The sequence below is a fragment of the Kitasatospora sp. SolWspMP-SS2h genome, assembly GCF_003259315.1.
GTDB classification, from domain to species: Bacteria; Actinomycetota; Actinomycetes; order Streptomycetales; family Streptomycetaceae; genus Kitasatospora; species Kitasatospora fiedleri.
In genome coordinates, this window is the sequence record NZ_QLLT01000029.1 from 1 (window position 1) to 57,274 (window position 57,274).

Sequence of the window (57,274 nt, forward strand, 5' to 3'; positions counted from 1 at the left end):
TCCACCGGCCGCCCCGAACTCACCGAGGCCGCCATCGTCGTCTCCGGCGGCCGCGGCGTCGGCGCCGCCGACGGCTTCTCCGTCGTCGAGGACCTCGCCGACGCCCTCGGCGCCGCCGTCGGCGCCTCCCGCGCCGCCGTCGACGCCGGCTGGTACCCCCACAGCAGCCAGGTCGGCCAGACCGGCAAGCAGGTCTCCCCCCAGCTCTACGTCGCCGCCGGCATCTCCGGCGCCATCCAGCACCGCGCCGGCATGCAGACCAGCAAGACCATCGTCGCCGTCAACAAGGACCCCGAAGCCCCCATCTTCGAACTCGTCGACTACGGCGTCATCGGAGACCTCTTCACCGTCCTCCCCCAACTCACCGACGAGGTCAAGTCCCGCAAGGGCTGATCCCGCCGCGAGCCGGAGGGCGCGGTCCCCGCGGGGACCCCGCCCTCCGTCGTCCGGGCGGGTCAGCGGCCCGCGAGGGAGCGCACGAAGCGGTCGCCGTCGACGGTGCCCAGGCCGGAGGCCAGGTCGTAGCCCTTCTTGGCCTGGTAACCCGTCACCGCGTCCCAGGAGTTGTCGCCCGCGGTGACGTCGGTGATGCCGCTGAGCTGCGAGGGCAGCAGGGCCAGCCCGTACAGGCGCGGGTTGAGCTGGCCCAGGCGGTGGCCCGCCAGCTGGGCGGCCAGCGCGACGATGCCGGAGAAGACCGGGGTCGCCTCGCTGGTGCCGCCGACCAGGTGCCAGCCGACCGCCGTCGGGTCGTACGACTCGTACGTCCAGGCCGCGCCGTCCACCGCCGCGCTCATCGAGATGTCCGGGGTGCCGCGGTGGTTGCCGGTGGTGCCCGCCACGGCGGCCTGGTACCAGGGGCGGGCGAAGACGCCGGAGACGCCGCCGCCCGCCGCGCCGTAGTCGTCGTGCCAGACCCGGTCGGGGGCGGTGCGGTTGCCGCTGTCGTCCAGGGTCAGCTGGGTGCCGCCGACCGAGGTGACCAGCGGGTCCGCGGACGGCCAGGAGTTGACCTTGTACGGGTACAGGTCGCTGCCGTTGTCCATCGCGTCGGTGGCGCCGTTGTCGCCGGAGGCGGCCAGCACCGTGACGTTCTGGGCGGCCGCCGACTCGAAGGCGTAGCGCAGCTTCTGGATCGACTTGAAGTCGCCCTTGTCGTAGCCCGGGAAGGTGTTCTCGGTCGCGCCGAAGCTCTGCGAGATCACGTCCACGTCGTGCGACTTCATGACGGCCTTCTCGGCGTCCATCATCTCGGGCAGGCCGGTGACGCCCTCGGTCTCCGCGACACCGGTCTCCACCAGCACGATGTGCGCGTCGGGGGCGATCGCGTGCGCGTACTCGACGTCCAGGGTGCTCTCGCCCGCCCAGCCGGTGTGGTCCTCGTTGGTCGGGTCGAAGACCGGGACGTTGCCCCACTTGACCACCTCGACCCGGGTGTCCGGGATGCCCCACTGCCGGTCGAACACCTCCAGGTCGTGCTGGATGGTCGGCGAGCCGAAGGAGTCCACGATCACGATGGTGCGGCCCTTGCCCGTCACGCCCTGCCGGTACAGCGGGTCCAGGCGGTACGCGGTGCGGTACTGCAGCGGCGAGTAGCAGTGGATGCCGATCTGCGTCACGCAGTCCGAGGTCGATATCGGCGCGACCCGGCCGACCGCGTCGATCCGCCCGGCCGAGGCGGGGCGCAGCTTGAAGACCGGCGGGCGGGCGGCGGACTGCGCGGTGGCGGTCGCGCCGGTCAGGGCGGTGGCCCCGACGGCGAGCAGCGCGGCGGCCCGCAGCACGGTGGAGCGTCGGGTGCCCGCGGTGGCGGGGTGCATGCCCAAGGAGACTCCCAGCGGAGAAGGGACCCGGGCCGGGTCCGGCCGGGGCGGCCCCCATCCCATCGGCAGCGGACGGCCCCTTCCATAGCCCGAGCGGGCCGCCCCGATGGCCCCGCCCGGCCACCGGATTCGGTAAAGGGCGCGGCCGGGTTCGGTAACGCCCCAGCTCGGGGGCGGCGCGCGGGGCGCCGCTGCGCACGGGCGGGCCGGGCTCGTAGAGTCGGGCGGCATGGGACTGCTGACAGCACTCGACGGCGGGTACGGGGACCGGGCGGACGCCCTGGTGGTGGACGGGACCGCCCTGTCCCGGGAACAACTGCTGGGCGCCGCCGGGGCGGTGGCCGAACGCACCGCCGGGGCGCCCGGCCTGGCCGTGCTGGCCCGGCCGACCGCCGAGACGGTCGCGGCGGTGGTCGGAGGCCTGCTCGCGGGCGTGCCGGTGGTGCCGGTGCCGCCCGACTCCGGCCCGCTGGAGCGCGCCCACATCCTGCGCGACAGCGGCGCCGCCCTGCTGGCCGGCACCGGACTGCCCGAGGACGCCGACGGGTTGACGCCCCTCCCGGTCTCGCTGGCGGACCGCCCGGGCGGCGGCTGGCGGCCCGCGGCCGAGGACGGCGACCGGACCGCCCTGGTGCTGTACACCTCCGGCACCACCGGCGCCCCCAAGGGCGCGCTGCTCCCGCACCGGGCGCTCGCCGCCGGGCTCGACGCGCTCGCCGACGCCTGGCGGTGGGACGCCGACGACACCCTCGTCCACGGCCTGCCGCTGTTCCACGTGCACGGCCTGGTGCTCGGCGTGCTCGGCGCGCTGCGCACCGGCAGCCGGCTCGTCCACACCGGCCGGCCCACCCCGGCCGGGTACGCGGCCGCCCGCGGCAGCCTGTACTTCGGCGTCCCCACCGTGTGGTCGCGGATCGCCGCCGAGCCCGCCGCCGCCCGCGAACTGGCCGCCGCCCGGCTGCTGGTGTCCGGCAGCGCGCCGCTGCCGGTGCCGGTCTTCGAGCGGCTGCGGGACCTCACCGGGCAGGCCCCCGCCGAGCGCTACGGCATGACCGAGACGCTGATCACCGTCGCCACCCGGGCCGACGGCGAGCGCCGCCCCGGCGCGGTCGGCGTGCCGGTGGCCGGGGTGCGCACCCGGCTGGTCGGCGAGGACGGGCGGCCGGTGCCCTCCGACGGGGAGAGCGTCGGCGAACTCCAGGTCCAGGGGCCGACGCTGTTCGACGGCTACCTCGGCCGCCCCGAGGCGACCGCCGCCGCCCGCACCGCCGACGGCTGGTTCCGCACCGGGGACGTCGCCGTGATCGGGCCCGACGGCTTCCACCGGATCGTCGGCCGCGCCTCCGTCGACCTGATCAAGAGCGGCGGCTACCGGATCGGCGCCGGCGAGGTCGAGGCCGCGCTGCGTGACCACCCCGGCGTGGCGGACGCCGCCGTGGTCGGCGTCCCCGACCCGGACCTCGGGCAGGCGGTGGTCGCGTACGTGGTCGTGGCGGACGGCGGCGCGGGCCGTGCGGACGGCGCGGGCGGTGCGGGTGGTTCGGTCGGCGGTGCGGGTGGTTCGGGCGGTGCGGTCGGCTCGGTCGGCGAGCGCGAGCTGATCGACTTCGTGGCGCGGCGGCTGTCCGTCCACAAGCGGCCCCGGCGGGTGGTGCTGGTCGACGACCTGCCGCGCAACGCGATGGGCAAGGTGCTCAAGAAGCAACTCCTGGACGAGGGACGGTGACCCGCCCCCCGCCCTTTCAGGAGGGCGGGGAGTGGGTACCACAGGGGTGGCGCGGAGGCCGGTGCCCCGCGCTGCCCGGCGCACCGCCGGGCCGGTACCACGGAGGGGCAGGGGATGCTGTGATCGTCTGGATCAACGGGGCGTTCGGGGCGGGCAAGACGAGTGTCTGCCGCGAGCTGGTCGGACTGCTGCCGGGGAGCCTGCTGTTCGACCCGGACACCCTCGGGCCGGTCCTGCGGGCCGCCCGGCCGGGCGCCGAACCGGGGGAGCTCCAGGACTCGCCCGCCTGGCGGCACCTGACCGCCGAGACCGCCGCCGCGCTGGCCGCCGAGGCCGACGGACCGGTCGTCGTCCCCGCCACCCTGCTGCGGCAGGAGCACCGCGACGAGATCTTCGGCTCGCTGGCCGGGCGCGGCATCCCCGTCCACCACGTCGTCCTCGACCCCGTCGAAACGATCCTGCGGGCCCGGATCGCCACCCGCGAGGACGTCCCCGGCGACCCGGAGGCCACCGCCCGGCTCCGCCGCCGCGCCCGCGAGGCGCTGCCCGCCTACCTCACCGCCCGTGGCTGGCTGGCCGGGGACGCCCGGATGGTCGACAACGGGGTGCTGACGCCCCGGCAGACCGCCGAACGGGTCGCCGACCTGGTGCGCAGCGGCGCCGCGCGCTGCCCGATCGTGCGCAGCGAGGGCGGCGACGGGGACACCGTCGCCGCGGCGGTCCTGCTCTTCGACGACCGGGACCGGGTGCTGCTGGTCGACCCCGCCTACAAGCCGCACTGGGAGTTCCCCGGCGGCGTCGTCGAGCGGGGGGAGGCGCCGACCGCGGCCGGCATCCGGGAGGTCGCCGAGGAACTCGGCCTGCGGCTGCACCCGGAGGAACTGCGGCTGCTCGCCGTCGACTGGGAGCCCGGCGCCGGGCGCGGACGCGGCGGCCTGCGGCTGGTCTACGACGGCGGCCGGCTCGGCCCCTCCCAGGTGCTGCGGCTGCGGCTGCCCGCCGGGGAACTGCGCGACTGGCACTTCGCGACCCTCCGGGAGGCCGCCGAGATGCTGCCCGCCGGGCGGATGCGGCGGCTGACCGCCGCGCTGGAGGCCCGGGCGGTCGGCGAACTGCGCTACCTGGAGGGCGGGCGGCCCGCCGCGACGGGGGCGGCCCCGGCGCGGTGAGCGGGATGCGGTGACCGGGCGGCGGTGACCGGACGGCGGCGGGTCCGGGGCGGCGGGTCCGAGGTGTCGGCGGGCAGGATGGGGGGATGCCGTTCACCCTGAGCCACGCCGCCGCCGTCCTGCCCGGCCTGCGGGCCGCGCAGCGCAAGGGCGCGCTGGTCGCCGCCGGGCTGGTCGCCGGTTCGCTGGCGCCCGACGTGCCGTTCTTCGCCGAGTCCCTCGTCCGGGGCGTCTACCGGCACGGCGCGTTGACGCACCGCTGGTGGGCCGCCCCGACCCTCGACGTGGCGGTCGGCGCCGGGCTGGTGGCCGGCTGGTACGGCCTGTGGCGCCAGCCGCTGCGGGCGGCCGTGCCCGGACGCTGGAACCGGGTGGCCCCCGAGGGCCGGCCGGACGCCGGTGAACTCCTGCTGACCGCCGGGGCGTTGGCCGCAGGCGCGACCACCCACCTGGTCTGGGACTCCTTCACCCACCACGGCCGGGCCGGCGTCCGGGCCCTCCCGGTCCTGGAACGCCGGGTCGCGGGCGTGCCGCTCTACACCGCCCTCCAGTACGGCACCTCACTGGCCGGCCTGGCCGTCCTCGCCCGGTACGCCGGACCCTGGCGGGAGAGCCGCAAGGGCCCGGCGGCCCTGCTCGCCGCAGCCACCCTGGCGGGGGCGGCCGAACGCGTCCTGCGCGGCGAACGCGGCGTCATCGCCGAGACCTGCTTCGGCGCGGGCACCGGCCTGGCGGTCGGCGCGGCCGTACTCGGACTGTGCGGAGGAGCCCGGGAGTCCGAACCGGAGTAGGACGGCCGGGGGTTCGGGCCGTGGCGGGGCCCTGGCGGCGGTCGGCCGGGCCTCGGGCCGCTGTCGCCGCGCCGGGCCCCGCCTTCGCACCTCCGCCCCGCGGGCGGCGGCGGGATGCGGGGGCGGGACTCGGCGGCGGGTCGGCGCGTGGCCGGGGCGGGGCGGGGTCGGTGGGCTCGGCCCGTCGGTGCCGGGGCTCCCCGCCCCGGGTGGTGCGGGCGGGCCGGGCCGGAGCCCGCGGACCGGGGACGTGGGGAGCCGCAGGGCCCCGGCGGGGGTCGGCGGTGGCCCGCTGCCGCGCCGGGGCCCGTCCCCGCGTGCCCGGTCCGCGGGCTCCGGCGTCGGTTCCGTCCGTCCGGTGCTAGAGGTAGCCGTTGGTGGCGAGGTGGGCGCCGATGGCGTGGTAGGCGGCGGGGTTCTCGGGGGCGGGGGTGGCGAGGCCGTCGACGTAGCGGTTGTACATGCAGAAGGCGGCGGCGATCAGGACGGTGTCGTGGATGGTGTCGTCGTCGGCGCCGGCGGCCCGGGCGGTGGCGATGTCCTCGGGGGTGACGGACAGTCCGCTCTCGGCGACCTTGCCGGCGAGTCGGAGCAGGGCGCGCTGGAGGTCGGTGACGGGGGCGGTGTCGAGGTCGCGCTGGACGGCTTCGACCAGGGCGAAGTCGCCGTCGAGGCGGTGTGCGGCGGTCGCGCCGTGGGCGCCGGCGCAGTAGCGGGTGCGGTTGAGGGCGGAGACGTGGGCGGCGATCAGTTCGCGTTCGCCGACGCTCAGCGGGGAGTCGCCGCGCAGGAGTTGTTCGGCGAGTTCGCTCAGGTGGCGGCCGGCGGCGGGCCTGGCGAGGAGCAGGGCGCGCATGCCGGGCTGGCCGGCCGGGAGGTCGATGTGGGGCATGCGGGTCACTGAAGCGGTTCGGTGCGGGGTTGGCAACCCCTTGACCTGGGAAGGCGGAGTCGCACACGCGGGGGCGGGTGCGGACCGCGGCGGAAGGCGGGCAGATTAGGATGGGCGACCGTGACTGACACCGGTAGCACCAAGGACCTGGACCCCGTCGAGCCGGTCGCGGCCCTCGCCGACGACGCCGGTGACGGGGCGTCGGAGGAGTTCGCGGCCGCGGACCCGCAGGACCGGGGGGACCCGCAGGACGGGCGGGACGAGCAGGAGGAGCGGGAGGCGTCGGCGCTACCCGACGGGGTGTGGGACGTCGTGGTGGTCGGCGCGGGCCCGGCGGGCTCCTCGGCGGCGTACGCGGCGGCCTCCCGGGGGCGGCGGGTGCTGCTGCTCGACAAGGCGGAGCACCCCCGGTACAAGACCTGCGGCGGCGGCATCATCGGCCCGTCCCGGGACTCGCTGCCGGAGGACTTCAAGCTGCCGTTGCAGGACCGGATCTCGGCGGTGACCTTCGCGCTGAACGGCCGGTGGACCCGGACCAGGCGTTCGAAGCGGATGCTGTTCGGCGTGGTCAACCGGGACGAGTTCGACCTGCGCCTGGTGCAGGCCGCCGAGCAGGCCGGCGCGGTGCTGGTGACCGGGGTGACCGCGACCGGGGTCGAGCAGAGCGGCGGCGACAGCCGCACGGTGTTCGTGACGCTCGCGGACGGGCGGAAGGTGGAGGCGCGGGCGGTGGTCGGCGCGGACGGTTCGGCGAGCCGGATCGGCCGGCACGTCGGCGTCACCTTCGACCAGATCGACCTGGGCCTGGAGGCGGAGATCCCCGTCCCCGAGTCGGTGTCGCGGCACTGGGCGGGCCGCATCCACCTGGACTGGGGCCCGCTGCCGGGCAGTTACGGCTGGGTCTTCCCGAAGACCGACTCCGGGACGCTGACGGTCGGGGTGATCTCGGCGCGCGGCGAGGGCGAGCGGACCAAGGAGTACCTGGCCGACTACGTCCGCCGACTGGGCCTGTCCGGGTTCGAACCGCTGGTGGAGTCCGGGCACCTGACGCGCTGCCGGGCCGAGGACTCGCCGCTCTCGCGCGGCCGGGTGCTGGTCGCGGGCGACGCGGCCGGGCTGCTGGAGCCGTGGACCCGGGAGGGCATCTCGTACGCGCTGCGCTCGGGCCGGCTGGCCGGCGAGTGGGCGGTGCAGGTGGCCGAGGCGGGCGGCGCGGCGGACGTGCGGCGGCAGGCGCTGAACTACGCGTTCGCGATCAAGGCCGGGCTGGGCGTGGAGATGCGGGCGGGCAAGGTGATGCTGGCCTCGTTCGAGAAGCGCCCCTACCTGTTCCACGCGGCGGTGTCGCTGATCACCCCGGCGTGGCGGGCGTTCGCCCGGACCACCCAGGGGCACACGACGTTCGCGCAGCTGATGCGGGACCACCGGGCGGCGCGCAAGCTGGCCTCGGTCGCGGGGCGGTAGCCGGTAGGCGGTGGTCCGACGGCGGGTCGGGCCCGCCCGGGAGGAGGTTCCCTCCCGGGCGGGCCCTGCCGACGGGCGCGGGGGTCGGGGTTCGGGGGGCCGCCGCGCCCGCGTTCCGGGGGTCACCTCAGGCCGGCGTCCAGGGCGTTGATCAGGGTGCCGGAGGGGGTGTCGCCGGACATCTCCCAGACCATCGCGCCCAGCAGGTTCTTCGACTTCAGCCAGGCGGTCTTCCGGGCGATCGACCAGGTGTCGTCGAAGGTCCACCACTGGCCGCCGTTGCCGGTGTAGCCGTAGGTGGAGACCGAGACCGGGTCGTGGTAGACCGTCAGGCCGGGCACCGAGGTGATCAGGTTCTGGTAGCCGCGGGTGCCGGCCTCCTCGGCGAACTGGCCGGGCGCGGCGCCGCCGGCGGCCTGCCAGGCGCCGTGCGCGCCGCCGTCGGTGACGTTCTGCCAGCCGCGGCCGTAGAACGGGAAGCCGATGGTGAGCTTGCGCGGGTTGACGCCCGCCGCCAGGTAGGTGTCGACGGCGTTCTCGACCGAGAAGTGGAACGGGTACGGGTCGTTGGGGTCGGCGTACAGGTTGGCCTGCTGGCCGGTCCGGTTCGGCTCCCACGAGTTGTCGCTGCCGGAGCCGTGGAAGTCGTAGCCCTGGACGTTGGCGATGTCGAGGGACCGGAAGATCTGCGTGAGGTCCCAGCCCTGGCCGATCTTGGCCGGGTCGGCGGGGGTGAAGGCGGTCAGCAGCCTGTGCGGGCCGCCGAGGGCGTCGAGCTGGCGGCGGAACTCGGCCAGCAGCAGGGTCAGGTTCTGCTTGTCGGCGGCGGAGTGGTGGTTGCCGGGGTGGCCGTCGGGGGAGCCGGGCCACTCCCAGTCGAGGTCGATGCCGTCGAAGACGCCGGCGGCCGTGCCGGGGCCGCCCGCGCCGTTGTAGGCGGGCAGGTTGCCCTTGATCCAGATGTCGATGCAGGAGGAGACCAGCTTCTTGCGGGAGGCGTCGGTGGCGGCGGCGTCCGAGAAGTACTTGGAGTACGTCCAGCCGCCGAGCGAGACCACGACCTTCAGGTTCGGGTGCTTCGCCTTGAGCTTCTTCAGCTGGTTGAGGTTGCCGCGCAGCGGCGACCAGCCGTCGTCGGCGACGCCGTCCACGGACTGGGCGGCGCTCATCGGGCGGGCGTAGTCGGCGTCGGCGTCCCCGGCGCCGGTGCCCTGGTCCGGGTCCTCCGGGTCGGCGGTGGTGCCCTTGGTGACGCCGGCCAGGCAGGTCAGGTTGACCGGGTCGATGTTCTCGAAGGCGTAGTTGACCACGTCGAGCTTGGCGGCGCTGCCGGAGGTGTCGAGGTTCTTGACGAAGTACTGGCGGCCGTAGATGCCCCACTGCACGAAGTAGCCGACCCGGGAGTACCTGCCGGGCCCGGCGAGGTCGCCGGTGGTGACGTTCAGGGTGGTGGAGGCGGGCGAGGCGTTGTCGGCGGCGTCCCGGGCCCGGACCGTGAAGGCGTACGGGGTGGCGGGGGAGAGCTGCCCGACGGTGGCCGAGGTGGCGGTGACGGTCTGCACCAGGGTGCCGTCCTGGTAGACGTCGTACGCGGCGACCCGCCTGTTGTCGGTGGCGGCGTCCCAGGCCAGCGTGACGCCGGTGCTGGTGACGCCGGTGGAGCGCGGGTTGCCGGGCGCGGTCGGCGGCACGGTGTCGGTGGCCGGGTCGACGGTGGCGGCGCTCAGCACGGCGCTGACCGGGCCGGTGTTGCCGCGGGTGTCCCGGGCCCGGACGGTGAGGCCGTACGCGGTGGCCGGGGTCAGGCCGGTCAGCGTGGTGGCGGTGCCGGTGGCGGTGCCGAGCACCACCGGGCCGTTCAGCACGTCGTACGAGGCGACCGGGAAGTCGCCCCCGGCCGCGGCCGGCCAGCTCAGCGCGAGGGTGTGCGCGGTGGCGTCGACCAGGGTCGGGGCGCCCGGCGCGGTCGGCGGCACGTCCGGGGTGCCGTCGCACTTGTCGCCGTTGACGCGGCAGTCGAGCGGGGCGGTGATCGGGCCGTTGCCGATGAACCAGAAGCTGTAGGGCTCGGTCGAGCCGTTCGCGGGCACCGTCGCGTTGTAGTAGGCGTTGGTGGCGACCACGTGGCGGCCGGTGGTGGTGGAGGTGCCGTTGTAGGTGCCCGTCATGGTGACGCCGGCGGGCAGGTCGAACTCCAGCGTCCAGCCGGTGACGGCGGTCGCGTTGGGGTTCTTGACGACGAAGGTGCCCTTCCACCAGGACCCGTAGTCGTCGCCGGTGAAGGCGGCGGTCAGTTTGGCCGCGGCGTGCGCGGGGGTGGCGGCGAGCAGGGCGAGCGGCAGTGCGAGCGCGGCGAGCAGGGCCAGCAGGCGGGCCCTGAGCCGTGGCCTGGAGCGGACGTGCATCGGTACTCCCTGTCTGGTGTGGGGGATTCCGTACAGGGGTGCCGGGAGCGGCACTCAGGAGGGTAGGTGGACTGGACCAACTCGTCAACAGGTCTATACCGGAAGGAGGTTGACGTACCGTCAGTTCCCCGATCCGTGGAGGGCGGGGCGGTGCCGGCGTCCTGCCGGGCGGGCGCCCCCCGGGGAGGGCGCCGTCCTCCTTGAGGAGCCGATCGATCGGCGCGATGATGGGCGGGAGAACCGACGGACGGGGAGCGCGGTGGGTCTGGGAACGGTGGCGGTGACCGGAGCGGCGGGCACGATCGGTTCGATGGTGCGCGCGGCGCTGCGGCCCGAGGCGGACCGCCTGGTGCTGCTCGACCGCGTACCGCTCCGCCCGGAGGCCGGGAACGAGGACGTGCGCACGGTGGACCTGCGGGACGCCCCCGCGGTGGAGTCGGCCCTGGCGGGGGTCGACCGGGTGCTCCACCTGGGCGGCGTGCCCGACGAGGCCCCCCTCCCGGACCTGCTGGAGGCCAACGTGCTGGGCACCCACCACGTCCTGGAGGCGGCGCGGCGCACGGGTGCCGGGCGGGTGGTGCTGGCGAGCAGCAACCGGGTGACCGGCTTCCACCCCGCCGGACACCTCACCGGCCCCCGGGAGCCGGTCCGCCCCGACGGCCTCTACGGGGTGAGCAAGGTGGCCGTCGAGGCGCTCGGCCGGTTGTACGCCGACAAGTTCGGCCTGTCGGTGATCTGCCTGCGGATCGGCAGCTTCGAGCCCGGACCCACCGAGCCCCGGCACCTGGCGACCTGGCTGAGCCCGCGCGACGCCCTCGGATACATCCGGGCCGCCCTGACCGCACCGCCCGCCACCCGCTTCGTCACGGCGTACGCCGTCTCCGCCAACACCCGCCGCTTCTGGGAGCTCCCCGACCTGGCGGAGCTGGCCTACGTCCCCGTCGACGACGCCGAAGCCCGCGCCGCCGAGGTCCCCGGGCCCCTTCCGGCCGGTCCGACCGGCGTCCAGGGCGGCCGCTACGCCGAGCCCGGCTTCACCCTCAGGCACCTGCGGCCCTGATCCGCCCGGTCACGGGCCCAGGAGCTGTTCGGCCAGCGGGCTGCGGGCGTAGAGCACCAGGCGGCCGTGCCGGGCCCGGGTGACCAGGCGGGTGGCGTGCAGGACGGCCAGGTGCTGGCTGACCGCGCCGGGGGTGACGCCCAGGCGGCGGGCGAGTTCGGTGGTGGCGGTCGGTTCGCGCAGCAGGGCCAGCAGCCGGGCCTTGGGCGCGCCGAGCAGCTGCTCCAGGGCGCGCGGGGCGGGCGGCGGGTCGGGCGGGCCGGTCAGGGTGCCCTGGCCGCGGGACACGTAGGTGATCGACGGCGTGAGGTCCGGGCCGATCGCGGTGATCGCGCCGCGCGCGAAGCAGGTCGGCAGCAGGGCCAGGCCGCGCCGGTCCACCGCGATGTCCAGGTCGCCGACGCCCCAGTTCCGGTCGATCGCCAGCACCCCGTCCGACCAGCGCAGCCGGGCGTCGAGGTCGGCGAACAGCCCTGCCGCGCCGCGCTCGGCCAGCACCCGGGAGCGGTGCACGATGTCGGCGCGCAGCACCGAGCGGGCCCGCGGCCACCAGGCGGGCTCCAGGACGTGCGTCCAGTACGCCTGGAGGGCGTCGGCGACCTCGGCGATCAGCGCGGCGGGCCGGTCGGCGCGCTCGGCCAGCAGCGGCGGCAGCGCCCGGTGGTGCGGGAGGAAGGTCGCCGCCAGCTCGTCGGCCAGCCGGGTCGGGTCGAAGGCCCGGACCACCGCCAGCTCGGCCCGGAACTCCGGGAACGGGACGGCCGGACGGGGCGTCAGGAAGTCCGGCACGTACTTGTTGCCCGCCACCAGGGCGCGCAGCAGCGGCGCCTGCGGCAGCGCCTCGAAGGCCGGGCGCATCGCCTCGAACGCCGCGCCGTGCGGGTACTGCCCCGGGTGGGTCCACATCCGCAGGCTGAGCACCGCCTCCTGGAGCGGCGAGCAGGCGAAGTAGGTGGCGGCCAGGTCGGCCAGCCCGAGCCGGAACCGCAGCACCACGACGCCTCCCGGGCGGTCCGTCCCGCGCCGGGAGCCGCCGGCGGTCGCCGACGGTTCAGGCGGGGGCTAAATCAATACCACGGCCGCTCCGTACCCGGTCTGATCGGGGCATGACCGCCACTGAACCCGCGGCCGCTCCGGCCGTGCCGCTCCCCCCTGCCCGCAGCCGGTTCGCCCGGCTGCTCCCCGAGGACCCGGTGCTGCGCCGGCTGTCCGCGATCACCCTGGTCAACACCGTCGGCAATGGCCTCGGGATGACGCTCGGAGTGGTGTACTTCACCCGGATCGTCGGCTTCGGCGTCGGCACGGTCGGCCTGGTGCTGACGCTCGCCGGGGCCTGCGGGGTGGCGGCGGGCGTCCCGGCCGGGCGGCTGTCCGACCGGTACGGCCCCAAGCGGGTGCTGGTCGCGCTGCTGGCGGCGCAGGCGCTCTGCGCGGCCGGGTACGTGCTGGTGCACGGGCTGGCGGTGTTCGCGGTGCTGGCCTGCCTGGCGGCGGTCGCCGACCGGGGCGGCTCGGCGGTGCGCGGGGCGCTGTTCGCCGAGGTGCTGCCGGCCGACGGGCGGGTGGCCGGCCGGGCCTACCTGCGCTCGGTCACCAACGTCGGCATCTCGGTGGGCACCCTCGGCGCGGCCGCCGTCCTGCAACTGGACACCCGGGGCGCCTACCTGACGGCGCTGCTGGTCGACGCGGCCTCGTACGGGGCGATCGCGGTGCTGTACGTGCTGCTGGTGCCGGCCACGCCGCGCACCGCCGAGCAGCTCCGGCGGGCGGCCGACGGGCCGAACCCGGCGCTGCGCGACCGGGCGTTCCTGCTGCTGACCGGCCTGAACGGGCTGGTCACCCTGCAGTTCGTGATGATCGAGGTCGGGCTGCCGCTGTGGGTGGTGCGCGACACCGACGCGCCGCGCTGGATGGTCGCGGGCGGGATGCTGGTGAACACCGCGCTGGTGATCGTCCTCCAGGTGCGGGCCACCCGGGGCACCGAGCGGCCGCGGGCCGCGGCCCTGGTGTTCCGCCGCGGGGCGCTGCTGGTGGCCGCGTCCTGCCTGGTGCTGGGCCTGGCCGCCGGGCTGCCCGGCTGGGCGGCGGCGCTGCTGGTGGCGGCCGGGGTGGGTTGCCAGGCGCTGGGCGAGGTGTACAGCCAGGCGGGCGCCTGGGCGCTCAGCTACGACCTGGCGCGGGACGGCGCGCACGGCGCCTACCAGGGCGTCTTCAACACCGGCATGTCGGGCGCGCTGATGCTCGGCCCGGTGCTGATGACCTCGGTGGTGATCACCCACGGCCTGCTCGGCTGGGCGCTGCTGGCGGTGCTGTTCGCCGCCGCGGGCTGGGGGATGACGGCGCTGGTGCGGCGCTGAACGCGCGTACGGGGCGGCGGTACTGACCAGCTGTCAGTACCGCCGCCCCGTCCGTCAGGGCGTCAGCAGCTCAGGTTCGAGCCGGTGGGCACGCCCAGGATGGAGGTGAAGTTGGTGTACGAGTTGACCCGGCTCTGCACCTGGGCGGGGTTGCCGCCGTTGCACTCGATGGAGCCGTTGATGGAGCGGATGGTCTCGCCGAAGCCGTTGCCGTTGACCATGGCGTTGTGCGGGGTCATGGTGCCCGGCCCGTTCTGGGTCATCCAGTACCAGATGCCGGTCTTCCAGGCGACGGCCGGGTCGGTCTGCACCAGGTTCGGGTTGTGCAGCAGGTCGATGCCCAGCGCGTCGCCGGCCGCCTTGTAGTTGAAGTTCCAGCTCAGCTGGATCGGCCCGCGGCCGTAGTACGCGGCCTGCCCGGCCGGGCAGCCGTACGACTGGCTGGTGTCGCAGTAGTGCGGGTAGTTGGCGGTGTTCTGCTCGACGATGTAGACCAGGCCGCCGGTCTCGTGGCTGACGTTGGCGAGGAACGCCGCCGCCTCCTGCTTCTTCACCGTGTCCGAGCCGGTGTTGGCGAACGCCGGGTAGGCGTTCAGCGCCGCGACCAGGCCGGAGTAGGTGTAGAAGGAGTTCCGGCTCGGGAACATCTGGTTGAACTGGGCCTCGGAGACCACGAACCCGCCCGGGTTGGGGGTGGTGGACGGGCTCGGGCTGGTGCCGCCACCGCCGGTGCAGGTGTACGGGCTCCAGAACCAGGTCGAGATGGTCGGGTCGTAGCCCGGGTTGTCGTGGGTGGCGATGTAGTACTGGCCGTTGGGCGCGTACTTGACGATCGCGCCGGTGGCGTACTGGGTGCCGGCCACCCAGGTCGGGTGGTTGCAGGTGCCCTGGCTGGGGGTCGGGCTGGTGGTGGTGCCGCCACCGCCGCCGCAGGCGCCCTGGTCGGCCCAGACGCCGGACCCGCCGGTGCTCGGGGTCTCGCCCTGGGTCCACCACTTGGCGTTCCAGTTGTGCCCGTTGTACGAGGCGGACATCCCGCCGGTGTACACCTGGGTCGCCGAGTACGGGGTGGTGCAGGCGGCGGCCGCGGTCGAGGTGGTGGGCACCATGACGGCCAGGCCGGTCGCGGCCAGCGCGCCGGTCAGCAGCGCGGCGATCCGGCCGCGGCGGGAGGCGGCGCGGTGCGCCGGGCGGTGGGAGGTGCGGGTGTGGGGCATTCGGCCACTCCTTGTGGGGGAACGAGCGGTGTACCCAGCACTCAAGCGAGTCTGTCCGCTGACTGTCAATAGGTCTAGACCTTAAGGAAGTTGAGGACGTGTACGGAACGTCGGTCCGCGCGACCCGGCGGGACGCGCCCGCCGCCGGGCGGCGCGCGCCGGGGGAATCCGGTACTGGCCAGTAGGGCCGGGGTGTGCCAGGGTGCAGACGACGCCCCTCCGACCCACCCTCAGCCGGAAAGGCAGGCCCGCCCGATGACCCGCGAAGTGCCGCTCGTCCGCCGTACCACCGCCGACGCCGTCGCCACCCTGGAACTCGACTCCCCGCACAACCGCAACGCCCTCTCCGGCCGCCTGATGGCCGAACTCACCGCCGGGCTCGCCGACGCCGCCGCCGACCCCGCGGTCCGCGCCGTCGTCCTCGGCCACACCGGCCGGGTGTTCTGCGCCGGCGCCGACCTCTCCGAGGCCACCGGCGACGACCCCACCGTCGGACCGCGCGGCCTGGTCGCCCTGCAACGGGCCCTGGTCGACTGCCCCAAGCCGGTCATCGCCCTGGTCGACGGCCACGTCCGGGCCGGCGGGCTCGGCCTGGTCGGCTCCTGCGACCTCGCCGTCGCCGGACCGGACTCCACCTTCGCCTTCACCGAGTCCCGCCTCGGCCTGGCCCCCGCCGTCATCTCGCTGCCGCTGCGCCCCAAGCTCGACCCGCGCGCCGCCGCCCGCTACTACCTCACCGGCGAGACCTTCGACTCCGCCGAGGCCGCCCGGATCGGCCTGGTCACCGAGGCCGCCGACGACGCCCCCGCCGCGCTGCGCACCCTGCTGGACGCGATCCGGCTCTGCTCGCCGCAGGGCCTGGCCAAGTCCAAGCTGCTCGCCAACGCCGCCGTCCGGGAGTCCTTCGACCGGCACACCGAGGAACTTGTCGCGCTGTCGGCGAAGCTGTTCGGCTCCGAGGAGGCGCAGGAGGGCATGCGGGCCTTCCTGGCCAAGCGGCCCGCCCGCTGGGTGCGCTGACCGGCGGCGACGGCGCCAAGTTACCGGCCGGTGTGAATTTGCTCCCGTTGCCGTTCCCCGGCCCGCACCGGCCGGTACGGTGAGCGCATGTCGATCGTCCGCAGGCTGCTCGGACCCGTCCGCGAGAGGTCGCGCCGGGCGGCCGGGCGCGCCGTGCACCGCGGCTGGCGCTGGGCGCAGGAGGCGGGCGCGGTCAGCAACCGCAACCCCGGGCCGTACCGGTTCGGCGAGCTCGGCGACGGCACCAAGCTCGCCTTCCCGCTCGGCACCGTCTTCAACGAGCGCTGGATCACCATCGGCCCGTTCGCCATCATCGGCGAACGCGTCACCCTCTCGGCCGGGTTCCTGCCCGGGCTCGACCTCGGCCCCGAGCCGATCGTCCGGATCGGCGGCGGCTGCGTGATCGGCCGCGGCAGCCACATCGTCGGCCACCAGCGGATCGAGCTCGGCGACGACGTGTGGACCGGCCCCGGCGTCTACATCACCGACCAGGCCCACGAGTACCGCGACACCGAACTGCCGATCGGCAAGCAGTGGCCCCGCAACGCGCCCGTCTCGATCGGCGCCGGCTCCTGGATCGGCACCGGCGCGGTGATCCTCCCCGGTGCCCGGATCGGCCGCAACGTGGTGGTCGCCGCCAACTCCGTGGTAGCCGGCGAAGTCCCCGACTACGCCGTGGTGGCCGGCGCCCCCGCCCGCCAGGTCCGCACCTGGAGCCCCGAACGGGGCTGGCAGCCCCCCATCCGCCACGAGCCCCCCCGCCCCGTCCCCGACGGCGTCACCGCCGAACAGCTCCGCGCCCTGGTCGGCTGGGACCTGCGCCTCCCCGGCGAACAGCCGGCCCCCGAGTAGCGCCGCCGACGGCGGCGGCCCGGACGGCGGCGCGTCGGAGCGGACCGGCACCGGGCGGCCCGGCACCGTCGGCCCGGAACTCCGGTCCGTGCTCCGGTGGCCGGATCCGGCGGGTCGCCGGCTCGTGGACCCGGACGGGCGGGGGAGCCGACGGCCGCCGGTCCGCCACGGACGGTGAGGCGGCGGGACGGCGGCCCGGACGGGCGGGAGCGTCCGGGCCGCCGTCGTGGTGCTCCGGTGCGCTCCGTGGTGCGGCCGCAGGCGGGTGACCGGTCGTCAGGCGGTGCGGTGGCGGCGGACGGTGAGGGCGAGCAGGCCGGCCAGGGCGGAGCTGGCGGCGACGGTGAGGAGGGCGGCGGGCAGGGAGAGGGCGTCGGCGAGGAAGCCGATCACCGGGGGGCCGATCAGCATGCCCGCGTAGCCGAGCGTGGAGGCGGTGGCCACGCCCTGCGGGCCGGCGGTCGCCCCGGCCCGGGCGATCGCCAGCGGGAAGACGTTGGCCAGGCCGAGGCCGACCAGGACGAAGCCGGCCAGCGCCAGCGGGACGGACGGGGCCAGGGCGGCGGTCGTCATGCCCGCGCAGGCGGCCAGGCCGCCCAGCAGCATCACCCTGGTCTGGCCGAGCCGTTCGGAGAGCCAGGTGCCGGAGAGCCGGCCCGCCGTCATGGCGAAGGCGAAGGCGGCGTAGCCGGCGGCGGCCGTCGCGGTGCTGGCGTGCACGTCGTCGGTCAGGTGCAGGGTGGCCCAGTCGGCGAGCGCCCCCTCGCCGTACGCCGTGCACAGCGCGGTCAGGCCGAGCAGGACGACCAGCAGCCGGGCGTGCCCGGACAGTCCGGCGGGCGCGGCGGGCGCGGCGGGCGCGGCGCCCCCGTCCGGGGCCGGGCGGACGGCGGCCGGGGCGCGCAGCAGGGCGCTGCCGGCCAGGGCGACCACGGCCAGGCCGAGCGCGCCGGAGGCGGCCAGCGCCCAGGAGTCGCTGATCCGGCTCGCGAGCAGGCCGCCGACCGCGGCGCCGAGCAGGCCGCCGAGGCTGTAGCCCGCGTGGAAGCTGGGCATGACGGGCCGTCGGAGTTCGGCGACCAGGTCGACCGCGGCGCTGTTCATCGCCACGTTGGCCGCGCCGTAGCCCGCGCCGAACAGCAGCAGCACCGCGCCGAGCGCGAGCACCGAGTGGGTGTGCGCGGGCAGCGCCACCGCGAGCGAGAAGACGGTGACCGCGGCGACGGTGACCCGGCGCGAGCCGTACCGCAGGCACAGCCGTCCGACCAGGGCCATGGTGGCGACCGCGCCGGCCGAGATGCACAGCAGGGCCAGGCCCAGCGCGCTGTGCGAGGCGGAGACCTGGGCGCGGACGTCCGGGATCCGGACCACCCAGGCGGCAAACAGGAAGCCGTCGACGGTGAAGAAGGCGGTGAGGGCGAGGCGTGCCGCCGACCAGGAGGAGCGTCGGCCGGACGGGGCGGCGGGGGAGGAGGGCAGGGCGGGACGGGCTTCTGTTTTGTTCAGTAGCGGCACAAAGTAAGAATAGGGGAGTGCCGCACACACCTTCAAGCCCGAATCCCAGCCAGAATCCGAGCCCGGGTCCGAGCCCGGCCCGGCGGCCCGCGCCCGACCGCGGCCGCACCCTGCTCGGACCGGCCCTGCGCCTGGTCCACACCGGACAGGCCCCCACCCGCTCCGCGCTCACCGGCGCCCTGGACGTCACCCGCGCCACCGCGGGCGCCGTCACCGGCGAACTGGAGGCGCTCGGCCTGATCACCGTCGACTCCCGCCCGGCCGGCGGCGGCCGGGGCCGCCCCTCGCACCGCCTCGCCCCGGCTGACCCCGGACCGGCCGTCCTCGCCGCCCAGCTGCACGCCGACGGCATCTCCGCCACCCTGGCCGGACTCGGCGGACGGCTCCTCGACCCCGTCCACCTGCCGCTGCCCGCCGACACCTCGCCCGCCACGCTGCTCGGCGCCGTCGCCGAGACCGGCGCCCGGCTCGCCCGCGACAGCCGCCGCCGGGTCCTGGGCTTCGCGCTCGCCCTGCCCAACCCCGTCACCGAACCCGACGGCACCGCCCTCGCCGCCCTGCACTTCGGCTGGCCCTCCGGCACCCCCGCCGCCGCGCTCTTCGCCGAACGGGTCGCCCGCACCGACCTCGGTCCGCGCGCCCGCACCGCGCTACCCACCGCCGTCGCCAACGACGCCAACCTCGCCGCCCTCGCCGAACACCGGCACGGCGCCGGCCGCGGCGCCCGCCACCTGCTGCTGGTCACCTCCGGCCACCGCGGCGTCGGCGGCGCCCTGGTCGTCGACGGCCGCCTGCACACCGGCAGTTCCGGCCTCGCCCTGGAGGTCGGCCACGTCACCGTCGACCCGCTCGGCCGCCCCTGCGCCTGCGGCAATCGCGGCTGCCTCAACGCCGAGACCGACACCGGCGCGCTGTTCGCCGCCGCGGACCGCCACCCCGACCCGGACCGCCCGCTGCTCGCGCAGGCCCGCGCGCTGGCCCACGACCCGACCGCCGCCGACGCCCTCGCCCACGTCGTCGACCGGCTCGGCCTCGGCCTCGCCGGGCTGGTCAACATCCTCAACCCCGACCGGATCGTGCTCAGCGGCCTGCACCTCGACCTGCTCGCCGCCGCCCCCGACCGGCTCGCCGCGGTGGTCGCCGAACGCTGCCTGTGGGGCCGCAGCGGACGCATCCCGATCGTCCCCGCCCAGGTCGTCCACGCCGGGCTGGTCGGCGCGGCCGAACTCGCCTGGGAGCCCTACCTGGAGGACCCGCAGGCCGTCGCCGCGCCCTGAACCGCCCGGGGCGGGAGCAGGAGGGGAGAGCGCGCGCGGAACGGCGCGGGCCGACGTCCCGTCACCCGCGCCGTCCGGCGGCCCCGCGGAGCCGCCGCGCCGACCGCTCGCCTGCCCGCGTGTCGACCCGCCTGCGTGTCGACCTGTCCACGTGTCGACCCGCCTACGTGTCTACTTGCCGAAGCGGAGCTTCCAGGGGGCCACCGCGGACTCCAGCTGCACGCCCAGGCTCATCTTCGACATGCCCTCGACCCGCTCCTCGAAGCGGATCGGCACCTCGGCGATCCGCATGCCCTGCCGGACCACCCGGTGGTTCATCTCGACCTGGAACGAGTAGCCGTTCGAGCGCACCGAGTCCAGGTCGACCCGGCGCAGCGCCTCGGCCTCCCACGCCTTGAAGCCGGCCGTGGCGTCCTTCACCTTCAGCTGGAGGATCGCGTTGACGTAGAAGTTCGCCCAGGCCGACAGCGCCTTGCGGTGCCACGGCCACTCCGAGGCGGTCGAGCCGCCCGGCACGTAGCGCGAGCCCAGCACCACCGAGGCGTCCGTCCCCGTCAGCTTCTCCACCATCGCCGGGACGGCGGTGTGCGGGTGCGACAGGTCGGCGTCCATCTGCACCACGATGTCGGCGCCGTCCTCCAACGCCCGCGCCATGCCCGCGATGTAGGCCCGGCCCAGGCCGTCCTTCTCGGTCCGGTGCAGCACCGAGACGGTGCCGCCCGACTCGGCCGCCAGCTTGTCCGCGACCTCGCCGGTCCCGTCCGGGGAGTTGTCGTCGACGACCAGCACGTGCAGGTTCTCCATGCCGAGGTCGGCCAGCCGACCGACCAGGACCGGCAGGTTCTCCCGTTCGTTGTAGGTCGGAACAACCACAACTACCTTCGGGTGGACCTCAGCCATGTTCTTCTTTCCTCGATGCCGTGCGAGCGGGATGCGGCAGTCTAGCGTTCCGGTCCGAACGTCCGTCCCCCCGGGCCGTTCCGGCCCAGTCACCGGCCCAGTCACCGGCCCAGATGGGGGCCCCGGGAATCACCGGCCCCGGCCGTCCCGTTCAGCAGGCATGACCTCCACCGCACCGGGCCGCCGTCCCGAACCGCTGCACTACGCCGCCTTCACCGCCGACCCGGCCGGCGGCAACCCCGCCGGGGTGGTGCTGGACGCGGCCCCGTTCACCGACGAGGAGCGACTCGGCCTCGCCGCCCGCCTCGGCTACTCCGAGACCGCCTTCCTCACCGCCGACCCCGACCGGCCGCGGGGCTACGCCGTCCGCTACTTCAGCCCGCTGGCCGAAGTCCCGTTCTGCGGCCACGCGACCATCGCCGCCGCGGTCGCCCTCGGCGAGCGGCACGGCCCCGGCGAGTTCCTGTTCACCACCCCGGCCGGGCCGGTTCCGGTCGCCGTCACGGGGAGCGCCGCGGACGGCTACCGGGCCACCCTGACCAGCGTCCCCGCGACGGTGGAGGACGCGGCGGAGGCCGACGTCGCCGAGGCGCTGGCCGCGCTGCGCTGGCGGGCGGAGGAGCTGGACCGCCGGCTCCCGCCGCGGATCGCCTACGCCGGTGCCCGCCACCTGGTGCTCGCCGCGGCCACCCGGGCCCGGCTCGCCGACCTCGACTACGACTTCGACGCGCTCGCCGCGTTGATGCGGCGGCTCGACCTGACCACCCTCCAACTGGTCTGGGAGCAGGACGCCGCCACCTACCACGTCCGCGACCCGTTCCCGGTGGGCGGCGTGGTCGAGGACCCGGCCACCGGCGCCGCCGCGGCGGCCTTCGGCGGCTACCTGCGCGAGCTGCGCGGCCTCACCACCGCCCGCCTCACCCTCCACCAGGGCGAGGACCTCGGCCGCCCGGGCGTGCTCACCGTGGACCTGGTCGAGGGCGACGGCCGGGTCCGGGTCACCGGGCGGGCGGTGCCCATGGGGTAGCCGCTCGACGCCCCACCGGCCCCGGCCTCCCCGCCCGTTGACGCGCGTCGCCCCGCGTTGCCATAAGGGGAAGCTGGGGCTTCGGTAATCGTCACTTATCGTAGTCGACTGTTACACTGGGTGGGGAATTCGGGGGTCCGGGCCGGGGTGCCCGGCGCCGGAGCCCCCGGCGGGCGGCGAGGAGAGCGTGCGATGAGCGACCACACCCAGGACGTGGACCGGACCGACCCCGAGTACCGGGCCTGGCTCAAGGAGGCCGTCCGCCGCGTCCAGGCCGACGCCAACCGCTCCGCCGACACCCACCTGCTGCGCTTCCCGCTGCCCGCCGAGTGGGGCATCGACCTGTACCTCAAGGACGAGTCCACCCACCCCACCGGCAGCCTCAAGCACCGGCTGGCCCGGTCGCTGTTCCTGTACGGCCTGTGCAACGGCTGGATCCGGCCCGGCGCGCCGGTCATCGAGGCGTCCAGCGGCTCCACCGCCGTCTCGGAGGCGTACTTCGCCCAGCTCATCGGCGTCCCCTTCGTCGCCGTGATGGCCCGCGGCACCAGCCGCGCCAAGATCGAACTGATCGAGTTCCACGGCGGCCGGTGTCACCTGGTCGACAACGCGGGCCAGGTCTACGCCGCCGCGGCCGCACTCGCCGCCGAGACCGGCGGCCACTACATGGACCAGTTCACCTACGCCGAGCGGGCCACCGACTGGCGCGGCAACAACAACATCGCCGAGTCGGTGTTCGCCCAGCTCCGCCTCGAACCCCACCCCGAACCGGCCTGGATCGTCGCCACCGCCGGCACCGGCGGCACCTCCGCGACCATCGCCCGCTACGTCCGCTACATGCAGTACGACACCCGGATCTGCGTCGCCGACCCGGAGAACTCCTGCTTCTTCGAGGGCTGGGTCCACCACGACCCCGACGCGCACTGCCCCACCGGCTCCCGGATCGAGGGCATCGGCCGCCCCCGGATGGAGCCCTCCTTCGTGCCCGGCGCGATCGACCGGATGATGAAGGTCCCCGACGCGGCCTCGATCGCCGCCGTCCACCTGCTGGCCGACGTCCTCGGCAAGAAGGCCGGCGCCTCCACCGGCACCGGCCTGTGGAGCGCGCTGCGGATCGTCGCCGAGATGCGCGCCGAGGGCCGCACCGGCAGCGTCGTCACCCTGATCTGCGACCCGGGCGAGCGCTACCTCGACAAGTACTACGCGGACGGGTGGCTGGCCGCCGAGCACCTCGACCCCCGGCCGCACCGCGCCGCCCTGGAGGGGTTCCTCGCGGGCGGCGACTGGGCCGAGGGCTGAGGAGGAGTCGGGGGCCGAGCGGGCGTCAGTCCCGCCGGCCGGAGCGCTCGGTGAGCAGCAGGCCGGCGGTGGCGACCACGAAGAGCGCGGTGGCGAAGTGGACGCCGAAGGCCGCCGCCGTGCTGCCGTGGTGCGCCAGGACGGTGGCGCCGTCGCCGAACGGGGTGACCGACTCCGCGAGCAGCGCCCAGCCGAGCGCCCGGCGGTGGCCGGTCAGCAGCAGGGCCAGCGGGACGAGGCCGGAGACCACGTCCCGGACGCCCTTGAGGTTGCCGAACGCGGCGGCCCCGCCGTGCGGCCACTCCGGCAGGCCGAAACCGGAGGCGGTGCTCTCCGGGGCGACGAGGTAGGAGAGGCCGACGTAGCCGATGCCCAGTGCGACCAGCACCGTGCACGCGGTGGCGAGGCGGACGCGCAGACGGCTGCTGGCCGGGGCGGCGGCGGTGAGGACGTTCGCGGACATGGTGGTTCCCCCTGGGTGTGGTGTGAAGTGGCGCCCGCCGCCTCTCTGTTAGCGGCGCTAGCGACAGGATCGATGCTAGAGCGATGGTCGGTCGGATGTCTAGCGCCGCTAGGATTTCGATCGCGGCTATCAGCGAGTGCGAGTGCGGGTACGGCCCGCGTGCCAGCGGCGTGCCAGCACCGTGTCAGGGCCCCCGGGAGGGTGGGGGCATCGGCACGGATGTCCTGGAGGGCGTGATGGTGGAAGCGGTTCGTTCGGCCCGGCGGTGGTGGGCGCTGGGGGCGTTGGTGGTGACCGTGCTGGTGATCGGGCTGGACGGGACGATCATCAACGTGGCGCTGCCGACACTGGCCCGGGACCTGGGGGCGGACAGCACGGAACTGCTCTGGATCGGCGGCGGCTACCTGCTGACGTTCAGCGTGGCGATGCTGCCGGTCGGGCGGATCGGGGACCGGATCGGGCACAAGCGGGTGCTGACCGCGGGCGTCGGCCTGTTCGGCGCGGCCTCGCTGGCGGGGGCCTTCACCGGGTCCGCGGGCGGGGTGATCGCGGTGCGCGCGGCGATGGGCCTCGGCGCGGCGATGATCATGCCGATCTCGATGGCGCTGCTGTCGCGGATCTTCCCCCGGGAGGAGGTCCCCCGGGCCATCGCGGTCTGGACGGCCGCCGCCGCGCTGGGCATGCCCGCCGGGCCGGTGATCGGCGGCTGGCTGCTCAACCACTTCTGGTGGGGCTCGGTGTTCCTGTTCAACGTCCCGGTGGTGGCGGTCGCGCTGCTGGCGGGCACCCTGCTGCTGCCGGGCGACGGCCCGCGCGACCGGACCCGCACGGCGCCGTTCGACGGGCTCGGCACCGCCCTGGGCACGGTCGGCCTCACCGCGCTGGTCTACGGGACGATCCTGGTCCCGACCGACGGCTGGACCGACCCGTCGGTGCTGGGCGCGCTGGGCGCGGCGGCGGTGCTGCTGGCGCTGTTCCTGTGGCGGCAGCGCCGGGCCGCCGAACCGCTGGTCGACCTGGCGCTGTTCGCCGACCGCCGGTTCTCCTGGGGCACGCTGACGGCCGTGTTCGGCAACTTCACGGTGACGGGCATCCTGTTCGTGGTGCCGCAGTACCTGGAGACCGTCCAGGGGTACGACGCGTTCGGCACCGGCCTGCGGGTGCTGCCGCTGATCGGCGGGCTCATGGTGTCCGCCGCGCTGAGCGAGGGACTGGTGCCGCGGATCGGCGCCCGGGCGGTCGCCCCGGCCGGGCTGGTGGCGCTGGCGGTGGGCGTGTTCCTCGGCGCGGGCGCCGGGCCGGACAGCGGGTACGGGTCCACCGCGCTCTGGCTGGCGGTGGTCGGCGTCGGCTTCGGCCTGGTCGTCGTGCCGTCCACCAGCATCGTGATGGCCTCCCTCCCGGAGGCGAGGACCGGCGTCGGCACCAGCCTGCTGGAGACGCTCCAGCAGGTCGGCGGCGTCCTCGGAGTCGCGGGCCTGGGCAGCCTGCTGAGCGCCGGCTACCTGGCCCGGATCGACGTGGACACCCTGCCGGGACCCGCCGCCGCGACCGCCCGGGACTCGGTCGCGGGCGCCGACGCGGTCGCCGCGCGCCTGCACGACCCCGCCCTGTCGGCCTCCGCGCACGGCGCCTTCGTCCACGGCATGAGCTGGGTCCTGACCGCCTGCGGCGCGGTCGCCCTGCTGGCCGCGGTCCTCGCCGCGCTCTTCCTCCCCGGCCGGACCGCGGCACCCGCACCGGACCTGGACCCCACCGCCGACGAGACGGCGCCCGCCGCGGTGTAGACCCCGCGCCGGGGGGGGGCGGGGTCCCGGTGACGCGGGTGCCCCGTCCCTCCGGAGCGCGTGCCCGGCCGGGGGGCGGGGCCTAGCCGCGCAGCTCCGGGGGCTGGTGGCGGCCGTGGGCGTACGCGGCGGCGAAGGCGTCGGGGCCGAGGGCGCGGGTGGCGGCTTCGGTGGCGCGGACGGCGTCGGGGCTGCGGGTGGGGCGGTAGCCGTGCAGGGTGTGGGCGGCGCCCAGGAGTTCGGCGGCGTGCCGGTGCGCGCCGCGGGCGGCGGCGAGTGCGGCCAGGCCCTCGGCGAGGACGGCCCGGGTGCGGCGGTGCTGGTCCTGGCCGAGGGCGGCCAGGGCTTCGGCGTGCCGGCGGGCGGCCTCGGCCGGGTCGTGCTGCTGTTCGGCGAGGCAGCCGAGCCGGCTGTGCACCAGGGCCGCCGCCCGGCGCAGTTCGGCGCGGCCGGTCCGGGCGTCGAGCGACTCCAGGGCGTGCAGCAGCGGTGCGCGGGCCGCGGCCAGGTCGCCGGAGCGGCGGGCGAGGTCGCTGAGGGCGAGCAGTCCGGCGGCGGCGTTCGCGTGCTCGCCGAGGCGTTCGGCGAGGCCGACGGCCCGTTCGAGGTCCTGCCGCCCGCGCACCGGGTCGCCCGCCTCGGCCCGGGCCCGGCCCAACTGGACCAGCACCGGGGCGCAGTGGTCCGCTCCGGCCGCCGCGCCCGTCCGGTACGCCTCCTCGCCGAGCCGGACGGCCGTCGGGCCGTCGCCGCGGATCAGGGCCAGTTCGAGCAGCCCGCCGATCGCCGCGTTGCGGCCCCACCGGTCGCCGATCCGCTCGAACTCCCTTTCGGCGCGCTCCAGGTGTTCGGCGGCGGGCTCCAACCGGCCCTCGTCCAGGGCGAGGTGGCCGAGCCCCAGCCGGGCCGCCGCCCGGACCCACGGGTCGGCGTGGCCGAGCAGTTCGCGCAGGCCGCGCAGGCCGGCCGGCCGGTCGTCCAGCAGCAGCGCGCAGCCGGGCCGGAGCAGGTGCAGCACCGGGTGGGCCGGCCGGTCCGGGAGGGTCGCCAGGACCGTCGCCACGGCCTGCCGGACCACCGCCGGACCGGGCTCCTCCGGGCCGCCCACGGTGCCCACCAGGACGGCGACGGCGGTGCACAGCGCGTGGGCGTCGGCCAGGCCCGGCGGGACCCGCCCGCCGACCAGTTCACGGACGGCGAGCGCCCAACCGCCGGCCTCGCCCGCGCGGTCGCCGGTGATCCAGAACCAGACCAGCGCGCCCGCCAGCCGCAGCGCGCCCGCCGCGTCGCCGGCCGCGACCAGGTGGCCGAGCGCGGCGTTCAGGTCGTCCCGCTCCGCGTCCAGCCGCGCCGACCAGCGCACCTGCCCCGGGCCGCGCAGCTCCGGCTCGGCCCGCTCGGCCAGCGCCAGGAAGCAGGCGGCGTGCGCGTCCGCCGTGCGGGCCGCCGCGCCGGACTCCGCCGACTTCTCGGCGGCGTACGCCCGGACGGTCTCCAGCAGCTGGTAGCGGACCTCGCCGCCCGCGCCGTCCTCCACCGCCCGCACCAGCGACTTGTCGATCAGCGCGGCGATCACCCCGACCACGTCCGCCCCCGGCGCCAGCGGCCCGCAGACCCGCTCGGCATGGACCGGCGTCGCCCCGCCCGCGAACACCGACAGCCCCGCCAGCACCACGCGTTCGGCGTCCGCCAGCAGCTCCCAGCTCCAGTCGACCACCGCCCGCAGCGTCCGGTGCCGGGGCAGCGCCGCCCGGTCGCCGCCGGCCAGCAGCCGGAAGCGGTCGTCGAGCCGGTCCGCGATCTGCCGCAGCGTCAGCGACCTGGTCCGGGCCGCCGCCAGCTCGATCGCCAGCGGGATGCCGTCCAGCGCCCGGCAGATGTCCACCACCAGCGGCGCGCGGTCCGCGTCGACCCGGAAGCCCGGCCGGACCGCGGCCGCCCGGTCCGCGAACAGCCGCACGGCGGGGGAGCCGAGCACCGCGTCCGGGCCGTCCGCGGCCCCCGGGGTGAGCGGTGGCAGCGGCAGCGAGGGCACCGGGCACAGCGACTCGCCGGTCAGCCCGAGCGGCTCCCGGCTGGTGGCCAGCACCCGGACGTGCGGGGCCCGGGACAGCAGCCCGGCCGCCAACTCGGCCGCCCCGTCCAGCAGGTGCTCGCAGTTGTCCAGCACCAGCAGCAGCCGGCGGTGCTCCAGCGCCTCCGCCAGCCGCTCGACCGGCGGCGCCAGCACGCCCAGCGGCTCGCCCACCCGCAGCGCGTCCGGGACGCCGACCGCCAGCAGCGCGGCCTGCGCCACCTCGGCGGACGAACCCACCGGTGCCAGCGGCACCAGCCACACCCCGTCCGGGTACCGGTCCGCCAGCTCCGCCGCGACCTCCACCGCCAGCCGGGTCTTGCCCGCCCCGCCGGGCCCGGTCAGCGTCACCAGCCTCGCCGAGCCGAGCAGGTCGCGCACCGCCGCCCGCTCCTGCTCGCGGCCGACGAAACTGGTCAGCGCCAGCGGCAGGTTGGAGCGGCGCGGCCCCGGCCCGGCGGCGGGCGCGGGCGCGGCGGTGGGCACGGGCACGGGCACGGGCACGGGCATGGCGGTGGGCATGGGCGCGGGCACGGCGGTGGGCACGGGCACGGGCGCGGGCGCGGGAACGGCGACGGGCTCGCCGCGCAGCAGCGCGAGGTGGAGCGCGGCCAGTTCGGCGGACGGGTCCACGCCGAGCTGCTCGGCCAGCTCGCGCCTGGTCCGCTCGTACCGCTCCAGCGCGGCCGCCCGCCGACCGGAGGCCGCCAGGGCGCGCATCAGCAGGCCGTGCAGCCGCTCCCGGAGCGGGTGCGCGGCGGCCAGCCCCTCCAACTCGGCCACCAGGCCCCGGTGCAGGCCGAGCGCCAACTCGGCCTCCACCCGGTCCTCGACGGCCGCCAGCCGCAGCTCCTCCCAGCGCCGCGCCGCGCCGTCCGCGAACTCCGCACCGGCGAACTCGGCCAGTGCCGGACCGCGCCACAGCCCCAGCGCCCGCCGCAGCACCACCAGCCGCTCCGCCGGGGCGGCCGGCGCGCGGGCCACCGCCAGCAGCCGCTCGAACTCCACCGCGTCGACCTCGCCCGGCCCCGCCCCCAGCCGGTAGCCGCCCGCCACCGCCACCACCACGTCCCGCCCGCCCAGGGCCCGCAGCCGCGACACCAGCGTCTGCAACGCGTTGCCCGGCGCGGCGGGCGGCGCCCCGCCCCAGAGGTCCTCCACCAGCCGTTCGGACGGCACGGCCCGGCCCGCGTCCACCACCAGCCGCACCAGCAGCCCCCGCAGCCGCGCCCCCGCGACCTCCGACCCCCGGACCTCCAACGGGCCCAGCACACCGATCCGCACCCGGGACCACCCCCGCCGGCCAGTGTGCCAGCCCCCGCCCGCGACCGTTCACCGGGGCGCGGGGCGCGAGATGCGGGGCGCGGGGCGGGTCGCCGCCGGGGCCCGCGCTCAGCGGCCGACGCGGGACCAGTCCAGGTCGCCCGCGCGGTCCAACTCGCTCAGCAGCACGCCCTGGAGGCGGTCCCAGACGCCGGTGTCCTGCCACTCGCGCAGCCGGCGCCAGCAGGTCATCCCGGAGCCGAAGCCCAGCTCCTGCGGCAGCCACTCCCACTGGATGCCGGTGTGCAGCACGAACAGGATGCCCTGGAGGCACCCCCGGTCGCCCAGCGACGGCCGTCCCGCCCCCGTCCGCCGCCGCACCGGCAGCAGCGGCTCCACCTCGTCCCACAGCTCGTCCGGCACCAGCCACGGCGGTCGCTTTCCCACGCCGGGCTCAACGAGCCGGCCGGCGATCGGACATGGGAGGAGGGGAGGAACGGGGCGGTGCGGGGGTCAGCCCGGCAGGTCGGCCGGGACCAGGAGCTGGAGGTCCTCGGTGGTGGGGGAGGGGAGGTGGGCGACCCGGGAGGCGTGGCGCTCGACCATGGTCTCGAAGACCTGGCGGGCGGTGCGGCCGTTGCCGAAGCCGGTGCTGCGGTCGATGGCGGTGAAGTGGCGGAGCAGGGCGGTCTCGGTGGCGTCGGCGAGCCGGTACTCGTGCTCGGCGGCCTGGGCGCGGGCGATGTCGAGGAGCTCGTCGGCGGTGTAGTCGGGGAAGGTGACGGTGCGCGAGAAGCGGGAGGAGAGGCCGGGGTTGGCGGACAGGAAGCGCTCCATCTCCGCGGTGTACCCGGCCACGATCACCACCACCGCGTCGCGGTGGTCCTCCATCAGCTTGACCAGGGTGTCGATCGCCTCCCGGCCGAAGTCCCGGCCGCCGTCCTCCGGGGCCAGCGCGTACGCCTCGTCGACGAACAGGACGCCGCCGCGGGCCCGTTCGAAGGCGGCGGCGGTGCGGATCGCGGTGGAGCCGATGTGCTCGCCGACCAGGTCGAGCCGGGCGACCTCGACCAGGTGGCCGCGCTGCAGGACCCCGAGCGAGGCCAGGATCTCGCCGTAGAGCCGGGCGACGGTGGTCTTGCCGGTGCCGGGGGAGCCGGTGAAGACCAGGTGGCGGCGCGGCGAGGGGGCCTTGAGCCCGGCCCGCTGGCGGGCCCGGCCGACCGAGATCAGGTCGATCAGGGTGCGCACCTCCTGCTTGACCGTGGCGAGGCCGACCAGGGCGTCGAGTTCGGCCAGCGCCACGTCCGCCGGGCGGCAGTCCGGGATCGGCCCGATCACGGCGGTGGCGGCGGCCGTGGCGGAGGTCTGCACCAGGGCGGCCAGCGGCGGGGCGGCCGGCCCGGGCACCGCCCCGACGGGCAGGGCGGGCAGTGCGGACAGTGCGGGCAGGCCGGGTCCGGCGGGCGGGGCGGCCGGGGCCGGGGGCCCGAGCGGCGCCGCGTCGTCCGAGGTGCAGCCCTCGGCGACCGGCCCCGGCTCGGAGAACTCGAACCCGGCCCGGGCGTTGCGCTCGGCCCGGCAGCGGATCAGCCGGGTCCGGCAGCCGTCGATCACGTGGAAGCCGAAGCCGCCCTGCGAGACCCGTACGGTGTCGAACTCGCCCCGGCCCTGCGCCGACACGTACACCCCGGCCTCGCTCGCGCCGCGCACGGTGCACTCGCGCAGCACCGGGTCGGCGCCCTTGGTGACGATCACGCCGGTCGCGACGTCCGCGATCTCGCAGTCGGTCAGCAGGCCGCCGGAGCCGTGGTCGCGGAACCACAGGCCGGTGCCCGCGCCCTGGATGCGGCAGCCCGACAGGTGCGCGACGGCACCGCCGCTGACCGAGACGGCGGAGGAGCGGATTCCGCTGAACGAGCAGTCCCGGGCGGTCGCGGACGAGCCCTGGTCGAGCACGAACAGGGCGTCCGGCAGGTCGTCCAGGGCGCAGTCGGCGAGCTCCACGGCCGCGCCGTCGCTCACCCACAGCGCCGGGTAGTCGCCCTGCGCGGAGTGGAAGCGGCAGCCCTCGGCGACCACGCTGGTGCCGCCGTCCCAGACCGAGAGCGCGCCCCGGCCGAAGCCGTGCACGGTGACCTGCCGCAGTGTCAGCTTCGCGCCGCCGCGCAGGTCCGCCGCGTTCTCCGGCACCTCGTGCACCCGGCAGGAGGAGAGTTCGAGTTCGGCGCCGGTGTCCAGGCTCAGGCCGTTGCCGGAGACCCGGTGCACCGTGCAGTCGGTCAGCCGTCCCACCGCCTGCGCCTCGGCCTGCACGCCCGAGCCGCGCACCTCCGCGATCTCGCAGCCGGTCAGCTCCGCCAGCGTCCCCGGGTCGGCCAGCAGGACGCCCGCCCCGCCGGCCCGCCGGACCTTGACCCGCTCGGCGCGCAGCCGGGAGCCGGCCAGCACCGCCAGGCCGCTCTGCCCGGCCGCGGTGACCTCGCAGTCCACCAGTTCGGCCCGGGACCGGGCGCGCAGCCGCACCCCGAGGCCGGTCGGGTTCTCCACCACGCAGTCCACCAGCCGGGCGTCGGCGCCGTCGTCCAGCTCCACGCCCACCGCGGCGGCGGCCTCCACCCGGCACTCGGCCAGCACCGCGCCGTCCGCGCCCGCCAGCAGCACCGCCGGGGCGGAGCGGTCGGAGCCCTCCACCACCAGGCCGCGGACGGTGGCCGCGGCCGTCACGGTCAGCGCGGTGCCGCCGCGCACCGCGCTCTCCGGCGGGGAGATCCGCACGCTGCCCGGCCCGTCCTCGGCCACCAGCGTCACCGCCCGGTCGACCAGCACCGCCTCGCGGAACGTCCCGGCGCGGAGCGTCAGGGTGTCGCCGGGCTCGGCGGCCTCCAGGGCCTCGCGGAGGGTGGCGTACTCCCCGCTGCGCCGGCGCCAACGCGAGGCGCTGTCCTGCGTGACCCGGACCCTGAGCTCACCCATGACGATCTGTCATCCCCGCCTTCGTCGGTCGCGTCGGTTGCGTCGGGACGCTGCGCGATCACCCCACCGTAGCGCGCGGGGCGTTCCCGGCGGACCGCCGTCCGGGTCCGGCGCCCGGTTCAACGACCGGGGCCGGGGGTGGTTCCGGGTGCACGCGGCTGACGGCGCGGGCGGGCGCCCCCGCGGCGGCGCGTCGCCGCCGGTCAGGGGCGGTCAGCGGCGGTCCGGCAGCGGTGCCGGGGCCTCCTCCAGCACCTCCACCCGGTCGCCGACCGCCAGCGTCCCCAGCACCTCGGCGGGCACGGCCGGGCGGACCGGGACCAGGTTCTGGCCGAACACCAGCTTCTGGCCGAAGCGGTGGTGGCGGCCCAGCGCCCGCAGCGGCTCGGGGCCGCGCCGCTCGCCGGTCTCCTGGTCGGTGGTGGTCACCACGCAGCGCCCGCACGGCTTCACCACCCGGAACTCCAGCCCGCCGACCCGGATCCGCCGCCAGCCGTCCTCGGCCCACGGCGCGGTGCCGGAGACCACCAGGTTGGGGCGGAAGCGCTCCATCGGCAGCGCCGCGCCCTTGCGCGGGTCGTCGGGGTGGTCGGCGGCGATCCGGGCGTTCAGCTCGTCGAGCGAGGCGGTGGTGGTGAGCAGCAGCGGGAAGCCGTCGGCCATCGAGACGGTCTCGTCCGGGCCGGCGTACTCCGGGTTGACCGGGCGGCTGGTGGCCGGGCGGTCCAGGTGGACCAGCCGGACCTCGCCGAGCCTGGCGGGCAGCCGTTCGGCCAGCCAGGCGGAGGTGTCCTTGCCGGCCTCGGCGGCGGAGAAGCGGGTGCCGAAGACGCTGACGTCGGCCTCGGGGGCGCCGGCGGCGAGGCTGGGCGCGGACAGGGTGTGGAGGTCGCCGTCCGGGCCGGTCAGGGTGAGCGACGCGCCGTCGGCGGAGGGGAGGGGGCGGAACTGCCCGATCGCGGGCTCGTCGCGCTGGGTGAGGGCGGTGCCGTCGGCGTCGACCAGCATCCAGCGGCGGTCCCCGGCCAGGCCCCAGGGCTGCACCGCGGCGGACGGCGGGCTGAGCCGGTACATCGACTTGACGGGGTACAGGTGCAGGGCGGCGAGACGGGGCATGGCGCCCATCCTGCCAGGCGGGCGGGGGCCGCGGCAGGCGGGTACGACGGTTCCCCGGGCCCCTGGCGGGGCACGGGGAACCGTGGTGGCGCGGGTCCGCCCCGGTGGGGTGCGCGGGCGGACGGGTGGGGGAGAAAACGCTCCGTTGCGTGGTGACCTCGCCCCCCGGAGGGGTTCTCAGCCGGCCTGCGGGTACTGGCGGTACTGCGGGTACTGCTGCGGGGCGGCCGCCGGGCGCAGGGTGGTGCCGCCGAAGGACTGGTCGCCGAACGACTGCTGCTGCGGGGCGGGCTGGGCGCCGAACTGCTGGGAGTTGAAGGTCGGCGTGAAGCTCTGCGGGGCCGCGGCGAAGCCGCCGGGGGCCTGCGGGGCCGGGTAGCCCTGCCCGGGCTGCGGGTAGGCCGGGGCGGCCGGGCGCTGGCCGAAGCCCTGCGGGGCGCTCGCGTAGCCGGGCTGCGGGGGCTGCGGGGCGTGGGCGTAGCCGGGCTGGGCCGGGATGTACGGCGCCGGGGCCGGGGTGCTGCTCGGGCCGGGGCCGAGGGCGAGACGGGCCGGGGGCAGGGCGGGCAGGTTCGACTGGGAGGAGTCGGGACCGGTGCCGAAACCGCTGCCGTAGGCGGAGGACCAGGACGCGGCCGGGAGGGCCGGGGGCACGTTGATGGGTGCGATCTGCGGGATGCCGCGCTCTGCGACCAGGCTGTCGTAGATGGGCGTGCCGGAGGAGAAGGACGGAGGGGGGTAGCCGACTCCGTCGTAGGAGCGGGGCGAGGTCATGGGGCATACCGTAAGCCCACAACGTGCCTGCTGAGGAGAGCGGAACGGCCTGGAGTTCAACTGTTTACAGACTCTTCGCTCGTCCGAATCGGGCAATGTCGTACAGAGTCGGGCGAATGGGTGTCCGGTTTCGGTCATCCCGGGTCCACCGGCCGTGCACCCCGCGCTCATCCGGGCCCGTCCGGGGGTGGACAAAAGCCACCGATCCGGTCAGCCGAAAGGCTGCGCCAAGGTTCCGTTAAGGCGCGGGGCCCGGACCGCCGTCGGGAAGCGGTCCGGCCCGGACGGCGGGAGCCGTCCGGGCCGGGGGTCGTGCGGAAGGGCGCTCAGCGGGCGGTCGCGCGCGCGACGGCCTGGGCGGGGAAGCCCGGCCGGCCGGCCAACTCGGTGGTGCAGTGGGCGCACCGGGTCGCGGCGGCCGGGACGGTGCTGAGGCACTCGGGGCAGTCGGCCTTGGCCACCGGGACGTCCTTGACCGGGTAGAAGCGGTTCTGCAGCCTGCCGACGGGCACCACCACGGCGAAGTAGATCACCGCGGCGACCAGCACGAAGCTGATCAGCGCCTGGAGGAACGCGCCGTACGGGAAGGTGACGCCGGCGACGTCGAACGCCTCCTTGCCGAAGTCGCCGACCGCGCCGGAGGCGAGGCCGATCAGCGGGGTCAGGAAGGCTGCGACGAAACCGGTGACGACGGCGGTGAAGGCGGCACCGATGACGATGCCGACCGCGAGGTCGACCACGTTGCCGCGCAGCAGGAAGCTGCGGAATCCCTTGAACATGGCGGCCATCCTGGCGCGTCAACCTCCCCCCGGTCCAACCGAGTTCACCTGATCCGACCAATGCCCGAACCGCCTTGCGAGAGTCGATCTGACGGGCCCGGCGGCCGGGTCCGGCGGACCGCCCCGGCCGCGCGCCCGGACCGCCCCGGCCGCGCGCCCGGACCGGCTCAGCCGCGCGCCGCGCCCGCCGCCAGCTCGGCCGCGAAGGGCTGGACGCGCACCACCGCGTCGGCGACCCGGCGGACCGTCGCGGCGTCCATGTGCGACCACAGCGGGACGGTCAGCACCGAGGCGGCCAGCCGGTCGGTGCGGGGCAGGCCGTCCGCCTGGCCGAGGTGGGCGTACGCGCGCTGCCGGTGCACCGGCGGGAAGAAGTAGCGGCGGGTGTCGATGCCCTCGGCCCGCAGCGCGTCGGCGAGCCCGCGGTTGTCGAGGCCGAAGGCGTCCGGGTCCAGGATCAGCGTGAGGTCCTTGAAGGTGGAGGTGTCGCCCTCCTCCGGCAGGGCCAGCCGCAGGCCGGGCAGGCCCGCGGTGGCGCGGGCGAACTCGGCGACCAGCGCGCCCCGGTGGGCGACCCGCTCGGGCAGGCCGGCCAGCCAGGTCAGGCCGACCGCGGCGTGCAGCTCGCTCATCCGGGCGTTCAGGCCGGGGAACAGGGTGTCGTAGTCGCCGGGGTTGCCGTAGTCGCGGGCGGTGCGCAGGGTCCGGGCGAGCGCGGCGTCCCGGGTGGCGACCAGGCCGCCCTCGCCGGCCACCGCGACCTTAGTCGGGCTCATCGAGAACACCTCGGCCAGGCCGAAGCCGCCCACCGGCACGCCGCGCCGCTTCGAGCCCAGGCCGTGCGCGGCGTCGTACACCAGCGGCAGCCCGGTCGCGTCGGCGACCCGCTGCAACTCCTCGGTCTGGCACGGCGTCCCGTACACGTGGGTGGCCATCAGCGCGGCGGGCGCGTCGGCGGCCTTCAGCCGGGCCTCGGCGTCGGCCGGGTCGAGGGTGATGTCCTCCTCCCGGGCCTCGGCGAACAGCGGGGTGCCGCCGGCCCAGTGCGCGGCGTGCGCGGTCGCCGAGAAGGTGAAGCCCGGCATCAGCACCGGCCGCCGCCCGTCCACCCCCGCGGCCTGGAGCACCAGCATCAGGCCGGCCGTGCAGTTGGAGACCGCCACCACGTGCGGCACCTGCATCAACTCGGCGGCCCGCTCCTCCAGTTCGCGCACCAGCGGGCCGTTGGTGAGCATCCCGGAGTCGAGCACCCCGGCGAGCCGCCCGAGCAGCGCCTCCCGGTCGGGCACCCGGACCCGGGTCAGCGGCAGGCCGTCGGGGAAGGCGGGCGCGCCGCCGAGGGCGGCGGGTCGGTTCCGGTCGGTCGTCATGAGGTCGAGCCCCCCTGGGTTCGGGACGGATCCGGCGCGCCGACGGCGGCCGGGGGTTCGGGGCCCGGGCGGGCGGCGCCCCACTGGCCGGGCTGGGCGCGCCAGAGCGGCGGCCGGCGGCGGCGCACCGGCCCGGCGGCGGCCGGCCGGGGGATCGCCAGCAGCACCAGGACCAGCGGCAGCACCTGCACCCGCTCGCGGGACAGGATGCCCATGTTGTTGATGGTCGAGAACGCCCAGCAGAACAGCAGCGCGTACACCACGGTGAAGGCCACGTAGGAGCGCTGGACGAACAGCCGCGGGATGCGGGCCAGTTGCGGCCAGGCCCGGATGAACATCACCAGCAGCGCGAAGCACTCCACCGACTGGATCAGGTTCTGCACGTTCGACGCCTCGAACGGGAACGGCCGGAACAGCACGCTGACCACCGACATCGGCAGCTTGAGCGGGTTGAGGCTGAACGCGGGCGCCGGCTCGTCCGCGGTGGCCGCGTTGATCACCGAGTCGCCCTGCGAGGTGCGCCGCGAGGTCTCCGACAGCACCTGGTTGACGGCGTCCCCGCCGGTGCCGTTGGTGCCGAAGAAGGTCGACACCTGCTGGAGCATCAGCATCACGCCCACCGCCAGCACCGCCGCCGTCAGCACCGTCCGCAGCGGCCCCAGCGCCGACACCTGCCGCGGCCGCCTGCGCAGCAGGTACGCCACGCTCAGGCCGGCCCCCGCCAGCACCGTCACGTGCGGGCGCACCATCGCGGTGCCCAGCGAGCCCAGCGCGATGCAGGCGAACGCCCCGAACCGCCGGTCCAGCAGCCGGGCCACCCCGTACGTGGTCAGGCCCAGGCAGAACATCATCCAGGCGTCCTTGCCGATGCTGGACGGCCAGAACAGCAGCGAGGGCAGGAAGAACACCAGCTTCGCGTAGCGCCGGGAGTCGGCCTCCGGGAAGGCGATCTGGAGCGCCCGCCAGAAGAACAGCAGCCCCCAGAAGCCGATCCAGGAGAACACCAGGAAGCCGCCGACCAGGGTCGGCCCGGTGACCGCGTAGACCACGCCGGTCACGATGATCACGAAGCCGGTGCCCGCGACCTTCATCCCCAGGTCGTAGTGCAGCCCGGCGGAGAGGTCGGCGGTGGTCAGGTACCGGGCCAGCTCGGAGCCCTTCTGGTCGTACATCTTGGCGTCCGCCGCGCCGCCGTACAGCACGAACGCCATCAGGTAGCGCGGGAAGGCGCAGGCCAGCTTCGCCGCCATCGCCACCATCAGCAGCTTGAACACCCCGCGCTCCGGGTTGCCCGCCGCCACCCGGGCCAGCACCGGCGTGCCGATCGCCATCAGCGCGGGCGCCACCAGCAGCGCCCCCCAGGTGTCGTACGTGGTGTGCACCATCGCCAGCACGAAGACCGTGACGTAGCCGAGCACCACCGCCCAGGCCAGCGCCGCCGGCCGGCCGCGCCGCAGCACCGCGCCCAGCCGGGCCGGCGGGCGGCGGCGCGGACGCCGGTGGGCGGGGGCGGCGGCGGACGGGGCCGCCATCAGAAGACCTCCAGGTCGCCGAGGCTGAACCGCCAGTCGGCCAGCGTGCGTCCGGCCGGCAGCGGGCCGGACGGGGTGCGGGCGGCCAGCACCATGCCGGTGCGCGGCGCCCGCACGCAGCCCGCCCGCAGCCCGGCCGCGGCGGCCTCGGTGCCGGGGGACAGGTGCGTCGCCGCGTGGTCGCAGCCCGCGCTGGCCGCCGCGCGCAGCAGCCGCCCGGCGGCGTCCCGGTCGCCCGGCCGGACGATCAGCTCGGACAGCGTGAACTCGGCCAGCGGGCCGCGCCGCCGGGGCCGCCCGAACGCCACCCCGACCAGCTCGCCGCCCCGCTCCACGGTCGCCACCCGGTAGTCCAGGCCCGGCGCCGCCCCGTACCGCCAGGCCAGGTAGCCGGCGGTGCGGACGGTGTGCAGCCGCGGATCGGCCGCGTCCGCCCGGGCCCGCTCGGCCAGCAGCTCCGCCAGCCGGGCGTCCGGGGCGGCCAGCCACCCGGCGGCGGACGGCAGTTCGCAGCGCGGCGGCCCCGCCGGGCCGGGGCGGCGGGCCAGCGCCGACCGGGCGCCCCGGGCGAACGCCACCGGCCGGGCCACCCGCAGCGCCACCGGCACCCGGCCCAGCTCCCGCCAGCCCATCCGCAGGTAGCCCGGCAGGCTGTCGCCGTTCGGCGTGTTGAACACCAGCTCGGCCTCGCCGGAGACCTCCGCCAGCAGCTCGGTGGTCAGCCGGCGGAAGATCCCGCGCCCCCGGAAGTCCGGGTGGGTCGCGGTGTCCACCGGGCGCACCGCCCGCACCGTCCGCCCGTCGCCGCCGCGCCACTCCCAGCGCAGGAACAGCCGCACCCCCGCGATCCGCCCGTCCGCCGCGACCGCGACCAGGCCCGGGCTTGCCCCGAACGGGCCGTCCCGGTGCTTCCAGTCGAAGAACTCCGCGCTGCGCCGCCCGGTCGGGCCGCCCGCCAACGAAGCCGTCAACAGCTCCAGCACCGCCGGCACGTCCCCCGGCTCCAGCCGGCGGTACGTCAGTCCACCACCCACGTCGTGCTCCGCCCCACCCGTCGGTTCAGTTCGCCAGGACCCGGGCGTACACCCGCTCGACCGCCCGCTGCGCGCCCGCCACGTCGAAGGACTCGGCGCGCCTGCGGGCCGCCGCGCCCATCCGCTCCCGCGGGCCCGGACCGGCCAGCTCGCCCAGCGCGGCGGCCAGCGCCGCCGGGTCGCCCGGCGGCACCAGCCGGCCCTCCACGCCGTCGTCCAGGATCTCCGGCACGCCGCCGACCCCGGTCACCACCGACGGCAGCCCCGAGGCCATCGCCTCCATCAGCGCCACCGGCAGGCCCTCCTGCCGCGAGCTCAGGCAGAACACGTCCCAGCCCGGCAGCAGCTCCGGCACGTCCGCGCGCATCCCCGCGAACAGCACGCCGTCGCCCGCCCGGGCCCTCAACTCGGCCTCCAGCGGCCCCGAGCCGACCAGCACCAGCCGGGCGTCCGGCTCCCGCCCGCGCAGCAGCGCGAACGCCGCCAGCAGCGTCGCCTGGTCCTTCTTCGCGGTCAGGTTGCCGACCGTGCCGACCACCAGCGCCTCCGGCGGCAGCCCGAGCCGCTCCCGGGCCGCCCGCCGCGCCGCCGGTCCGGACGGCGCGCCGCCCAGGTCCGGGCCGTGGTGCACCACCGACAGCCACTCGCCCGCCCGCCGCCGCCCGACGCCCGCCGCCACCGCGTGCGACACCGCGATCACCGCGTCGTTGCGCCGGTAGGTGAGCGCGTTCGCCCAGCGGGTCGGCAGCCGGTAGCGCTCCCACAGGTTGTGCTCGGTGTGCACCAGCCGGGGCCGGGGCCCGGCGGGCCGCAGCAGCCGGGCCGCCACCGCGGGCACCGGCATGTGGGTGTGCACCAGGTCGTAGCGGCGCTCCGCCAGCAGCCGCCGCAGCCGCAGCGGCCAGCGCCGCCCCGGCGCGCCGCCCAGGCAGTGCACCGGCACGCCCGCCGCCGCCAGCGCCGGCACCAGCGCGTCCTTGTGCGGCAGCACGTACGCCACCTCGATCTGGTAGCGCTCCCGGTCCGCGTGGCGCACGCAGTTCACCAGCAGCTGCTCCGCGCCGCCCCGGCCCAGGCCCTTGGCCAGCCAGAGCACCTTCGTCCGCCGCCCGCTCACCGCTCCTCGCCCAGCCGCAGCTGCAGGGTGGTCTCCACCGGCTCCTCCGGCGGCAGCTCCGCCGGGCGGCGGCCCCAGCTCGCCGTCCCGTCCCGCCGGGTGCCGCCCTCGCCGGCCCCGTACACCGCCCCGTCCCGCCGGGCGCCGCCCTCGCCGGCCCCGTACACCGACTCGCCGCGCCGGGTGTCCGCCGCGCGCTGGTGCTCGGCCCGGCGCGGCCCGTCCGGCCGGGGCCCGGTGCGCCCGGCGGCCCCGGCCGCCGCCGGGCGCGGCAGCTCCGGCCGGGACGGCAGCGGGCCCAGCGGCGGCCGGCCGCCCAGCCGGCCCGGCAGCCGCAGCGAGCGGTTGCGCCGCCCGGTGGCGACCTCGGTGCCCAGCAGCGCCACCCCCGCCACCGGCACGCCGGTGCGGGCCAGCAGCTCGGAGACCCGGTCGGCCTCCTCCGGGCGGACGTTGCCCGCCATCACCGTGACCAGCACCGCGTCCGCGTGCTGCACCAGGTCGTACGCGTCGTTGGCGTGCAGCAGCGGCGAGGAGTCGATCAGCACCACGTCCGCGTGCCGCCGGGCCAGCGCCAGCACCTCCCCGGCGCGCAGCACCAGCGCCGCCGGGTACGCGGTGGCGTGGCCGCCCGCGATCATCGCCACGTTCGGCACCCGGGTCGGGCGGATCAGGTCCACCAGGTCGGTCAGCTGCTCGCCGGAGAGCAGCTCCGCCATGCCCGGGCCCTCGTCCATCCCGAACCGCGCGTTCAGCTCCGGCTGCCGGAAGTCGCAGTCCAGCACCAGCACCTGGCGGCCGGTCTCGGCCAGCGCCGCCGCCAGGTTCGCCACCGTGGTGGTCCGCCCGTCGCCCGAGCGGCCCGACATCACCAGCACCACCGGCGCCGGCTCCACCGCCCGCCGCACCCGCCGGTCGTCGTGGTCCAGGCCGCCCTGGCCGAGCTGGGAGGAGAGCGCCTCCGGGCCGGTCAGCAGCAGCGTCGAGCGCAGCGAGCGGAACGCCTCGGTCGCCGGGTCCTCCGGACGGGCCGTCACCAGCGGCTCGCGCAGCCGCCGCAGCCGCCGCGACAGGCGCGGGATCTCGCCGATCACCGGCAGGTTGAACGCCTCCTCGGTGCCGTCCCGGGTGCGCAGCCGGGTGTCCATCCGGGACAGCATCAGCGCCGCCACCACGCCCAGCGCCAGGCCCAGCACCACCGCCAGGGACAGCCGCACCCCGCGGGTCGGCGAGGTCAGCAGGCTGCCGCCGAGCTCCTTGGCGTCGATCGAGCCCCACTGCTGGATCGCGTCGGTCTGGCTGTAGTTCTGCAGGTCGGCGATGGCCCCGAGGGTCTTGGTCAGCGCCGCCGTCGCCGTCGACAGCTGCGGCTGGAGCTTGGCCTGATCGCTCGCGTTGGCCTTGCTGAACGACTTCTGCAGGTCGTCCAGCTGCGACTGCTGGGCGTCCGCCTGGGCGCGCAGCCGCTTGATCGACTCGTCGGCGCTGCGGCGCGACTCCTGGGCGTAGCCGGTGATGGTCGCCTCCGACAGCGCCGCCGCCAGGTCCGCGCAGGTCTGCTGGGTGGGGCCGGTGGTGGTGAACAGCAGCATCTGGGTGGACTCCGCCGCCACCGTCCGGCGCGCCGTCAGCGCCGCCACGTCGGTGAGGTGCAGCTTCTGCGCCGCCGCCGTGGTCACCGCCGAACCCTGGGCGTACGACAGCACCTGGTCGGCGCGCACGGTGTCCGCCGCGCCGGCCACCGGCGTGATCGCCACCTTGCACTGCCACTTGCCGTTGTCCACGGCGTCACCGGCGGGCGTCAGCAGGAAACCCACGACCAGCGAGGCCGCCGTGCAGGCGGCCAGCAGCCGCCAGTACCGTCGCAGAACGGTGAACAGATTTGCCGGTTCCACCGGTTGGTTCCCCTCGCCTCGTCACGGTGCACACGCGCCCACGGCCGCACCCGCCCCCCCGCGGGCGGCGCGCATCGATGCGGCCGGTCCGGCCGCCCCGGACCTCGGATCCCCCCGGGAACGGCACCGGGCCCGAGCCCCGTACCCGCCCCCGGCTGCGGCGGAGAGAAAGTCGAACGCACGAGGCCGCCCCCACGGCCCTCCCCTGCGCCCGATGCTTCCCGCCCCGGACCTGCGGCGCAAGCACTTTGGCCATACTGACACCTGGTACGGGACTGATTCCGGACGCCCGCACCCGAACTGACGTGCGGTCATCAAACGCCCGGACGCGCCCCCCGCCGCCCGGCCGACCACCGCGCCGCCCGTCCGACCGCCCGGCCCGCCACCGGTCGGACCGCCGCGGTCGGTGGCCGAACCGCCCGCCCCCCGTCAGGCCAGGGCGCGCCCGTAGAACTCCACCATCCGCGCCGACACCCGCTCCAGCGTGTACCCCGCCAGGAAGCGCGCCCGGGCCGCCTCCGCCCGCGCCAGCGCCTCCCCGCGCTCCTCCAACGCCCGCACCAGCGCCCCCGCCAGCGCGTCCGGCCGCTGCGGCGGCACCAGCAGCGCGCACCCCTCCGACCCCACCGTCTCGCGCAGCGCCGGCACGTCCGCGCACACCAACGGCACGCCCACGCCCATCGCCTCCAGCGCCGCGCTGCCCAACCCCTCCCAGCGCGAGGGCACCGCGCACACCTCCACCGCCGCCATCAGGTCGAACACGTCGTCCCGCGGCCCCAGGAACCGCACACCCCCCGTCTCCGCCGCCAAGCCCTCCAGCCGCGCCGTCTCCGCCCCCCGGCTGCCCGCCAGCAGCAGCACCGCGTCCGGCCGCGCCGCCCGCACCCGCGGCCACGCCGACACCAGCACGTCCAGACCCTTCTGGTACTGCTGCCGGGCCGCCGCCAGCACCACCGGCACCCCCTCGGCCAACCCCAGCGACTTCCGGACCTCCGCCCGCCGCTCCGCCGTCACCCGCCCCAGCAGCCGCGGGTCCCGCCCGCGCGGCACCACGTCGATCCGCCGCCGCGACACCCGCAGCCGGGCCGCCATCACCTCCGCGACGTGCTCGGTCAACGCGTGGAAGCGCCGCACCCCCTGCGCCGTCACCGCGTCCACCGCCTGCGCCGCCCGCACCTTCCACGGGCTCAACCCGCGCGCGTGCAGGTGCTCCGGCCCGTACGCCGAGTTCACCAGGCTCGACACCACCGGCACCCGCACCGCGAACGCCGCCGCCCGGCCCAGCACGTCCGACTCGTACAGCGTGGTGTGCACCAGGTCCGGCCGCAGCCGGCGGAACTCCGCCCGCAACCCCGCCACCCGCGCCCCCCGCGAACCCCCCGCCACCGGACGCACCCCGGCGCCCGCCGCCCGCAACTCCTCCTGGAACCCGCCCGGCGACTCCTTCAGGAACGCCACGTGCAGCTCCACCCCGGACCGCACCAGCAGCGGGGCCATCGCCACCAGCCCCTGCTCCGCCCCGCCCACCCGGCTCACACTGTCGATCACGTACACCACGCGCACCGCGCCAACCCCCTCGCCCGGGCCACCCCCTGACCGCCGCTCAGCATCCCAGCCCGCACCACCCCGCGTCCGCCGAACCGGAGGAAACCCCGGAAGCGGCCGAGCGCCCCGGATCGCCCCGTCCGCCCGCCCGGCGGCCCCCCGCTCGGTAGTCTCGACGCCATGGCCGAGCCGCGGGTACTCCACGTCATCACCGACCCCAGGGCCCGCGGCGCCCAGCGCCTCGCCCGCGACCTGCACGAGGAACTGCTGCGCCGCGGCCAGCACTCCGCCCTGGTCGCCCTGCACCCGCACCCCGACGCCGCCGCCGGCGCGCCCGTCCCCGTGCTCGGCCCCTCCCGGCACCACCCCGCCACGCTGCGCGCGCTGCGCCGCGCCGCCGCCCACGCCGACGTGGTGGTCGCGCACGGCTCCTCGACCCTCCAGGCGTGCGCGCTGGGCCTGTTCGCCGCCCGCACCCCCTTCGTGTACGTCAACATCGGCGACCCCCGGCACTGGACCGCCGACCCGCTGCGCCGCCTGCGGGTCGGCGCCCTCCTGCACCGGGCCGCGGCCGTCGCCGCGATCTCCCCGCACGCCGTGGAGCTCCTGCGCACCCGCTTCCGGCTCCCCGCCCGCCGCCTGCGCGCCCTGCCCAACGCCCGCCCCGCCGACCGCTTCCCGCCCGCCGCCGACCGCACCGAACGGGCCGCCGCCCGGGCCGCCCTCGGGCTGCCCGCCGACGCCCCGCTGATCGCCTGGATCGGCGCGCTCAGCCCCGAGAAGCGCCCCGACCTGGCGCTGGCCGCGCACGCCCTGCTGCCCGGGGACGTCCACCTCGCGCTGGCCGGGGAGGGCCCGCTGCGCCCCGCCCTCGTCCCCGGCCCGCGCACCCACCTGCTCGGCCCGCTCGCCGACCCGGCCGCGCTCTACCGGGCCGCCGACCTGCTGCTGCTCACCAGCGACTCCGAGGGCGTCCCCGGCGTCCTGATCGAGGCCGCGCTGGCCGCCGTCCCCACCGTGGCCACCGACGTCGGCTGGGTCTCCGACGTGGTCCGCCCCGGCGAGACCGGCCTGCTCGCCCCGCCCGGCGACCCCGCCGCGCTCGCCGCCGCCCTGCGCACCCTGCTGGCCGCCGACCGCACCCGCTACGCCGCCGCCGCCCGCGCCCACGCCCTGGCCCACTTCGACCTGGCCCCCGTCACCACCGCCTGGCAGCAGTTGCTGCGCGAGGTCGCCCGCCCGCGCTGAACCGTCCGCTCGCGGGGGGCGGCCGACGCCCGGTCCGGCGCCGCGGTGCAACGGCGCGTGGAGGCGTCTGTAGTGGAGGCGTCTGTAACAGCGCTGTACCGGACGTTCCGGCCCGCAACCGTCCGACAGCCGGACGCCGTGGTGGTGCTTGCCGCCGACCGGCGGCCACCGAGACCCACCGCAGGAGCCCGAGATGAACGTCCGCAAGCCCGCCGCCCTGGCCGCCCTGGCCGCCTGTGCCGTGCTGGCCCTGACGGCCTGTGACCCGGAGGACGGCGGCACCGCCGCGCCCGTCGCGCCCGCCGCCTCCACCACCCCGAGCACCCCCGCCGCGCCGCCCGCCGCCACCCCGTCCGGCGGCACCGGCGGCTCGACCGCCACCCCCGCCGGGAAGACCGGCGCCGCCGGCGCCACGGTCGCCGCCGACGTGCCGATCTGCGGCAACTCCGAGCAGGAGAGCGACGTCAAGGCCGAGCTGACGCTCGACAGGAGCGCCAACCCGCGGATCAACGGCGTCATCGAGCTGACCAACACCAGCGGCCACGACTGCGTCGTCTACGGCGGCCCCGACCTGCGCACCAACCACGTCCCCGACACCTTCATGAAGCTCAGGAGCGGCGTGCTGGGCGGCGGCAGCTTCGCCACCGACCGGGCCCACGGCACCGTGCTGCACCCCGGCACGCCGGTCTACCAGGCCGTCAGCTGGCTCGCCTCGCCGCCGGTCGCCGCCAACGCCACCTGCACCACCGGCGACGTGCTGGAGCTGGTCCGCAACGGCGAGGTGCTCGGGCTGACCATGCGGGTCGAGGACGGCCGCTACTGCCCGATCGCCGAGGACGGCTCCGACCAGATCCAGCTCGGCGTCCCGAAGGCCAGCGAGGCCGAGGCCCGTGCCCAGTGGAAGCACGACGCCAAGTAGCCCGCCGTCCCCCGACGCAGGTGGGCGCCGGAGCGGGGGCGCGCCCGCCCACCGAGCCCGAGGGACCACAGCCGCAGCCAGAGCCACAGCCGTCACCGCACCACCGCAGCCGCTGACCGCCGTCGTGGCAGACGGGGCCCCGAACGCCCGACGAACGTTCGAACCACCGCCCCGGCGCGCTGCTCCGATCCGGCGAATTCCGCCGACCGGGGCCCGGTCACCTGGAACGCCGCACGCCCGGCCTGCCAGGCTGCCCCGGTGAATTCGCTGCTCAGAACCACTGTCCTGCTCGCCGTCGCCGGGGGCCTGCTGGCCGCCCCGGCCGCCGCCGGGGCCGCGTCCGCCCTCCCCGCGCTGCCGCACGGCCGGCAGCTGCCGACCCTCGGCCACCAGTTCCCCGCCGTCCAGCCGTCCGGGCCCACCCAGCAGCACGTGCCGGTGCCGGTGACCCGCCCGCTGGACCCGGCGGCCCCGCTGCCGGCCGCGCCGAAGGCCCAACGCGCCCACGAGGTGGTCGAGTTCTTCTGGTACGACTGCTCGCACTCCGCCCTGCTGGAGCAGCCGCTGACCCGCTGGGCCGCCGAGCACCGGGCGGACGTCACGCTGCGCCGGGTGCCCGCGGTCTGGACCGGCAGCCCCGACGAGGCCGAACAGCGGTCCCACGCACGGCTGTTCTACGCGCTGGACCGGCTCGGCGAGGTCGACCGGCTGCAGGCCGCGGTGTTCCGCGCGGTCCGCGAGCAGGGGGCCGGCCTGACCACCGAGCAGTCCGCCGCCGACTGGGTCGCCACCCAGGGCGTCGACGCGGCGAAGTTCCGGGCCGCGTACCGCTCCGCCGAGGTCGACCGGGCCGTCGAGGACGCCCCGGAGCTGTTCGCCCGCAACCGGATCGCCGAACTGCCCACCGTGGTCGTCGACGGCACCGGCCGGACCTCGCCCACCGAGGCCGGGGGCGTCGAGGGGATGCCCTCCGCGCTCGACCGGCTGGTCGCCGACCGACCCGCCGACTGATCCGCCGACCGACCCGCCGACTGATCCCCGGCCGGCCGCCGTCCGACCGCCGCCGTTCTTGAACCGCCCCCCGACCGCCCGCCCGAACTCCCCGGCCGGAAAGGGCGGTTCGGTCCGGAACCGTCCCGTACCGGCCTGAGCTGCCGCAATCTTCACCGAACCCGCCCCCGCCCCGCACACTCTGTGTCATTGTGGTCCGCGGGTCGGCCCGACCGGGGGGAGCGGCCGGACCCGAGCCGCGCGGAGCACCGCGCGACCGGCGGGGCCGGGCGGACGCCGGGCACCTGCCCGGCAGACGGCAGTCAGACGGCACAGGCACCGGGGGAGGGCACCGCCCCCGGGGAGGGCGGGAGTCCGTGGGGGGACAGCGCGCACAGCTCATCGACGAGCGTGGGAGCCGGGTGGCCCCACCGGGCGCCGCGGCCCCGGTCGGGCCACCGCCCGAACTGGTCTTCAAACGCCGGCTGCGCCCCCTTCGGGTCGCCCACGAGCTGTGGGCCGCACGGGAGTTGGTGCGGGCGCTGGCCGAGCGCGACCTGCGCGCCCGGTACAAGCAGGCGGTGCTCGGCTTCGCCTGGGCGGTGCTCACCCCGCTCGCGCTGTGCGCGATCTTCACGCTGGTGTTCCACCGCGCGGTCAAGATCGAGACCGGCGACGTCCCGTACACGCTGTTCGCGTACCTCGGCCTGATCGTCTGGCAGTTCTTCTCCAACACGATGAACCAGGGCGCGCTCAGCCTGGCCAACAACCTGAGCCTGCTGAACAAGGTCTACTGCCCGCGCGAGGTCTTCCCGCTCGCCACCATGCTGGTCGCCACCGTCGACATGGTGATCGGCGTCGGCGTGCTGGGCCTGATGTTCCTGGTGTTCTGGACGGCCCCCGCCGCGACCTTCCTCTGGGTGGTGCCGCTGCTGCTGATCCAGTTCGCCTTCACCTACGGGATCGCGCTGGTCCTCTCGGTCGCCGTGGTCTACCTGCGCGACGTCCGGCACCTGCTGCCGATCATCACCCAGATGGGCGTCTTCGCCACTCCCGTCGCGTACCCGCTGGCCAAGATCCCGCAGCGCCTCCAGGAGGTCTACGTCGGCGTCAACCCGCTCGGCGCGGTCATCGAGGGCTACCGCAGGGCGCTGCTGTACGGCCAGGCGCCCGATGTCCGGCTGACCCTGATCGCGGCGGTCAGCTCGCTGGTCTTCCTGGTCGGCGGCTACCTGCTCTTCAAGAAGCTGGAAACGGGGATCGCCGATGTCGCGTGACTACCCTGCGGGCACCATCCGCACCGAGCAGGTCTGGAAGCGGTTCCGCGCCGACCAGCAGCGGATGCTGCTGCGCGACCGGGTCGACCAGGCCGTCCGCCGCCTGCGCGGCGACCGCGGCGAGGACTGGCGCTGGGCGCTGCGCGACATCAACCTCCACATCGAGCCCGGCGAGTCGGTCGGCCTGATCGGCTCCAACGGCTCCGGCAAGTCGACGCTGCTGAAGATGCTCACCCGGGTGATGTACCCGTACGCGGGCGTGATCGACGTGCGCGGCCGGATCGGCGCCCTGATCGAGATCCGGGCCGGCATCCACCCCGACCTGACCGGCCGGGAGAACATCTACCTGTTCGGCGCGCTGCTCGGCCTCAAGCGCCGCGAGGTCGCCGGGCGCTTCGACGACATCGTCGAGTTCGCCCGGCTCGGCGGCGCGATCGACCGGCAGGTCAAGTTCTACTCCTCCGGCATGCAGATGCGCCTGGGCTTCGCGGTCGCCGCCTACCTGGAGCCGCACGTCCTGCTGGTCGACGAGGTGCTGGCGGTCGGCGACGCGGTCTTCCAGCAGCGCTGCCTGGACCGGATGCGCGAGGTCGCCGAACAGGGCACCACCATCGTCTTCGTCTCGCACGACCTGCCCGCCGTGCAGTCCATCTGCCGCCGCGGCGTCTGGTTGGAGCAGGGCACCGTCCGGGTCGACGCGGGCATCAAGGACGCGCTGGCCGGCTACCGCGACTCCATCGAGGCGCAGTCCGAGGCGGGCGCCCTGGTCGGCGAGCCGCTGCAACTGCTCAAGTACGAGGTGCGCGGCGAGGACGGCGACGCCGCCACCCTGCACACCGACGAGCCGGTCACCGTCGAACTCACCCTCGGCGGCGACTACCGCGGCGACGCCACCCTGCACCTGGGCGTCAGCGAGGGCACCTCCAGCCCGATCTTCCAGATCAGCCACGAGATCCGGCTGACCGGCGGCGACCACCGGGTCGCCTGCGTCATCCCCCGGCTGCCGCTGCCGCGCGGCCGCTACACCCTGTGGACCGGCGTCTACTCGATCGGCAAGACCGACGGCGGCACCCTGATGAGCTGGCACTCGGCCGGCCAGTTCGACGTGTTCGGCCCGGTGCTCGACACCCCGCCGCGCGCCGTCGTGATGGCCGCGCCGGTCTTCGTGCCGCACCAGTGGGAGGACTGAGCATGCGGTCCGTCCGGGTGCTGGTCCACCTCAACAACCTCGCCCTCGGCGGCGCCCAGCTCAACGCCGTCGACATCGCCCGCACCCTGCGCGACCGCGGCCACCAGCCGGTGCTCTTCGCCCAGGGCGTCGACGGCCCCGCCCCGCTGGCCGACCTCGCCGCCGAACACGGCCTCGACCTGGTGGTGGCCGGGGAGCCGGGCACCCCGCACGCCGTCATCCGGGCCCGCCTCACCCGGCTCGCCGACGAGCACGGCTCCCACCTCGTCCACGCCTGGGAGGTCCGGGCCGCCCGGAACGCCTACTTCGGCCCCGGCCGTCAGGGCCGCCTCCCGGTCGTCACCACCTTCTACGGCATCCGGATGCTCCGCGGCATGCCCCGCCACCAGCCCCTGGTGCTCGGCCTGGGCGCCCTGCTGCCCGACGGCCGCGCCTTCGGCCACCGCGACCTGCGGCTGATCGAACCCCCCGTCGACACCGACTCCGACGCGCCCGGCGCCGTCTCCGGCGCCGAGTTCCGGGCGGAGGTCCGCGCCTCGGACGACCAGCTACTCCTCTGCATCGTCACCCGCCTGGTCTCCGGCCTGGAGAAGGACGCCGGGGTCTCCCGCACCATCGCCGCCCTCCGCCTCCTCGACGACCCGTCCCTCGTCCTCGCCGTCGTCGGCGGCGGCCCCAGCGAGGCGCACCTGCGCGCCGAGGCCGCCCGCGCCAACGAGGAACTCGGCCGCGAGGCGGTCGTCCTCACCGGCCAGCGCGCCGACCCCCGCCCCGCCTACCAGGCCGCCGACCTCGTCCTCGGCATGGGCGGCTCGGCCCTGCGCGGCCTCGCCTTCGCCAAACCCGTCATCGTGCACGGCGCGGGCGGCTACACCGCCGTCCACGAACCCGGCCCGCTGGTCGAACCGCACGCCTCCCGCTGCATGTACGGCCACGGCGACCACCCCGCCGACGCCAAGGCGCTCGCCGCCCAGATCCGCACCCTCGCCGACAGCCCCACCCGCCGGGCCGAGCTGGGCAGTTGGGGTCGCGACTGGGTCGTGGGCCGGTTCTCCCTCGGCCACGTCTCCACCGCCTTCGAGGAGATCTACCGCGAACTCCTCCACCGGCCCCCCGGCCGCACCGCCTGGCTCCGCGACCTCGAACAGATGTCCCGCTACGAGTTCGTCAAGCCGACCGCCCGCCGCCTGCTCGGCCGCTGAGACCGCCTAGGCGGAGTTCCGCCGCAGCACCAGCGCGACGAAGCCGAAGCCGTCGCGGTGGCCGGTCAGCCACTGCTCGCGGTGGGCGTCCGCCGCGCGCAGGGCGGCCTCGCGGTCGGGGCCCGGCGGCTGGTCGAGGGCCCAGTCGGCGAGGGAGCCGGTCCGGGCCCAGGCGTAGGCGTCGAGTTCGGCGCGGGTGGAGGTGTGGGCGGCGACCGGCAGCCAGCCGGCGGCCCGGACCGCGGCGACCGTGCCGGCCAGGTCGGCCAGGTCGGTGAGATCGGCCAGGTCGGTGGGATCGGCCAGGTCGGTGGGATCGGCGAGGTCGGTGGGATCGGCCAGGTCGGTGGGATCGGCTAGGTCGGTGGGATCGGCCGGGTCGGTGGGCTCCGCCCCGAACGACCCCCCTGCCCGCTGCGGGGGTTCACCGGTCCGGTAGGGGGCGCCGAGCAGCACCGCGCCGCCCGGGGCGAGCAGCGGGCCGATCGCGGCGAGGGCCGGGCCGGGGCCGCCGAGGGCCCGGGTCGCGCCCGTGCACAGGACGGCGTCGAAGGGCTCGGCGGCGAAGGGCTCGGCGGCGGTGAACTCCCGGGCGTCGCGGTGGTGCAGGCCGATCCGCCGGGCCACGCCGAGGCGCTGCGCGGTGTGCAGCGCGCTGCGCAGGGCGGCCGGGTCCGGGTCCACGCCGACCGCCCGCAGGGCGGGGTACGCGGTCAACGCCCGCAGCAGCCAAGGCGCTTCGCCGCAGCCGAGGTCGAGCAGCCGCCCGTCCGACCGGCCGCGCAGCAGCCGCTCCAGCAGGTCCCGCACCGCCTCGTCGGACAGCGGGGCGGCGATCGGGTGGTCGCGGTGCGCGATCCGGGAGATGTCCTGACGCTCCATCGACTGATCCTGCCCGCCGGGCCGCCCGGCTATTCGGCCCGCTGCGGCCGCGGATAGGTGCGGCCCTTCCAGGCGGCGCCCCGGCCGCGCCAGTGCTGCACGGCGGAGTCGACCGTCATCAGCAGGTACAGCAGCGCGGTGAACGGCAGCAGCGGGGCGGCGGGCACGGGCTGCCGGTAGTAGCGGAGCATCGGCGCGTACGTCCCGGCCATCACCGCCCACGCCGCCAGGCCCGCCCCGGCCGTCCACCACGCCCCGGCCGCCGCCCCGGCGACCGCGGCCACCGGCGGCACCAGGTAGACCAGCGCCAGGCCCGCCACCGTCCCGGCCAGCAGCAGCGGCGAGTACCGGAGTTGGGCGTACGCGCTGCGCGAGACCATCCGCCACAGCGGGCCCAGCCCGGGGTACGGGCGGACGGAGTCGACCCGGTCGGCGAGGCCCAGCCAGGTCCGGCCGCCGGTGCGCTTGACCGCCCGGGCCAGCGACACGTCGTCGATCACCGCGCCGCGGATCGCCGCCACCCCGCCCGCCCGCTCCAGCGCGGCCCGGCGCACCAGCGAGCAGCCACCGGCCGCGGCGGCCGTCCGGGAGCCGGGCCGGTTGGCCCGGCGGAAGGGGTACAGCTGGGCGAAGAAGTACACGAACGCCGGGACGATCAGCCGCTCCCAGCCGCTCGCCACCCGCAGCCGGGCCATCTGCGACACCAGGTCCAGCCCGCCGCCCTCCCCGGCCGCGACCAGCGCCCGCAGCGAGCCCGGGCGGTGCGCGATGTCGGCGTCCGTCAGCAGCAGCCACTCGGCGTCCCCGGCCTGCCCCACCCCGTGCCGCAGCGCCCACAGCTTGCCCGTCCAGCCCGCCGGCAGCGCCGGGGGAGTGGTCACTACGAGCTCCAGCCCCCCGACCCGCCCGGCCAGCTCCCGCGCCGCCTCGCCCGTCCCGTCCGTACTGTGGTCGTCCACCAGCACCACCCGCGCCCGCCCCGGGTACTCCTGGGCCAGCAGGCTCGGCAGCGACAGCGGCAGCACCGCCGCCTCGTCCCGGGCCGGTACCAGCACCACCACCGACGGCCACGCCCCGGGCTCACCGCTCCCGCGCGGCAGCCGCTGATCCGTCCGCCAGAACCCGCCGTGCCCCACCGCCAGCCACGCCCACGCCGACAACGACACCACCGAGACCCACCACAGGACCGTCACCCCGGCAGTCTGCCCGATCCGCCCCGGGCCGCCCCCGAGACACGACGGCCCGCCACCCGGCCCGGTGCGGACGGTTCACCCGGTCGTCATCCGGGCGACGTCCGGTGGACGCGCGGGGAGCGGGCGGGGGTGGCTGGATGGGCGCGGCGGGAATCCGCCGATCCGATCAGCAGGAGAACAGATGATGACCGGCACCGCGTCCGCCGCCCCGTCGCGCCACCGTCACCCGAGCCGCCGGGCCGCGCTCGCCGCCGCGTCGGCCCTCGCCCTCGGCGGGCTGACCGGGTTCGCCGCCCCCGCCGGGGCCGCACCCGCCGACGGGGCCGTGCTCGCCGCGCAGCCCGGCCAACTGCTGGACGTGACGCTCGACCAGCTGCACCCGACCCAGGCCGCGGTCGGCTACGACGAGGTCTACTACAAGCTCGGCCGGTACGCCTCGGACAAGGACCGGCTCAACGGCGGCATCAACAAGCGCTTCGACGACTGGTGCGCCACCAACGGCCAGGGCGCGGTCGCCGCCGCCCCGGCCGGCGCCACCCTCGCCGACCCGGCCAGCTTCACCTGCACCGTCCCGGTCGGGCAGGAGACCGCGGCCGACCGCGCCGAGATGAAGACCGTCGTGGTCGGCCCCGGCGGCACGCTCTACCTGACGGACGGCCACCACACCCTCACCTCCTTCCTGGAGACCCCCGAGGGCGGGCCGAAGCTGCACGTCCGGCTGATCGTCCAGGCCAACTACAGCGCGCTGTCGAAGGCCGCGTTCTGGCAGGCCATGCAGGACCACGGGTGGGTGCGGCTGCTCGACGAGCACGCGAACCCCCTCACCCCCGACCAGCTGCCGACCCGCCTCGGCCTGGCGAACTTCCACGACGACCCGTACCGCAGCCTGGTCTACTTCACCCGCGACATCGGCTACTCGGTGCCCGACGCCGCCGCCGAGTTCCTCGAGTTCCAGTGGGGCGACTGGCTGCGCGGCCAGGGCATCGGCCTGCCCGGCTCCTACGACAGCAGCGACCTCGCCTCCTACCTCGACGCGGTGCGCACCGCCTCGCAGGCGATGTCCGCGCTGCCCGGCGACGCCGTGGTCTCCGGCGGCGCCACCGCCGACCAGCTCGGCCGGCTCACCCCCTGGAACGCGGGCAAGAAGCCCACCGGCGGCGAGTTCGGCAAGCTGAGCGCCCCGATCACCGACGCCAAGCCCGGCAAGCTCGCCTACGCGCTGGACTTCCGGTCCAAGCTGCCGGCCGCCCCGGCCTGCACCACCACCGTGACCGGCGCCCACAACGGCCCGCTCACCGCCGCCACCGGCACCACCTGCCTGGTGAACGCCCGGCAGAACGGCCCGGTCGTGGTCCGGGCCGGGGCGAACCTGGTGGTCGCGGGCTCCGACGTCAACGGCCCGCTGCAGGCCGTCGGCGCCGGGACGGTGCGGATCTGCGGCGCCGACTGGACCGGCCCGCTCAGCATCGTCAACACCCGCGACCGCCTCACCCTCGCGGGCCCCGGCTGCACCCCGAACCTGTTCACCGGCCCGCAGCAGCTGGTCGGCAACCCGGTCGGCTGACACCCCGGCCGCCCCGGGACGGCACCCGGGCGGGACGGGACGGTGCCGGACGGGACGGGACGGGACGGCGCCGGACGGGGCGGGACGGTCAGAGCCGGGCCGCGGCCAGCAGCCCGCCCTGCGGGTACGCGAGCGCCTCGGCCCGGAGCGCCGCCGGGCGGCCGGAGTGCAGCACGGTCAGCGTCCCGCCGCCGGGCGGCGCGGCCGGGGAGAGCCGGCGCAGCGTCTGCGCGGCGATCGCGTCCGCCGAGCCGTGCAGCCGGACCGGCCCGGCGAGCGCGGCGGCGATCCGGTCGTCGATCAGCTCGTAGTGGGTGCAGCCCAGCACCACGTCGGTGGTCCCGGCCGGGGTGCGGGCGGCGGCCGACGCGACGGCCGCGGCGATCGCGGCCTCGTCGGCCCGCTCGACGGCCTCGGCCAGCCCCGGGCAGGCCACCTCGTGCACCGTGGCGGCCCCGCCGAACTCGGCGATCAGCCCGCGCTGGTACGCGCTCCCGGTGGTCCGCGAGGTCGCCCAGATCGCCACCACCCCGCCGGCCGCGGCGGCCGGCTTGATCGCCGGGACCGTCCCGACCACCGGCAGCCCCGGCTCGAACTCGGTCCGCAGCCGCGCCAGCCCGTGCACCGTGGCCGTGTTGCAGGCCACCACCAGTGCCTCCGGCCCGTGCGCCACGGCGGCCCGGGCGCAGGCCAGCGCGCGCTCGGCGATGTCCTCGGGCGTGCGCGGGCCCCACGGCATCCCGTCCGGGTCGCACGAGACGACCAGGTCCGCGTCGGGCCGGGCCCGGCGGATCGCGGCGGCGGCGGCGAGCAGTCCGATTCCGGAGTCCACGAGGGCGATCTTCACGAGCACCGACTCTACCCCGAACCCCTCGGCGGCCAGGCGGACGGCCGTTCCGGGGGCCGCCCCGGTTCGGCCGTCCGCCTGACGGTGCGACCGCGTCGTGCGCGTGTCCCCGGCCCGGGGCGGCACGTCCCCGGAGGCTTGGGTCCCATGGGACAGCTGACAGCATCGAACGAACGGGTGCCGGCCGACGAACGGGTGTCGGGGACGGCCTACACCAACCTGGTGGTCGCCACCGTCGGCTTCGCGCTGACCTTCTGGGCCTGGAACCTGATCGCCCCGCTGGCGGGCGAGTTCGACAAGACCCTGCACATGTCGTCGTTCGCGCAGTCGTTCCTGGTCGCGGTGCCGGTCATCGTAGGCTCGCTGGGCCGCGTCCCGGTCGGCGCGCTGACCGACCGCTTCGGGGCCCGGCTGATGTTCCCGCTGATGTCGGCGCTGACCATCGTCCCGGTGCTGCTGCTGATCCCGGCCCGCAGCTCGTACGGGGCGCTGCTGGCGGTCGGGTTCTTCCTCGGGCTCGGCGGCACCACCTTCGCGATCGGCGTGCCGCTGGTGAACTCCTGGTTCCCGCCGCACAAGCGCGGCCTGGGCGTCGGCGTGTTCGGCATGGGCATGGGCGGCGTCGCGCTGTCCGGCTACTTCACGCCGCGGCTGTGGAAGCACGGCCACGACCTGCCGTTCTGGGTGCTGGCGATCGCCCTGGCCGGGTACACCGTGCTGTCCTACCTGCTGCTGCGCGACCGCCCCGACCGGGTGGTCCCGACCGCCTCGCTGGCCTCCCGGCTCGGCCGGGCCGGGCGGCTGCGGGTGACGTGGGAGCTGTCCGCGCTGTACGCGATCGGGTTCGGCGGCATCGTCGCGTTCGGCGTCTACCTGCCGACGTACCTGAAGACCTGGTACGAGCTGTCCGCCACCGACGCCGGCACCAAGGCCGCCGGGTTCGCGCTGGTCACGGTGGTCTTCCGGCCGTTCGGCGGCTGGCTCTCCGACCGCGTCCACCCGGCCGTGGTGACCGCCTGGGCGCTGGGGACCACCGCGCTGTTCGCGATCGTCCAGGCGTTCGACCCGGACCTCAGCCCGGTCGGCACCATCGCCTTCCTGGTGATGGCGGCCGGCCTGGGCACCACCAGCGGCTCGGTGTTCGCGCTGGTCGCCCAGGTCACCCCGGTCGCCCAGGTCGGCTCGGTGACCGGCATCGTCGGCGCGATCGGCGGCCTCGGCGGCTTCGTCCCGCCGCTGGTGATGGGCGCGATCTACAGCGCCAAGGACAGCTACTCGATCGGCTTCATGCTGCTCTCCGACCTGGCCCTGGCCGGCGCCGTCTACGCGATCGGCCGGATGCGCGGCATCCGGCCCACCGCCGCCGACTGACCCCGGCCCCCGCTCACCCGGCCGACCGGCCCCCGACCGTCAGCTCCAGTGCGCCGTCGGCCGCCACGGACGCCCGCACCTCCCAGGTCCGGGCGTCCAGCCGCGTCCCGGCCGCGGTCGTGTACCCGGCCACGGCCAGCTCGGCCACGGCCGGTCCGGTCGCGGCCGTTTCGGCTCCGTCCGGTCCGGCCGCGCGCAGTCGGCCCTCGGCGGCCGAGCCGTCCGCGAAGCGCAGGTCGAGGTCGGCGTCCGGGGGCCCGAGCGCCGCCGCGAGGGCCGCCGGATCGGGCAGGCCCTGGACCCGCAGCCGCGCCCCCGGGAACAGGTGGGTGTGCGCGCACAGCGCCGGAAACGTCTCGCTCATCGCCGCTCCAGACCGGGTGCCGGTGGCCGGCCCGGGCGGGCCGCCCCCGCCAGTGTCCGGCCCCGGCCCCGCCCGCACCACCCGCACCCGCGCCCGGGGCCCGCACCCGGGGGCCCGCGTCGGTGCCCGGGGCTTACGCCTGCGCCCCCAGCAGCCGCTGCACCGCCGGTTCCAGGCCGGACAGGATGGTGTCGAACCGGCGGGTCGAGGTGGTCGAGTCGACCTGGAGGCGGCTGATCCGCAGCGGGTGCGCGGGCAGCCGGGGGCCGAGCCGGTGGTCGGAGAGGAAGCCGAGCCGGTAGCCGAGCTGGCGCAGCACGGCGTCCGCCCGCTCGTCGAAGCCGCCGTCCGGGTAGGCGAAGGCGGTGGGGGCCTCGCCCAGCCAGCGGGTCAGCACCCGGTGCGCACCGGCGATCTCCGCGTGCACCGTCGCCTCGTCGCAGCGCCGCAGCGAGGGGTGGCCCAGGGTGTGGTTGCCGACCGCGACGTCCGCCTCCCGCAGCACCCGCAGGTCCTCCGGGCGCAGCTGCTCCTGGGCCGGCGGGCGGCGGTGCGCGGAGACCCGCAGCTCGGCCAGGCTGCGCCGGCGGTCCGGGTCGGGCATCGCCTTGAGCAGCGCCAGCACCCGGGCCGGGTCGGCGCCGCGGGGCAGCAGCCGGGCCCGGCCGCCGTGGCGGGCCAGGAACGCCGCCTCGTGCCACCAGAACGGCTTCTCGGTGCCGACCAGCTCGGCGATCACGAACGCGGCGGCTGGAATCCGCCGGGCCACCAGCTCGGGCAGCGCGTGCCGCAGCACCGTGCGGTCCGGGTCGTCGAAGGTCACCAGCACCGAGCGCGGCGGCAGCGGCCGCCCCTCGGCCAGCGCCCGCTCCACGTCCGGCACGGACACCGGGGTGGCCAGCCGCCGCAGCCGGTCCAGCTGGGCGCCGAACGAGGCCGGGTCGGTGATCCCGTGGTAGGCGAGCACGGCCAGCCGCTGCGCCGCCCGGGCCCGGAACAGCGGCTGGGCGGGACTGAACCGCAGCCAGCTGCCCCGGTCCCGCTCCCTGGGCTGGCCGGGCGCCGGGGACGGAGCGGGCGGGGTCGCGGACGGGACGACGGGCTGGGGCGGGGCGCAGACGGCAGCGGCGGTGGCAGCGGTGACGGTGGCGTACGACACGGTTCCCCCCTCGGTCGCCGACAAGCGGCGTGGCGGTACCGTCGGCAGGCGGAGCCCGGCCTCCGACCCCGGGCGCGGCGGCTCCGCACCCGAGTGATCTAGCCCGCGGCGGGCACTCCCAATCCCGCTCGTCGGACGGCTCCTGGATCGCTCAATGTAGTGGAGACCCACGACGCCCCGGGATGGTTGTACGCCGGACGGCGAGATTTCGCGGGCGGTCCGGAAGCGCCCCGGAAGCACCCCGGAAACGGCCCGCGAGGCGGCCGTTCGGGGGTCGTGCATCCGGCCGTCCGGGGTCGTGCATCCGGGCGGGCGGGGGCCGGGCACCGGTGCGGACGGGCGGGCGGAAGCCGCTGCGGGCGGGACCGGAGCGGTGCTCCGCAAGGGCCGGAGGACTGTGGCCCGCGCCCCCGGACCGGGTTACCGTGGAGGGCATGGCAGACACCCGAAGTAACCGCCCCGCTACTCGCCGGTCAGCCCTGTTCGGCGGCTGCGCGCTGCGCCGCCACCAGCCGCTGCTGGCCCTGGTGGGCGTGCTCTGCGTCGGCAT

46 protein-coding genes and 1 pseudogene (1 of these 47 cut by a window edge) are annotated in these 57,274 nt (G+C 76.4%); 22 read left to right on the forward strand and 25 right to left on the reverse strand.

Translation table 11 applies throughout. The features are described 5' to 3' along the window. A partial coding sequence (locus tag K353_RS28180; RefSeq protein WP_146616589.1) for an electron transfer flavoprotein subunit alpha/FixB family protein occupies positions 1–393 on the forward strand: 393 nt, incomplete at its 5' end. 62 nt (positions 394–455) lie between these two features. On the opposite strand, the gene K353_RS28185 is transcribed toward K353_RS28180, so the two are convergent. Then, the gene (locus K353_RS28185) at positions 456–1,820 is read right to left on the reverse strand and encodes a S8 family serine peptidase (RefSeq protein ID WP_370447673.1); all 1,365 of its coding nucleotides are present in this window, start codon (positions 1,818–1,820) and stop codon (positions 456–458) included. Between the two features lie 232 nt (positions 1,821–2,052). Between K353_RS28185 and K353_RS28190 the strand changes: the two genes are divergently transcribed. From K353_RS28190 to K353_RS28200, 3 genes are all read left to right on the forward strand, one after another. After that, complete coding sequence (locus K353_RS28190; RefSeq protein ID WP_111556331.1) at positions 2,053–3,549, forward strand: AMP-binding protein; 1,497 nt, start codon at positions 2,053–2,055, stop codon at positions 3,547–3,549. A gap of 119 nt (positions 3,550–3,668) precedes the next feature. Continuing rightward, the gene (locus K353_RS28195; RefSeq protein WP_111556332.1) at positions 3,669–4,718 is read left to right on the forward strand and encodes an NUDIX hydrolase; all 1,050 of its coding nucleotides are present in this window, start codon (positions 3,669–3,671) and stop codon (positions 4,716–4,718) included. A gap of 86 nt (positions 4,719–4,804) precedes the next feature. Beyond that, positions 4,805–5,509, forward strand: coding sequence for a DUF4184 family protein (locus K353_RS28200; protein ID WP_111556333.1), 705 nt, complete (start codon positions 4,805–4,807; stop codon positions 5,507–5,509). 361 nt (positions 5,510–5,870) lie between these two features. Here K353_RS28200 and K353_RS28205 read toward each other — a convergent pair whose 3' ends face one another. Then, complete coding sequence (locus tag K353_RS28205) at positions 5,871–6,401, reverse strand: carboxymuconolactone decarboxylase family protein (protein WP_111556385.1); 531 nt, start codon at positions 6,399–6,401, stop codon at positions 5,871–5,873. A 120-nt stretch (positions 6,402–6,521) separates the two neighbouring features. Between K353_RS28205 and K353_RS28210 the strand changes: the two genes are divergently transcribed. Further along, positions 6,522–7,865 (forward strand): geranylgeranyl reductase family protein, encoded by a 1,344-nt coding sequence (locus K353_RS28210; RefSeq protein WP_111556334.1) that lies wholly within the window; start codon positions 6,522–6,524, stop codon positions 7,863–7,865. A gap of 122 nt (positions 7,866–7,987) precedes the next feature. Here the strand turns inward: K353_RS28210 and K353_RS28215 are convergent, their stop codons facing one another. Continuing rightward, positions 7,988–10,270: a glycosyl hydrolase family 18 protein gene (locus tag K353_RS28215; RefSeq protein ID WP_111556335.1), complete on the reverse strand. Its 2,283-nt coding sequence runs from the start codon at positions 10,268–10,270 to the stop codon at positions 7,988–7,990. 259 nt (positions 10,271–10,529) lie between these two features. On the opposite strand from K353_RS28215, the gene K353_RS36975 reads away from it, so the two are divergent. Beyond that, entirely contained in the window at positions 10,530–11,330 is an 801-nt protein-coding gene (locus tag K353_RS36975; protein ID WP_199528273.1) for an NAD(P)-dependent oxidoreductase, read from the forward strand. Between the two features lie 9 nt (positions 11,331–11,339). Here K353_RS36975 and K353_RS28225 read toward each other — a convergent pair whose 3' ends face one another. Further along, on the reverse strand, positions 11,340–12,326 hold the full coding sequence (locus K353_RS28225; protein ID WP_233533878.1) for a helix-turn-helix transcriptional regulator: 987 nt from the start codon (positions 12,324–12,326) through the stop codon (positions 11,340–11,342). Positions 12,327–12,436: 110 nt separating this feature from the next. Here K353_RS28225 and K353_RS28230 point away from each other — a divergent pair, with 110 nt between their 5' ends. Beyond that, complete coding sequence (locus K353_RS28230; protein ID WP_111556337.1) at positions 12,437–13,687, forward strand: MFS transporter; 1,251 nt, start codon at positions 12,437–12,439, stop codon at positions 13,685–13,687. A gap of 62 nt (positions 13,688–13,749) precedes the next feature. On the opposite strand, the gene K353_RS28235 is transcribed toward K353_RS28230, so the two are convergent. Then, entirely contained in the window at positions 13,750–14,904 is a 1,155-nt protein-coding gene (locus K353_RS28235) for a glycoside hydrolase family 19 protein (RefSeq protein ID WP_111556338.1), read from the reverse strand. A gap of 255 nt (positions 14,905–15,159) precedes the next feature. Here K353_RS28235 and K353_RS28240 point away from each other — a divergent pair, with 255 nt between their 5' ends. Together K353_RS28240 and K353_RS28245 are read left to right on the forward strand one after the other, a co-directional pair. After that, entirely contained in the window at positions 15,160–15,924 is a 765-nt protein-coding gene (locus tag K353_RS28240) for an enoyl-CoA hydratase family protein (RefSeq protein WP_111556339.1), read from the forward strand. An 87-nt stretch (positions 15,925–16,011) separates the two neighbouring features. Then, a complete protein-coding gene (locus K353_RS28245) occupies positions 16,012–16,776 on the forward strand; it encodes a DapH/DapD/GlmU-related protein (protein WP_111556340.1) in 765 nt (254 codons plus the stop codon). A 276-nt stretch (positions 16,777–17,052) separates the two neighbouring features. Here K353_RS28245 and K353_RS28250 read toward each other — a convergent pair whose 3' ends face one another. Beyond that, positions 17,053–18,291, reverse strand: coding sequence for an MFS transporter (locus tag K353_RS28250; protein ID WP_111556341.1), 1,239 nt, complete (start codon positions 18,289–18,291; stop codon positions 17,053–17,055). Between the two features lie 17 nt (positions 18,292–18,308). Here K353_RS28250 and K353_RS28255 point away from each other — a divergent pair, with 17 nt between their 5' ends. After that, complete coding sequence (locus tag K353_RS28255; protein ID WP_111556342.1) at positions 18,309–19,568, forward strand: ROK family protein; 1,260 nt, start codon at positions 18,309–18,311, stop codon at positions 19,566–19,568. Positions 19,569–19,739: 171 nt separating this feature from the next. Here the strand turns inward: K353_RS28255 and K353_RS28260 are convergent, their stop codons facing one another. Beyond that, positions 19,740–20,468 (reverse strand): polyprenol monophosphomannose synthase, encoded by a 729-nt coding sequence (locus K353_RS28260; protein ID WP_111556343.1) that lies wholly within the window; start codon positions 20,466–20,468, stop codon positions 19,740–19,742. Between the two features lie 160 nt (positions 20,469–20,628). Here K353_RS28260 and K353_RS28265 point away from each other — a divergent pair, with 160 nt between their 5' ends. Beyond that, positions 20,629–21,495, forward strand: coding sequence for a PhzF family phenazine biosynthesis protein (locus K353_RS28265; protein ID WP_111556344.1), 867 nt, complete (start codon positions 20,629–20,631; stop codon positions 21,493–21,495). Between the two features lie 192 nt (positions 21,496–21,687). Next, on the forward strand, positions 21,688–22,794 hold the full coding sequence (locus K353_RS28270) for a PLP-dependent cysteine synthase family protein (RefSeq protein ID WP_111556345.1): 1,107 nt from the start codon (positions 21,688–21,690) through the stop codon (positions 22,792–22,794). 25 nt (positions 22,795–22,819) lie between these two features. On the opposite strand, the gene K353_RS28275 is transcribed toward K353_RS28270, so the two are convergent. Further along, positions 22,820–23,257, reverse strand: a complete 438-nt coding sequence (locus tag K353_RS28275; RefSeq protein WP_111556346.1) for a DUF4267 domain-containing protein — start codon at positions 23,255–23,257, stop codon at positions 22,820–22,822. A gap of 236 nt (positions 23,258–23,493) precedes the next feature. On the opposite strand from K353_RS28275, the gene K353_RS28280 reads away from it, so the two are divergent. Further along, positions 23,494–25,044 (forward strand): MFS transporter, encoded by a 1,551-nt coding sequence (locus K353_RS28280; RefSeq protein WP_111556347.1) that lies wholly within the window; start codon positions 23,494–23,496, stop codon positions 25,042–25,044. 82 nt (positions 25,045–25,126) lie between these two features. On the opposite strand, the gene K353_RS28285 is transcribed toward K353_RS28280, so the two are convergent. From K353_RS28285 to K353_RS28340, 12 genes and pseudogenes are all read right to left on the reverse strand, one after another. After that, positions 25,127–28,402, reverse strand: coding sequence for a BTAD domain-containing putative transcriptional regulator (locus K353_RS28285; RefSeq protein WP_111556348.1), 3,276 nt, complete (start codon positions 28,400–28,402; stop codon positions 25,127–25,129). 120 nt (positions 28,403–28,522) lie between these two features. After that, a pseudogene (locus K353_RS28290) lies at positions 28,523–28,828 on the reverse strand (transposase); the annotation flags it as partial. A 66-nt stretch (positions 28,829–28,894) separates the two neighbouring features. Continuing rightward, complete coding sequence (locus K353_RS28295) at positions 28,895–31,357, reverse strand: right-handed parallel beta-helix repeat-containing protein (protein ID WP_111556350.1); 2,463 nt, start codon at positions 31,355–31,357, stop codon at positions 28,895–28,897. A 213-nt stretch (positions 31,358–31,570) separates the two neighbouring features. Next, positions 31,571–32,473: an MOSC domain-containing protein gene (locus tag K353_RS28300; RefSeq protein ID WP_111556351.1), complete on the reverse strand. Its 903-nt coding sequence runs from the start codon at positions 32,471–32,473 to the stop codon at positions 31,571–31,573. A 177-nt stretch (positions 32,474–32,650) separates the two neighbouring features. After that, positions 32,651–33,247 carry a DUF6643 family protein gene (locus tag K353_RS28305; RefSeq protein ID WP_111556352.1) on the reverse strand — a complete coding sequence of 199 codons (597 nt, stop codon included), beginning with the start codon at positions 33,245–33,247 and terminating at the stop codon, positions 32,651–32,653. Positions 33,248–33,573: 326 nt separating this feature from the next. Then, positions 33,574–34,026 (reverse strand): large conductance mechanosensitive channel protein MscL, encoded by a 453-nt coding sequence (mscL, locus tag K353_RS28310; RefSeq protein WP_111556353.1) that lies wholly within the window; start codon positions 34,024–34,026, stop codon positions 33,574–33,576. A 167-nt stretch (positions 34,027–34,193) separates the two neighbouring features. Then, the gene (locus tag K353_RS28315) at positions 34,194–35,396 is read right to left on the reverse strand and encodes a DegT/DnrJ/EryC1/StrS aminotransferase family protein (protein WP_111556354.1); all 1,203 of its coding nucleotides are present in this window, start codon (positions 35,394–35,396) and stop codon (positions 34,194–34,196) included. Further along, positions 35,393–36,928 carry a hypothetical protein gene (locus K353_RS28320; protein WP_111556355.1) on the reverse strand — a complete coding sequence of 512 codons (1,536 nt, stop codon included), beginning with the start codon at positions 36,926–36,928 and terminating at the stop codon, positions 35,393–35,395. Before K353_RS28320 ends, K353_RS28315 begins: the two co-directional genes overlap by 4 nt. Further along, the gene (locus K353_RS36980; RefSeq protein WP_111556356.1) at positions 36,928–37,962 is read right to left on the reverse strand and encodes a GNAT family N-acetyltransferase; all 1,035 of its coding nucleotides are present in this window, start codon (positions 37,960–37,962) and stop codon (positions 36,928–36,930) included. Before K353_RS36980 ends, K353_RS28320 begins: the two co-directional genes overlap by 1 nt. 25 nt (positions 37,963–37,987) lie before the next feature. Then, the gene (locus K353_RS28330; RefSeq protein WP_111556357.1) at positions 37,988–39,079 is read right to left on the reverse strand and encodes a glycosyltransferase; all 1,092 of its coding nucleotides are present in this window, start codon (positions 39,077–39,079) and stop codon (positions 37,988–37,990) included. Continuing rightward, entirely contained in the window at positions 39,076–40,974 is a 1,899-nt protein-coding gene (locus K353_RS28335; RefSeq protein WP_111556358.1) for a polysaccharide biosynthesis tyrosine autokinase, read from the reverse strand. The genes K353_RS28330 and K353_RS28335 overlap by 4 nt, the downstream gene beginning before the upstream one ends. Before the next feature lie 429 nt (positions 40,975–41,403). Then, positions 41,404–42,522, reverse strand: coding sequence for a glycosyltransferase family 4 protein (locus K353_RS28340; RefSeq protein WP_233533879.1), 1,119 nt, complete (start codon positions 42,520–42,522; stop codon positions 41,404–41,406). Between the two features lie 177 nt (positions 42,523–42,699). Between K353_RS28340 and K353_RS28345 the strand changes: the two genes are divergently transcribed. The 6 genes from K353_RS28345 (at position 42,700) to K353_RS28370 (ending at position 49,344) form a co-directional block, all read left to right on the forward strand. After that, entirely contained in the window at positions 42,700–43,767 is a 1,068-nt protein-coding gene (locus K353_RS28345; RefSeq protein WP_111556360.1) for a glycosyltransferase, read from the forward strand. Between the two features lie 193 nt (positions 43,768–43,960). Beyond that, positions 43,961–44,686 (forward strand): hypothetical protein, encoded by a 726-nt coding sequence (locus K353_RS28350; RefSeq protein WP_111556361.1) that lies wholly within the window; start codon positions 43,961–43,963, stop codon positions 44,684–44,686. Between the two features lie 258 nt (positions 44,687–44,944). Then, complete coding sequence (locus K353_RS28355) at positions 44,945–45,697, forward strand: thiol:disulfide interchange protein DsbA/DsbL (RefSeq protein ID WP_111556362.1); 753 nt, start codon at positions 44,945–44,947, stop codon at positions 45,695–45,697. A gap of 401 nt (positions 45,698–46,098) precedes the next feature. Next, positions 46,099–46,953 carry an ABC transporter permease gene (locus K353_RS28360; RefSeq protein ID WP_233533880.1) on the forward strand — a complete coding sequence of 285 codons (855 nt, stop codon included), beginning with the start codon at positions 46,099–46,101 and terminating at the stop codon, positions 46,951–46,953. Further along, positions 46,943–48,142 carry a polysaccharide ABC transporter ATP-binding protein gene (locus K353_RS28365; RefSeq protein ID WP_111556364.1) on the forward strand — a complete coding sequence of 400 codons (1,200 nt, stop codon included), beginning with the start codon at positions 46,943–46,945 and terminating at the stop codon, positions 48,140–48,142. Before K353_RS28360 ends, K353_RS28365 begins: the two co-directional genes overlap by 11 nt. A 2-nt stretch (positions 48,143–48,144) precedes the next feature. Further along, on the forward strand, positions 48,145–49,344 hold the full coding sequence (locus K353_RS28370; protein ID WP_111556365.1) for a glycosyltransferase family 4 protein: 1,200 nt from the start codon (positions 48,145–48,147) through the stop codon (positions 49,342–49,344). 6 nt (positions 49,345–49,350) lie between these two features. On the opposite strand, the gene K353_RS28375 is transcribed toward K353_RS28370, so the two are convergent. Both K353_RS28375 and K353_RS28380 read right to left on the reverse strand, forming a co-directional pair. Then, complete coding sequence (locus K353_RS28375; RefSeq protein WP_111556366.1) at positions 49,351–50,226, reverse strand: cyclopropane-fatty-acyl-phospholipid synthase family protein; 876 nt, start codon at positions 50,224–50,226, stop codon at positions 49,351–49,353. 29 nt (positions 50,227–50,255) lie between these two features. After that, positions 50,256–51,437 (reverse strand): glycosyltransferase, encoded by a 1,182-nt coding sequence (locus tag K353_RS28380; RefSeq protein WP_111556367.1) that lies wholly within the window; start codon positions 51,435–51,437, stop codon positions 50,256–50,258. Between the two features lie 166 nt (positions 51,438–51,603). Between K353_RS28380 and K353_RS28385 the strand changes: the two genes are divergently transcribed. Then, a complete protein-coding gene (locus K353_RS28385; protein ID WP_111556387.1) occupies positions 51,604–52,983 on the forward strand; it encodes a ParB/Srx family N-terminal domain-containing protein in 1,380 nt (459 codons plus the stop codon). Positions 52,984–53,071: 88 nt separating this feature from the next. On the opposite strand, the gene K353_RS28390 is transcribed toward K353_RS28385, so the two are convergent. Beyond that, on the reverse strand, positions 53,072–53,830 hold the full coding sequence (locus K353_RS28390; protein ID WP_111556388.1) for a glutamate racemase: 759 nt from the start codon (positions 53,828–53,830) through the stop codon (positions 53,072–53,074). A 147-nt stretch (positions 53,831–53,977) separates the two neighbouring features. Between K353_RS28390 and K353_RS28395 the strand changes: the two genes are divergently transcribed. After that, positions 53,978–55,201, forward strand: coding sequence for an MFS transporter (locus K353_RS28395; RefSeq protein WP_111556368.1), 1,224 nt, complete (start codon positions 53,978–53,980; stop codon positions 55,199–55,201). A 13-nt stretch (positions 55,202–55,214) separates the two neighbouring features. Here K353_RS28395 and K353_RS28400 read toward each other — a convergent pair whose 3' ends face one another. Next, on the reverse strand, positions 55,215–55,565 hold the full coding sequence (locus K353_RS28400; RefSeq protein ID WP_111556369.1) for a hypothetical protein: 351 nt from the start codon (positions 55,563–55,565) through the stop codon (positions 55,215–55,217). 133 nt (positions 55,566–55,698) lie between these two features. Further along, positions 55,699–56,724: a polysaccharide deacetylase family protein gene (locus K353_RS28405; protein ID WP_111556370.1), complete on the reverse strand. Its 1,026-nt coding sequence runs from the start codon at positions 56,722–56,724 to the stop codon at positions 55,699–55,701. A gap of 434 nt (positions 56,725–57,158) precedes the next feature. On the opposite strand from K353_RS28405, the gene K353_RS33965 reads away from it, so the two are divergent. Further along, on the forward strand, positions 57,159–57,274 hold the beginning of the coding sequence (locus K353_RS33965; RefSeq protein ID WP_146616590.1) for a hypothetical protein. It continues 145 nt past the right edge of the window; the window shows 116 of its 261 coding nt (coding positions 1–116); the start codon lies at positions 57,159–57,161; its stop codon lies off the right edge, out of view.

Coding starts and splice junctions, on each gene's coding strand:
- K353_RS28300 (WP_111556351.1), bottom strand. CDS start 32,473: ATGCCCCGTCTCGCCGCCCTGCACCTGTACCCCGTCAAGTCGATGTAC.
- K353_RS28200 (WP_111556333.1), top strand. CDS start 4,805: ATGCCGTTCACCCTGAGCCACGCCGCCGCCGTCCTGCCCGGCCTGCGG.
- K353_RS28190 (WP_111556331.1), top strand. CDS start 2,053: ATGGGACTGCTGACAGCACTCGACGGCGGGTACGGGGACCGGGCGGAC.
- K353_RS28395 (WP_111556368.1), top strand. CDS start 53,978: ATGGGACAGCTGACAGCATCGAACGAACGGGTGCCGGCCGACGAACGG.
- K353_RS28230 (WP_111556337.1), top strand. CDS start 12,437: ATGACCGCCACTGAACCCGCGGCCGCTCCGGCCGTGCCGCTCCCCCCT.
- K353_RS28260 (WP_111556343.1), bottom strand. CDS start 20,468: ATGGCTGAGGTCCACCCGAAGGTAGTTGTGGTTGTTCCGACCTACAAC.
- mscL (WP_111556353.1), bottom strand. CDS start 34,026: ATGTTCAAGGGATTCCGCAGCTTCCTGCTGCGCGGCAACGTGGTCGAC.
- K353_RS28235 (WP_111556338.1), bottom strand. CDS start 14,904: ATGCCCCACACCCGCACCTCCCACCGCCCGGCGCACCGCGCCGCCTCC.
- K353_RS28295 (WP_111556350.1), bottom strand. CDS start 31,357: ATGGGTGAGCTCAGGGTCCGGGTCACGCAGGACAGCGCCTCGCGTTGG.
- K353_RS28215 (WP_111556335.1), bottom strand. CDS start 10,270: ATGCACGTCCGCTCCAGGCCACGGCTCAGGGCCCGCCTGCTGGCCCTG.
- K353_RS28270 (WP_111556345.1), top strand. CDS start 21,688: ATGAGCGACCACACCCAGGACGTGGACCGGACCGACCCCGAGTACCGG.
- K353_RS28315 (WP_111556354.1), bottom strand. CDS start 35,396: ATGACGACCGACCGGAACCGACCCGCCGCCCTCGGCGGCGCGCCCGCC.
- K353_RS28305 (WP_111556352.1), bottom strand. CDS start 33,247: ATGACCTCGCCCCGCTCCTACGACGGAGTCGGCTACCCCCCTCCGTCC.
- K353_RS28265 (WP_111556344.1), top strand. CDS start 20,629: ATGACCTCCACCGCACCGGGCCGCCGTCCCGAACCGCTGCACTACGCC.
- K353_RS28375 (WP_111556366.1), bottom strand. CDS start 50,226: ATGGAGCGTCAGGACATCTCCCGGATCGCGCACCGCGACCACCCGATC.
- K353_RS28350 (WP_111556361.1), top strand. CDS start 43,961: ATGAACGTCCGCAAGCCCGCCGCCCTGGCCGCCCTGGCCGCCTGTGCC.
- K353_RS28205 (WP_111556385.1), bottom strand. CDS start 6,401: ATGCCCCACATCGACCTCCCGGCCGGCCAGCCCGGCATGCGCGCCCTG.
- K353_RS28345 (WP_111556360.1), top strand. CDS start 42,700: ATGGCCGAGCCGCGGGTACTCCACGTCATCACCGACCCCAGGGCCCGC.
- K353_RS28365 (WP_111556364.1), top strand. CDS start 46,943: ATGTCGCGTGACTACCCTGCGGGCACCATCCGCACCGAGCAGGTCTGG.
- K353_RS28240 (WP_111556339.1), top strand. CDS start 15,160: ATGACCCGCGAAGTGCCGCTCGTCCGCCGTACCACCGCCGACGCCGTC.
- K353_RS28400 (WP_111556369.1), bottom strand. CDS start 55,565: ATGAGCGAGACGTTTCCGGCGCTGTGCGCGCACACCCACCTGTTCCCG.
- K353_RS28275 (WP_111556346.1), bottom strand. CDS start 23,257: ATGTCCGCGAACGTCCTCACCGCCGCCGCCCCGGCCAGCAGCCGTCTG.
- K353_RS28280 (WP_111556347.1), top strand. CDS start 23,494: ATGGTGGAAGCGGTTCGTTCGGCCCGGCGGTGGTGGGCGCTGGGGGCG.
- K353_RS28185 (WP_370447673.1), bottom strand. CDS start 1,820: ATGCACCCCGCCACCGCGGGCACCCGACGCTCCACCGTGCTGCGGGCC.
- K353_RS28245 (WP_111556340.1), top strand. CDS start 16,012: ATGTCGATCGTCCGCAGGCTGCTCGGACCCGTCCGCGAGAGGTCGCGC.
- K353_RS28370 (WP_111556365.1), top strand. CDS start 48,145: ATGCGGTCCGTCCGGGTGCTGGTCCACCTCAACAACCTCGCCCTCGGC.
- K353_RS28320 (WP_111556355.1), bottom strand. CDS start 36,928: ATGGCGGCCCCGTCCGCCGCCGCCCCCGCCCACCGGCGTCCGCGCCGC.
- K353_RS28385 (WP_111556387.1), top strand. CDS start 51,604: ATGACCGGCACCGCGTCCGCCGCCCCGTCGCGCCACCGTCACCCGAGC.